Origin of the sequence: Secundilactobacillus collinoides DSM 20515 = JCM 1123, from assembly GCF_001435975.1 — a bacterium.
Classification (GTDB): Bacteria; Bacillota; Bacilli; order Lactobacillales; family Lactobacillaceae; genus Secundilactobacillus; species Secundilactobacillus collinoides.
On sequence record NZ_AYYR01000082.1, the window covers coordinates 22033 to 67942 of the forward strand.

Annotated in this window: 34 protein-coding genes; 11 read left to right on the forward strand and 23 right to left on the reverse strand. The window is 45.4% G+C overall.

Going from position 1 to position 45910, the window contains the following annotated elements; genetic code table 11:
* Positions 1–187 precede the first annotated feature (187 nt).
* Positions 188–520, reverse strand: coding sequence for a DsrE family protein (locus FC82_RS12880; RefSeq protein ID WP_054760547.1), 333 nt, complete (start codon positions 518–520; stop codon positions 188–190).
* A 419-nt stretch (positions 521–939) separates the two neighbouring features.
* Here FC82_RS12880 and FC82_RS12885 point away from each other — a divergent pair, with 419 nt between their 5' ends.
* A complete protein-coding gene (locus FC82_RS12885) occupies positions 940–2451 on the forward strand; it encodes an MFS transporter (protein ID WP_082620370.1) in 1512 nt (503 codons plus the stop codon).
* 113 nt (positions 2452–2564) lie between these two features.
* On the opposite strand, the gene FC82_RS12890 is transcribed toward FC82_RS12885, so the two are convergent.
* Positions 2565–2951 carry a DUF5839 family protein gene (locus tag FC82_RS12890; RefSeq protein ID WP_056997217.1) on the reverse strand — a complete coding sequence of 129 codons (387 nt, stop codon included), beginning with the start codon at positions 2949–2951 and terminating at the stop codon, positions 2565–2567.
* Positions 2952–3167: 216 nt separating this feature from the next.
* Positions 3168–4319, reverse strand: coding sequence for a hypothetical protein (locus tag FC82_RS12895; protein ID WP_054760543.1), 1152 nt, complete (start codon positions 4317–4319; stop codon positions 3168–3170).
* 322 nt (positions 4320–4641) lie between these two features.
* Between FC82_RS12895 and FC82_RS12900 the strand changes: the two genes are divergently transcribed.
* On the forward strand, positions 4642–5184 hold the full coding sequence (locus FC82_RS12900; protein WP_054760541.1) for a TetR/AcrR family transcriptional regulator: 543 nt from the start codon (positions 4642–4644) through the stop codon (positions 5182–5184).
* 643 nt (positions 5185–5827) lie between these two features.
* Here the strand turns inward: FC82_RS12900 and FC82_RS12905 are convergent.
* A complete protein-coding gene (locus FC82_RS12905) occupies positions 5828–6394 on the reverse strand; it encodes a TetR/AcrR family transcriptional regulator (protein WP_054760539.1) in 567 nt (188 codons plus the stop codon).
* A gap of 257 nt (positions 6395–6651) precedes the next feature.
* Here FC82_RS12905 and FC82_RS12910 point away from each other — a divergent pair, with 257 nt between their 5' ends.
* Entirely contained in the window at positions 6652–7200 is a 549-nt protein-coding gene (locus tag FC82_RS12910) for a TetR/AcrR family transcriptional regulator (protein WP_056997218.1), read from the forward strand.
* Between the two features lie 629 nt (positions 7201–7829).
* Here the strand turns inward: FC82_RS12910 and FC82_RS17340 are convergent.
* The 13 genes from FC82_RS17340 to FC82_RS12970 form a co-directional block, all read right to left on the reverse strand.
* Positions 7830–7964 (reverse strand): hypothetical protein, encoded by a 135-nt coding sequence (locus FC82_RS17340; protein WP_268873505.1) that lies wholly within the window; start codon positions 7962–7964, stop codon positions 7830–7832.
* Positions 7965–8017: 53 nt separating this feature from the next.
* The gene (locus tag FC82_RS12915; protein WP_056997219.1) at positions 8018–8296 is read right to left on the reverse strand and encodes a hypothetical protein; all 279 of its coding nucleotides are present in this window, start codon (positions 8294–8296) and stop codon (positions 8018–8020) included.
* 98 nt (positions 8297–8394) lie between these two features.
* Positions 8395–9063 carry an ABC transporter ATP-binding protein gene (locus tag FC82_RS12920; RefSeq protein WP_056997220.1) on the reverse strand — a complete coding sequence of 223 codons (669 nt, stop codon included), beginning with the start codon at positions 9061–9063 and terminating at the stop codon, positions 8395–8397.
* Between the two features lie 17 nt (positions 9064–9080).
* The gene (locus tag FC82_RS12925; protein WP_054760534.1) at positions 9081–10544 is read right to left on the reverse strand and encodes an ABC transporter permease; all 1464 of its coding nucleotides are present in this window, start codon (positions 10542–10544) and stop codon (positions 9081–9083) included.
* A 721-nt stretch (positions 10545–11265) separates the two neighbouring features.
* A complete protein-coding gene (locus tag FC82_RS12930) occupies positions 11266–12033 on the reverse strand; it encodes a sulfite exporter TauE/SafE family protein (RefSeq protein ID WP_054760532.1) in 768 nt (255 codons plus the stop codon).
* 182 nt (positions 12034–12215) lie between these two features.
* Positions 12216–12890 (reverse strand): TetR/AcrR family transcriptional regulator, encoded by a 675-nt coding sequence (locus FC82_RS12935; protein ID WP_054760530.1) that lies wholly within the window; start codon positions 12888–12890, stop codon positions 12216–12218.
* A gap of 30 nt (positions 12891–12920) precedes the next feature.
* Positions 12921–17267: a 2-hydroxyacyl-CoA dehydratase gene (locus FC82_RS12940; RefSeq protein WP_056997221.1), complete on the reverse strand. Its 4347-nt coding sequence runs from the start codon at positions 17265–17267 to the stop codon at positions 12921–12923.
* A 1277-nt stretch (positions 17268–18544) separates the two neighbouring features.
* Complete coding sequence (locus FC82_RS12945) at positions 18545–23269, reverse strand: MucBP domain-containing protein (protein WP_056997222.1); 4725 nt, start codon at positions 23267–23269, stop codon at positions 18545–18547.
* A gap of 484 nt (positions 23270–23753) precedes the next feature.
* Entirely contained in the window at positions 23754–24473 is a 720-nt protein-coding gene (locus FC82_RS12950) for an EAL domain-containing protein (protein ID WP_054760523.1), read from the reverse strand.
* Between the two features lie 75 nt (positions 24474–24548).
* Positions 24549–25079 carry a hypothetical protein gene (locus FC82_RS12955; RefSeq protein ID WP_056997223.1) on the reverse strand — a complete coding sequence of 177 codons (531 nt, stop codon included), beginning with the start codon at positions 25077–25079 and terminating at the stop codon, positions 24549–24551.
* Between the two features lie 335 nt (positions 25080–25414).
* On the reverse strand, positions 25415–25960 hold the full coding sequence (locus FC82_RS12960) for a TetR/AcrR family transcriptional regulator (RefSeq protein WP_056997224.1): 546 nt from the start codon (positions 25958–25960) through the stop codon (positions 25415–25417).
* A gap of 623 nt (positions 25961–26583) precedes the next feature.
* The gene (locus FC82_RS12965) at positions 26584–27147 is read right to left on the reverse strand and encodes a TetR/AcrR family transcriptional regulator (protein WP_056997225.1); all 564 of its coding nucleotides are present in this window, start codon (positions 27145–27147) and stop codon (positions 26584–26586) included.
* Between the two features lie 735 nt (positions 27148–27882).
* Positions 27883–29790 carry a heavy metal translocating P-type ATPase gene (locus FC82_RS12970; protein ID WP_056997226.1) on the reverse strand — a complete coding sequence of 636 codons (1908 nt, stop codon included), beginning with the start codon at positions 29788–29790 and terminating at the stop codon, positions 27883–27885.
* A 100-nt stretch (positions 29791–29890) separates the two neighbouring features.
* On the opposite strand from FC82_RS12970, the gene FC82_RS12975 reads away from it, so the two are divergent.
* Positions 29891–30232, forward strand: coding sequence for an ArsR/SmtB family transcription factor (locus tag FC82_RS12975; protein WP_056997227.1), 342 nt, complete (start codon positions 29891–29893; stop codon positions 30230–30232).
* A 430-nt stretch (positions 30233–30662) separates the two neighbouring features.
* Positions 30663–30953 carry a hypothetical protein gene (locus FC82_RS12980; protein WP_054760510.1) on the forward strand — a complete coding sequence of 97 codons (291 nt, stop codon included), beginning with the start codon at positions 30663–30665 and terminating at the stop codon, positions 30951–30953.
* Between the two features lie 234 nt (positions 30954–31187).
* Here the strand turns inward: FC82_RS12980 and FC82_RS12985 are convergent, their stop codons facing one another.
* The 4 genes from FC82_RS12985 to FC82_RS13000 all read right to left on the reverse strand — a co-directional run bounded on the left by FC82_RS12985 (position 31188) and on the right by FC82_RS13000 (position 35291).
* Positions 31188–32069, reverse strand: coding sequence for a polysaccharide deacetylase family protein (locus FC82_RS12985; protein WP_054760508.1), 882 nt, complete (start codon positions 32067–32069; stop codon positions 31188–31190).
* A complete protein-coding gene (locus FC82_RS12990; protein WP_054760506.1) occupies positions 32050–32355 on the reverse strand; it encodes a hypothetical protein in 306 nt (101 codons plus the stop codon). The genes FC82_RS12985 and FC82_RS12990 overlap by 20 nt, the downstream gene beginning before the upstream one ends.
* A 3-nt stretch (positions 32356–32358) precedes the next feature.
* Complete coding sequence (locus tag FC82_RS12995) at positions 32359–33573, reverse strand: glycosyltransferase (RefSeq protein ID WP_054760505.1); 1215 nt, start codon at positions 33571–33573, stop codon at positions 32359–32361.
* Between the two features lie 650 nt (positions 33574–34223).
* The gene (locus FC82_RS13000; RefSeq protein WP_054760503.1) at positions 34224–35291 is read right to left on the reverse strand and encodes a hypothetical protein; all 1068 of its coding nucleotides are present in this window, start codon (positions 35289–35291) and stop codon (positions 34224–34226) included.
* Positions 35292–35755: 464 nt separating this feature from the next.
* Between FC82_RS13000 and FC82_RS13005 the strand changes: the two genes are divergently transcribed.
* From FC82_RS13005 to FC82_RS13025, 6 genes are all read left to right on the forward strand, one after another.
* Complete coding sequence (locus FC82_RS13005; protein ID WP_054760501.1) at positions 35756–37447, forward strand: ATP-binding cassette domain-containing protein; 1692 nt, start codon at positions 35756–35758, stop codon at positions 37445–37447.
* Positions 37447–38751: an ATP-binding cassette domain-containing protein gene (locus tag FC82_RS13010; protein ID WP_268873506.1), complete on the forward strand. Its 1305-nt coding sequence runs from the start codon at positions 37447–37449 to the stop codon at positions 38749–38751. Before FC82_RS13005 ends, FC82_RS13010 begins: the two co-directional genes overlap by 1 nt.
* On the forward strand, positions 38733–39077 hold the full coding sequence (locus tag FC82_RS17345) for an ATP-binding cassette domain-containing protein (RefSeq protein WP_054760495.1): 345 nt from the start codon (positions 38733–38735) through the stop codon (positions 39075–39077). Before FC82_RS13010 ends, FC82_RS17345 begins: the two co-directional genes overlap by 19 nt.
* Positions 39078–39801: 724 nt before the next feature.
* Positions 39802–41028 carry an acyltransferase gene (locus FC82_RS13015; RefSeq protein ID WP_054760494.1) on the forward strand — a complete coding sequence of 409 codons (1227 nt, stop codon included), beginning with the start codon at positions 39802–39804 and terminating at the stop codon, positions 41026–41028.
* A gap of 597 nt (positions 41029–41625) precedes the next feature.
* Complete coding sequence (locus tag FC82_RS13020; RefSeq protein ID WP_054760492.1) at positions 41626–43164, forward strand: AMP-binding protein; 1539 nt, start codon at positions 41626–41628, stop codon at positions 43162–43164.
* A gap of 276 nt (positions 43165–43440) precedes the next feature.
* Entirely contained in the window at positions 43441–44352 is a 912-nt protein-coding gene (locus FC82_RS13025) for a LysR family transcriptional regulator (RefSeq protein ID WP_056997228.1), read from the forward strand.
* A gap of 395 nt (positions 44353–44747) precedes the next feature.
* On the opposite strand, the gene FC82_RS13030 is transcribed toward FC82_RS13025, so the two are convergent.
* Both FC82_RS13030 and FC82_RS16770 read right to left on the reverse strand, forming a co-directional pair.
* Entirely contained in the window at positions 44748–45539 is a 792-nt protein-coding gene (locus FC82_RS13030) for an ABC transporter ATP-binding protein (RefSeq protein WP_056997229.1), read from the reverse strand.
* A gap of 39 nt (positions 45540–45578) precedes the next feature.
* Entirely contained in the window at positions 45579–45734 is a 156-nt protein-coding gene (locus FC82_RS16770) for a hypothetical protein (RefSeq protein ID WP_156405154.1), read from the reverse strand.
* Positions 45735–45910 lie beyond the last annotated feature (176 nt).

The window sequence follows — 45910 nt, forward strand, 5'->3', positions numbered from 1 at the left end:
CTTACGCAGGAGCCCCTTGCCTTTCGGAGCACGTCTAGGCCCGAAAACAGGAGCACCACAATACAAATACAACTGAACAATCTATAACCCACGAAAAATCAGCTTCACGCCCCCAACACCATAGCAACCGTACCGATTAATTGCCTATATACCAAAAATACCGAAACCAAAATATGTAACCACACCACTAAGGCTTGATATACCCATATCCTTCAGATTCCCGCTTCGCTAACTCAAAAACGCCAGCTGGTACAATCGTCACCCCATCTTGCACGGTAGATGGATCAACCTGATGTGCGGCCATCGCATTGGCACACGCAGCAATCGTCACTCCAGCGTCCATCACTGGAGCCAAGTCGACACCAGAGGCCGTCTCAACACTGATGATTGCTTTTCCATTAACCAAGATCTCAACCTGACCAGTTGTTCCCTGTTTACTTGCTTCCTGCAGATAGTTTGACACGTTACTCAATACTTCTGCCCATTTTTCTGGTTCGTCAATATGAAAAATCACGTTCATGCATATCACACCTTTCGTGTTACCGCTCATGGCAGCACGCTAATTAACCCTAACCTGAAAACCAATCGTTCCTTTTAATAGTACTCGAAGTGCCCCGAGTTGTGCAATCGCTTTCTTCCATTTGAGATCTTTTATATCTAGTAAAACTAAAACGTTTGACTGATACAATTAACGCAAGTCATCTGCCAAAGAGACAAATATTTTATTTTTAAACTGCTTCCAAAGCATCTGGACCGTAATGGGTTCCACAAACAAAGAACACGTGCCGCTCTCTTTCCTACAATACCCAACAATTCATCCACTAAAACGTTTCCAATCCAAAAAGCACCAATTTTCAACTGTTGAAACGCCCGCAATAGTTGTACCATTGTAAATGGACTGTATGGAATACATATTCTAAACCGAAAGAAGCGAACCTCTTGTCTAGACGCAATATTCTCATCGTTACCTGCGCCCTCCTCCTGTCGAACGCCATGAGTGGGCTGGATAACACGATTATTAACACTGCACTGCCCGCAATTATATCTGATCTGCACGGGATCGAGCTCATGGGCTGGATCGTTGCCATTTTTCTTCTGGGAACGGCCGTCAGTACCCCACTTTGGAGCAAATTTGGCGAACACATGGGCAATAAAACAGCGTATCAGCTGGCTGCCATGTTCTTCGTTGTGGGGTCTCTGCTGGAAGGACTTGCGCCAAACATCTGGTTTCTCATTATTGCCAGAGCCATCGCCGGAATTGGAAACGGCGGGGTGGTCTCACTGCCATATATCATTTACGCGCACATGTACGAAAATCCACGCAAACGCATGCAGGTATTAGGCTTTGTCTCAGCAAGTTACAGCATCGCCACTATCGTGGGTCCGCTGGTCGGCGGTTACATTGTCGATACCTTCAGTTGGCACTGGGTCTTCTACATTAACGTCCCAATTGGGATTATCTCCGCATTGCTGGTACAACTGTATTACAAGACCAATCCCAAGTACATCCGCAAATCTGCCGTGGATTACCTCGGCGCAGTTTTGATGACTGTTGCCTTGATCAGCCTGCTCGCAGGTATCGAAATGATTGGCTCCGGCAGCGCAGTTTTGATTGCTGCCTTATTGATTTTCGCACTGATTTTATTTATTGCCCTGATGCGGGTTGAAACACACACCAGCGAACCAATTATTCCCAGCAGTCTGTTTCATAACCGACCGCTGGTTATCGACTTTATCCTTTTTGCATTGATTTGGGGTGCGTTTATCGGTTTTCTGATTTACAGCCCAATGTGGGCTCAGGGTATCCTTGGGACTTCCGCTCTGATTGGTGGTGCCACGCAGATTCCCGGTTCGCTTACTGATCTCATCGGCTCAAATTCGGTCGCGCCAATCCGGCGTCATCTCACGCCGCAACGAGTGGTTGCTCTGGGTATCGTGGCACTGACCATGACATTTGTAATGATGCTTTTATTTGGCATCAATACACCCTATTGGGTCATTTTAATTGCGGCCGCGTTTGAAGGCATGGGTAACGGTATTTGTTTCAATGAATTGCAAGTTAAGGTCCAGCAGGATGCTGACCCGAATGACGTACCGATTGCGACCTCGTTTAGTTTCCTGATTCGGATGCTGAGCCAAACACTGACCGCCGCCATCTTTGGAATCATCATGAACAATGCGCTGCGCAAGGGTGTTGCCCAAGCCGGCGGATCAATTACCATGAAAATGATGAACAAACTTTCTGATGCCACTAACATCAGCAGCCTACCAAGCAAACTACTGCCGCAAATGCGCCAGATTCTTTATAACGGGTTACACAACATTATGGTCGTGGCACTAGTATTGATGTTGCTGTCGCTGGGACTGAATCTGTGGGCACAAAAACTAGAACGCGAAAAATATGCGCGGTTGCGAAAAATCAAAGCCGGTCAGCAACAGGTACAATCTTAAATATTCACTAAAGAGACGCTGACAAGCGCCTTTTTTGATACGTAAAATGCGCCTGTTTACCAATCAAACTCGTAGTAAAAAGCCCTTCAAGCAACCGCTCAAAGGGCAACACACTATTTCAAATGATTTTTCGTCATATAAGCTTCATATTCTTTGGATACGATTTTATCCGGGCTGCCGGCGTCCGAAGTGGTAAACACCCGCCGCAAATGGCTGACCTGTGTCTGTGAAGCCTGATCGATTCCACTTTGGAACGTCTGGACGACCATCACATCCTGTCGGCCAAACTGCGTAAACACACTGGCAATTGTCCCAAGCGCGGGTAAGACCGTTGTCTTCTTACCGGATGTGGCATTTTTTGTATACATTCCCAACCGCCAGTAGAAAATTTTCTCTGTGTTGAGGTGTTGCTGCCCATTATCATCAACATTAATGTGCAACGCGCCGATAATATTAGTCGGCTTTACTTGTGTCTGTTTCGCTTGTTTCTTTTCTCTCATTTTTGCTCCATCACTTTAATCCTAACCACAACCAAGATAACCCCCGGTTAGATTGGTTGTCTCTACTAATTGCGACAAATAATTCTTAACTTGTCCTATTAATTAATAATAGTGAACAGTCAAATATTATCTTACCATGACTTTGCCAGTTTTGTTACTAAATTTGCAACTATTGACCAAATTCGTCCTTAACTGCAAATCAATTACACCTTATAGTTAAATATCATAGGGTTCATGAGCGTCGTGCAATTCTGCCATGGCAGCAATGACGGTATTTCTGAGAAGTTCATCCGTGACAAACGGCTGACGTTTCAATATCTTAAACGATTGATCGTGCACCCGGCCGAGCAGCAGTCGCATGGACCGGTGCTGCGTATGGCCGTTGTGCATAAACCGGTAATCAAACGTCAGCCAGCTTGGAAAGAAGCGGCTGTCAAACGAAGGAACCCGCGCAGAATGCATGATGTCCATGATACCAGCTTCGTTTAGCCGCAATTCAATACGGGACAGCGCAGTACCGGTCTTTTCATGCAGCAAAGCCATTTCAGCAGTATTCAAATAACCATGTCCCCACTGATCATGCATCGTTTCAACGCTTTTCATGTACAGGTAATAAGCCGCCCGAGTGCCCGCTTCCACAACGATTGCATCATGCGTGTTACGAATGGTTTCTTTATGAACATCTTCATTCTTGGTCGAAACACTGAGCTGTTCAGGGTTCGCTAAAAAGTCGTAATTAAAATCGACTCGGTGCAGGCGCACACCGGTCAGTAAGGGCAAGACCATTTCGTTAACAAACATGTAAAGCGGTTCATATTTTCGTTGGTCAATATCAGCCACAAAATGGCAGGGATTGAACGCAAGCGTGACTAGATAATGCTGGTCATCTTTAGGTCGGGCTTCAATATACAGCTCCTGAAGCATGTGAAACCACCGCGGTTTTTCAAGGCTATCCAACATGTTCGGCGATTGATAGAAGCGCGGCGCGTCATCAACATCATAGCCGGCCGACTTCATCAATCCAAAAACGTTTTGCGGTTTGAAGAGACATGACCAAACCTTACGTGCCATTTGGTCGCCTCCGGGCACCATCGATGTTTCGTAGACATCGCTGCCGAATGCTTCAATTAAGCCCACCAATTGAGGAACGTGAATCAGTTCCAAGTCCCCCTGCAGCTCAATACGATCATTAAACACTGTTGGCACAAATGTTTTACTAATACCTCGGCGATAGGTGGCTAACAATTCTTGCCAGTACACGGCAACCTGCCGCGAAATGGTCATGTCCAGTTGTGGTGCCCCGACCTGTGTCAGGCGGTTTAAATCATTTGTGACCCCGTCACGAAGATGCGCTAAACCATCATCCATCCGGTCTTCCCCCTCATGATTCGAATTAGATAGTACCTGAAGTACGTTATGTACGTAAACACTTATTTAACACCATTATACAATGTAACCGTCGCCATTATACCTTTTATGGCTCATAAAATTAAGCAATACGTGATTTTTTCACAAAATTTGTTTAAATTGCCATTAATTAATGACTTTTGCAACAAATATAGCCACTCTGTGTTCGAAATTTTAAGGAGTACCCTGCCTGACCGTTATATAATATTCATTATACATGTCGTTTTTTTACCAAGCAATTCCACTGGTTATTTAGGGGATACATTAAGGGGTCAATCTTTATATGGATATTCGAACACAAAAGACGCGGGCACTCATCGCAAATACTTTTCTGTCATTACTGAAAGAAAAGCCGATTGACCGCATCTCCGTGGCCGAGCTGACAAGCCAAGCACACATCAATCGCAGTACATTCTACCGCCACTACACCGATATCTATAATCTAAGGGACACCATCACCACAGAATTCAGCGACGAGATTGTCGCCCATTTTGAAGAACATCTGTCTGAGATGGAAAACGGTGAATATCGCGGTTGGATCACGGAGCTGCTGGACTATGTGTCCGCAAACAAAGAGGTCATTATTTTAACCAACAAAAATACGGCGGACCCAACGCTGGTCAATCAGCTGAGAGCCACCTTCATTGATAAGATCTTCCATTACCAAAATATCAAAGTAACAAGATTCTCAAGAATTATCGCTACGGACTACTGTGTCTCAGGCACACTCAGCCTCGTATATGACTGGATTACGGGCAAACTGAACGTAAGCGAAGGTCAGCTAGTTGAGGATATTGATAAATTTATTGGAGATGTGCAAAAGTAAAGCGTGTGGAAGCAGGCGCTTAAGGGGCGTTGCAACACGCTTAAACTATGTGAATTCAAGACACCAAAACAAAACGGTATCTAAAGAAATGAAAAATAACGTGCTTCGAAAAGCACTCACGAGTGTGCCGACTTTTTCGAAACACGCTTAGCCTCACCAATTTCAAGTCACCAAGGCAAAGCGAATCTTCTACCACTCAAACCAGAACAGTACCCCGTCCAGGCAACAACAAAATAATTGCTTGGCACCAGATCAAGCTGGACCGCAGCCGCGATACCTGCGTTGCTCTCCGAAACCTCGTTCCAATCAAACAAAAAAATAAACCATGCCGGGAAACAATTTCCAAGCATGGTTTATTTTTATGCTTTTCTTACATTCAATTACCCTAAAAATAAGATAACCGGCAGAGAGACCAATTTCGCCGGTTCCAGCGTCTTTCCCGCCCTTACCGGTATTATGTTTATACAGTAAATCAAATCGCTTAGCATGCCATTTTCGACCCCCTAGAGGGTTTTAAATAAACATCTGTGTAAAATATGTAGAGTGTTCATCAACCCGCGGCCTCCAAACCGACTGGATTGCTAAACACTACTCCTATGATGCTGCAATGACCGTTAACCCATTAAGATACCAATGATCTTAATTAGTTGCGTGCCAGTGCTTCAAGCTGTGCGGAAACTGTTGGGTAAGCTAATTCAGCAACTAAATCAGTTAACTCCGCTTCAGTCAGCGTAACCCGATTGAAGACCCAATCGCGCATTAGGCCAGCCACCCCATAAACAACGGCTGTTACTTGCGCTTCATTGCGGTCATCCGCTTCAATACCTGAAATGGTATCGCTTTGCATGATCCGGTCTTGAACCAAGTCGAAGAAGAACCGGTTGCCATCATCAGTTGACAACAGGTACTGTAACCGTTCGCGGTTGTCGTTCAAATAATCGATCATTTCCATGGTCGATACCTTGAAGGCACCCATCGTCAGGTTCGGACCGTCAAACGAAAGCTGCCCATCAAGGTCCCCCTTGACCTGGGTCATAATCTTACGCTTCAGGTCGTACACATCATGATAATGTGCGTAAAACGTACTCCGGTTCACCCCAGCCAAAGACGTTACTTCGCAAACGGTAATTTTGCTGATTGATTTCTCGTTCAGCAACTTCAAGAACGCGCCTTCGATAGCGGCTTGCGTTCTTTCAATACGCTTGTCCATCTTGCCACCTCCTCGTTAGTATGACAAATCTGTAACAATATCCAGCACTTACTGGACATTTGTAATCTTATATTAACAAAAAGTAAATGTCAAAAGAAAGTTACGATTGTTGCATTTTAAACACCTGTTCAATAAAAAAATTCCAAAATTATCAGCTAATTATCTTGTGATGTTATAACGAGTTTATTAGTCATCATAATGGTATAATGTGTCCAATGCCGAGGGAGCAGACCAACGGGGAATAAAGGGGTGTCGTCATGGTAATTGATCGCCGGACCATTCGCACACAAGCTGCGATCGAATCGGGCTTTATTGAGGTGCTCAGCCAAAAACCGTTGAACAAAATCACGGTTTTAGAATTAACCGAGCAAATCAATATTGGTCGGGGTACATTTTACAGTCACTACCAGGATTTATTTGACCTTTACAATAAGATTATGGGTGAAACAACACGCGCATTAAGCCGATTATTTGATGCAAATTATCCAGACAATCCAGCTGATAATTATGATTTTTTCGCCAATCAAATGATTGCTTACGTCGATGAGCATCGCAAACTCTTTGTGAGCCTAATGCACAACGATCTTGGTGGTAAATTTGCGATTCAGTTAAAGGAAATGCTGATGCGCAAAGTCGAGGAACGCCAAGATATTACGGGAACTGATACGCGCGAACACGGCCGCGTATCATTCACATGTTCAGGTGTTATCGGACTCATGATCGATTGGCTGGATGACAAGTTAGCCATTTCAGCTGATGATTTAAGTGATTTGGTGGCGGAGCTGATTGTAAACATGTATGCGTAGCGTGAAAGCGAGGCGTTTAGGGGACGAAACGTCAGCATCTTTTGACAGAAATGCGTCAAGCTTGCACTATTTGCCAAGAGTTGCTGACCTGGTGGTTTCCCCCGCCTCTGGAGCGAATTTGGACTCAAAGGTACTAAAAACGGTGCCAAAGGATCCTGTCAACGCCACAATAAAAACACAACAGTCCGTTGTGTTGCCAATAATCATTATCATACGTATTAGACGTACTTTTAATTTTCTGTTGTATAAGTAAAGACAGTTTTCCTACTCAGTTTGTACTGTGTGGAAACTGTCTTTTTTTGATTGATTTTAATTGAGCGGGTTTTAGTATCGTGGCCGAATTGGTCGTGAAGTGCTGATTCTGTACTTAGCAATAGTTTTTTTTATAAATTCCCTGCTTAATCAGCGCTTTTACTGTCCTCTAGACTAAATCGGCTACCACAGGCATGAGGATCCTGTTGCCGCACACAAAAAAAGTCCGCCAAGCGGGTAGCAACCCCGGGTGCGGACTCTCAAACGGTTGGCGGATAATCAGGCCGCCAGTATTACTTTGCACCGCTAAGCTTAGCGGTTAACCATATTATATAACGACAGGTTACTTACGCAAAGTAAACTGCTTTTCTAATTTATCACGGGAGGAAATGTGTCAAATAGCCCAACAGCATTTGTTTAATTGGCAAGTTCAAGCCGGTTAAATAAATACTGATAATGATGGCTAACAGGGCGGCCATGATGACTAAGCCCCACATGATTTTAACTAACATTTCCACCGACACCTTTCGTTATTTGCTGATTGGATCACCATGATGGAAGACGTTTATAAGGCGCTTTCTATCTGCCCTGATCCGCGATCAAGGTCCAGATACCAGCCGTTATCCAACAGCTGGTGATAGTGTCTGCCAACGGGAACCCATAATTTTGCTTTCAGAATGGACTTGCACTCGTCCCAAAACAGGGTGTCATTGCGTTCGTCCAAAGACAGGTTCAATTTGATGTACTCGCCCTCTTCAGTTTGCGCGATGATGAAGGGGTAAAAAATTTTAACGATTTGCGCTGCGATAATATTTTTAATAGTTGTTTTTTGATCGATTAACATAGAAAGTCACTCCTTTTTGAGTGTCTTAACTATACCGAATCTGATGGTCAGAAAACAGTACTAAAAAAAGAATTTAATCTGAGATTCTTTCAGATTTGCTACGCGGTCGGTTGTTCCATTGTAAATTGCTTGTGAGCAAGACGATACGAGTGGTCGCAGGCTGCCGCCACGTTGGTTTCGTGGGTGACAATGATCACACACTTGTTTTCTTCGTGGGCCAGCTGCTGAAATAGTTCAACAACTTCCTTAGTGTTGGCCTCATCCAGATTCCCAGTCGGTTCGTCAGCGACAACGAGATCCGCGTCGCATCCCATAGCCCGGGCAATGGCAACCCGTTGCTGTTGACCACCAGACAGATGGGTCACATTCTGCCCCATTTGGTCTTCGGTCAGACCAAGTTTTGCCAGTAATTGTTTGGCATATGCCTTATCACCCTGGTGCTTCGAATTCGTGATGGCCATTGCGGTCAGAACGTTGTTCACGGGTGACATGTAGTTAAACAGATTATATGCCTGGAAAACGATGGAGACGCTGTGTTTTCTATAATTGGTCAAGCCCATCTTGCGGATGTCTTTGCCATTGAGTTCGATGCGCCCCGCTTTCGGGGTATCCAAGCCGGCGACTAACGAGAGGAATGTCGTTTTCCCTGAACCGGACTCACCAACGACTGCGTATGATTGACCCGCTTCAAAACTCAGGTTCACGTTGGTAAACAGCGCGTCATCCGGATGGCTATACCAGTAGCCTAAATCTTTAATTGTTAACATTCAAAACGCTCCTTTCATTAGTCCAACAGAATTTTCTTCGGCTGCAGCCGCAAAATATTTCCAGCTGCTAACATCACCGACAACAGCGTGATAACTAAGCCCATGGCGCCTAACTTAACCAACTGAACGGCAGAGAGTTTAACGTCCAGATTGGTCTGCTTAACGGAGGCCGTCCGAGAACTTGTTGCTTGGTTCCCCATTTGACCGCCGCCCATCTTGCCGCTTGGCGCTTGACCGTTACCCTTCATTCCGCCGCCGGGTGCCTGTGTCGTGCTGGTGCTTGAGCTGGTCGAGAGACTGGACGTTTGCTGACTGACAAGCTGATTACCCAGCTTGTTGCCGATAAATTGGCCGCCAATGCCAGCAATGACCAGGCTGACAACCATCACAATACCCATTTCAACAAAGAACTGGCCGATGACCTTCCCGCGACTCTCACCAAGGGCGAGAAGCACACCGATTTCATGTCGGCGTTCGCGAATCTGAAGCATGATGATCAACGCTAGAATGATCGTCCCAGCAATTGCAACGAGCCACACGATCTTATTGGCAAAGGATTCAACGCTCTTCATCGAAGCCTTCACCGTCTGGTAACTAGCATCATCTGTGCTGAGGCTGTACTTGCTGGTATTAATGAGTTTCTTCCCAGCAGCCTTCACTGAACTGACCTTGCTTGGATTCGATACGTTAAAGGTAACAGAATCAGCAGTGTTCTTGTACTTCGACCCCTTTACCGTGTTCGCAAAGGTGTATGACGTGTAAATGGTGTTCGATGGATCACTGACACCAGGCATTGAACTAGAAGCACTTGATTTGGCCTTGTAAATACCGACGATCTTCAAGGTGTAGGTCTTTTTGCTGCTGGTGGTCTTCACCTTAATGGTGTCGCCAACCTTCAGACTGTCCGCTTTGGCCAGTTCCGATTCAATAACGGTGTTGTTTGTATTCTTATCTGAAGTGGTCAAATTTCGGCCGGAAGTAATTTTATCTGTTTTGTCTGTAAAACTGCTTGACGAGGCGGTACTGGTCACCCCATCGACTGTGATATCACCGGTACTTGACGATGATGAGCCGCCCATTCGACCACCCATCTGTGAAGATGCCGTACTGGTGCTGACAGTATCGAAGCCGTCAGCATTCACTGATGTTGATGACGTTGCGTTATAACTCGAAATGTTGCTGAGTTTGGCAATTTTCTTTGCGTCACTTAGTTTTACTGGTGACGTTGTAATGGTTGGTTTGCTGGAGGAACCGCTGGATTGACTCTTTTGCATCTTTTTGAAAGCCGCTGCCCGGTTAGCTGACAAGGTTATCGTCACCCCAACATTTTCCTTTGCTTGTTGGGTTGCCTTATCCGCAGCGCTGTGAATCAGTAGCCCGGCAAACACGAATAACATAATGGCTGACATAACGATCAGCATTAATAGGGAGCGCCCTTTCTTGGCCAGTAAACTCAGCCAGGCGCGTTTGAAAAAGTTCATTCTATAAACTCCTTTAACATGATTTTTGTCGAATACATAATAGCTGGTCGTGTGAGTCACCGGATCCGTTCGTGACTCAACTGAACATGGTATTTTTATACGCTGGCTGACTTAAAGATAACTTAAAGCCGCGGTTAGAATTCACTGATACTTCGGTTGTGTGACCGATTCTTAAGATGGGCATTTTTATAAACCTGCTGTTCTTATGACATTTTTGTCAGTTCTCTGTGACCTGCTTAATTTTGGTTAAGCTCGGTGAAATTTAGTTAAGAATGGTATAAGTGGGGACTTACGGTATCTGGCATGCTGCAGTTAGTGTATTGCTGGACTGTCAGGCGGGACGTTCTTTTTATGCGTGCGACCTTCCTGAAGAAACACGTTGCATTCTGCAATTCGACACGCACTTCCGCTTACTGTGAGCAGAGTTCCTGCAGGAGGCTTTGTCACACAATCAAATCACCCCAGTTTACAGGCTATCCGTTCTCGATTGCGTCATGCTTTCTTGCGACAACCTACGCCTGCTAATCGCTAGTCAAACTGATTGATAGTTGTATTCAACAACTACGCGTGATAGCCATGATTGTGTGCTACAATCACTTATTTAATCTCTTTACGACTTCACTGATTTGACTGGTGCCGTTTTAGTGTACACAAAAAGGTTGCCCTGATTGTCTCAGTCCAACCTTCTTAACTACGTGATACTATTTTTGAATCACCCATTTTACTTAAAATAAGCCGAATAAAACAAATACAGGCCTAATAACATGGCCGCAATTGAAATCACCGTTCTCGTCAATTTCACTGGTACGTGGCGCACCGCAATCGGCCCCATGTAGCCGCCAATGAACATGCCAATTGCTAACGGGATGGCCAGCAGCCAATACACCTTCGTTGTAAAAGCGTAGATAATTAACGACAAAATGTTGGTCGTAAACGACGTGAAATTTTTAATCGCATTGCTGACCACAAATGGTGTGGTCAGTGTCACTGTCAAAATTGACAGCAGGAAAATTCCCGCTGCTGCGCCGAAATAACCTATGTAGATACCGACTAGAAAAATCGCGCCGTTTTTCAATCCTTGCTTGATAAGACCATCGGATTGGGCGGTTTGTTTCTTTACCGCGTGCCTGCCCGATACGAGCATGGCCACGCCCGCGCCAAAAATCAGAAACGGCACGATTTTTTCAAAACTGGCCGACGGTGCGTAGGCCAATATCAGGCAGCCAATCACCCCGCCAGCCATGGCCACGATCGACACGTGCCACATGATGCGGCGATGCCCGTGTAGTTCCTTGCCGGAAGCCATAGTTGATCCGAGTCCGGTAAAGATCAGCGCCGCAGTATTGGTGACGTTAGCACTGACCGGCGGCACACCGATACTGAGCAGCACTGGGTACGAAATCAATGACGCCAAGCCGGCAATCGCACTGATAAAGCCGGCGACGGTGCCAGCAACTAATAGATAAACTGCGATTAACCCTGCATGCACAGCAATTCCCTCTCTTCTCCATATCTTTCTCTTCTTTAAGATTATACAACAACGCGCTGGTGAACTCGTGGGATCGCCATAAAACAACGGGGCAGATTGAACAATAATCCCTGTTAACCGGAAGTCCAGAGCTCAAAAAAGGCACCGCGCGATTTGCGCGATGCCTTTTTATAACGCAATGTTTAGCGTGTTTCCGCCTCATCTCGTGCTTCCGCTGGCACTAAACCCTGAAGTAAGAACTCCACGATTTCATTGGTGGTTTCGTCAACGTCTAACGGTTTACTGCTCATGACGATGTTCGGTATCAAATACCCCAGCAAAACGCCAGAAATCGTCCGAATAATTCGCATGGCATCCCAATCCACCAGTTCACCACGTGCTTGGTAGCAGGAGAAGACCTGGTTGACCGACGTTTCAATCACGAGAACCAGTCGCGATGTCAGCCCCTCAAGCATGCTGGGATTCTTCACGATTTCTTGGATGAAGATTCGCATCTCTTGCCGATTTTCCATGATGTACTTGATACGGTCACGGACGGCATATCGCAGTAGGACTGCAAAATGTTCTTCCGGCTGGCCACTAAGATCCTTTAAGAAGTCAACAATGACCTGTGGCAGAATATCGTTCACGAAGGGGTCCAACACAGCCTTCAACAGCGCATCCTTGGTTTTAAAGTGCTTAAAAACAGTGCCTTCAGCACAACCGGCGAGTTTGGCGATGTCTTGGGTACTCGTGTTCTCGTACCCCTTCTCGGCAAATAATATTAAACTGGCTTTTAAAACACTCTGTTGCTTGATGGACAGTGATGAGTTGTCAATGTTCGCATCAAATAAGGTTTTCACATCTGTGTGGTCCATGGTACGCACCCCGATTTTAGTATTGTTCGTTTAGGATTGGGCAAACGCTGCGGCCTGTGCTTTTGCAGTTGGTGTTGCGTGCGTTTGTGAGTCTTGTTCATCAGCTTGTTTTTTGGCTTGTGCTTCCGCCAGGTTCTTGTTAGCAGTGGCCATCATCAACCGGATCCGGTTCAATTGGTTAACAACTGAGGTGCCGGGATCGTAGTCAATCGCGGTGATGTTTGATCCTGGGAACTGACGACGCAACTCTTTAAGCATTCCCTTACCAACAATGTGGTTTGGCAGGCAGCCGAATGGTTGCATACAAATGATGTTTGGCACACCACTCTTCAACAGTTCAATCATTTCACCGGTCAGGAACCAGCCTTCACCCGTTTGATTCCCGAGTGACAGAATCTTGCTGGCATCGTCGGCCACTTTTTCGATAGCTTCGATACCGTGGAAGCGTTTGGAAGCCTTCAAAGCCTTTTGCATTGGTTGTTCAGCCCACTTGATAAGGTCCAAAGCAAACTTAGCAAACCACTTGGCTTTGATTGACGAGCCTAAATGCTGATACTTGTAAATTTGGTTGTACAACGAGTAGTTCATAAAGCCGACGATATCTGGGACAACGGCTTCAGCACCCTCTTTTTCCAACAAGTGTACCACGTCATTGTTGGCGATAGGTGAATATTTTACAAGAATTTCACCAACCAGCCCGACTTTCGGCTTGACAGCATCACTTTGCGGCACGGTATCAAAGTCTTTGACGATTTGGTTAACGTTTTTCTTAAATTCTTTGAAACTACCCTTTTCGATGGATGGCTGTACCAGCTTAAGCCAGTTTTCATGCATCTTATCGATGATGCCCGGCTCAGTTTCGTAAGGCCGAGTATGGTAGGTCACTTGTTCAAACAAGTCGCCATACAGGAACGCGATGGCAACCCGCCGCAGCAACGGCAAGGTCATCTTGAAGCCGGAGGTGGATTCAACACCCTGATTGCCAAGTGACATTGAAACAACTGGCACTTGTTGGAACCCGGCGTCCTTCAACGCTTTTCTGATCAGCGGAATGTAGTTAGTGGCCCGGCAGCCGCCACCAGTTTGGGTCATCATGACAGCCGTCTTGTTCAGATCGTACTTCCCGGATTGCAGGGCTTCAATCATTTGACCGATCGAAATGATAGCTGGGTAGCAGGCGTCATTGTTAACGAACTTTTGCCCGACATCGACTGATTTGTGGTCGTTCATCGGCAGGTTCACCACGTTGTAGCCAGAGGCTTTAAGCGCAACGTCAACGAGTCCATGTTGATGAACAGGTGACATCATTGGCATCAATAGGGTGTACCCTTCCTTTTGCATTTCTGGTGTAAACTCAACCGGCTTGTCGTTTTCATGGAGCTTCATTGGCAGAATCTTTCTGGTCTGACGTTCCTTAACGGCGGCCTTTAATGACCGGAGACGAATCCGAACGGCACCCATGTTGGTCCCTTCATCGATCTTCAATGAAGTGTACAAACGGTTGTGCTGACTCAAAATCTCTTCGACTTGATCGGAATCAATGGTGTCGATCCCACAACCAAAGGAGTTCAATTGCACGAATTCCAGTTGCGGCATCTTAGCAACCACCCGAGCGGCAGCAAACAGCCGTGAGTGATACATCCACTGGTTAACGACCCGCAGACCCTTAACGTCACCTAAGTGGGCAACAGAGTCTTCAGTGAGTACGTGGAAACCTTCAGCAGTCATCAATTGAGAAATCCCGTGGTTGACTTGGGGATCCAAATGATATGGCCGACCGGCAAGCACAATGCCGTGTTCACCAGTATCGCGCAACATAGCCAGTGTATCCTCGCCACGGTCACGAATCTGTTGCTTGAAGTGTTCCAGTTCAGCGTAACCGGCGTCCAAGGCGTCAGCAATTTCTGCCTTGCTGATACCCCAGTCCTTGAAGGATTCATAAAGGTTTTCAGTCGTTGATTTCTTATCTGCTAGGTTCAAGTATGGTGAAATCAAGTTAACTTTACCACTAGTGATTTCATCCACATTGTTACGAATCACATTTGGATAAGACTGCACAATTGGGCAGTTAAAGTGGTTAGCAGAATCTTTGTTTTCTTCAACCTCGTAAACAACGGCTGGGTAGAAAATCTGCTTATAGCCGCGGTCGATCAACGCTTGGATGTGACCGTGGACTTGTTTTGCCGGGTAGCAGACCGTATCGCTAGGAATGGTCTCCATGCCCTTTTCGTATTGTTCCTGCGTCCCCTTATGTGAGAGTTCGGCCCGGATCTTCAACTTCCGGAAGAACGTCTGCCATAGTGGGTAGTTTTCGTACATATTTAGAACCCGAGGAATCCCGAGTTTGCCGCGAGTTGCGAGCTTGGTCCGAAGTGGTCGGTAGCTGAATAACAGCTTGTACTTTTCAGCGACCAGGTTGACCTTGCCGTTATCCTTAGGCATCCGGTAACCGAGGCCACGTGCTTCACCACGTTCACACCGGTTCCCAGTAACGAATTTCCGGCCATCGTTAAACACAGTGATGGTCAGTGGGCAATTGTTTTCGCAACCACCACAGTGCATGTATTCCTTCTTAAATGACAATTTGTCCATTTGTTCGGGCTTCAACAAGGTGGTAACATCGCCGTCTTTGTAGTTTTCTTCAGCAATCAAAGCGGCACCGTAAGCACCCATCAGACCAGCAATGTTAGGCCGAACGACCTCGGTGCCAGCAATCTTTTCAAAAGCCCGCAAAACGGCTTCGTTGTAGAATGTCCCACCCTGACAAACGATATGGTGGCCCATGTCTTCAACACGGCGCATTTTAATAACCTTAAACAGGGCGTTTTTAATAATGGAAACTGACAGACCAGCGGCAATGTCGCCAATCGTGGCGCCTTCCTTTTGAACCTGCTTGACCTTAGAGTTCATGAAGACCGTGCAACGTGAACCCAAGTCAGACGGGTTCTTTGCCAACAAGGCAGCCTGGGCAAAATCACGAATATCATACTTCAGTGATGTTGCGAAGGTTTCGAGGAAGGACCCGCAACCTGATGAACAAGCCTCGTTCAGTTTAATGGTTGAAAGCGCATCGTTTTTAATGGTCATGGCTTTCATATCCTGACCACCGATATCTAAAATAAAGTCCACTTTTGGATCAAAGTAGTGCGCGGCCCGATAATGTGCGACGGTTTCCACTTCACCAACGTCAACTTCAAGGGCGTTTTTGATCAAATGTTCGCCATAGCCGGTAACCGCGGTCTTGCCGATAGTGATTCCTTCGGGCATCTTTGAATCCATGTCTCTCAGAATCTGCTTCGTCTTTTCCAGCGGATCACCATCGTTACTATCATAGTATGTGTACAGCAACTTATTGTCATCGGAAATCAGTGCCACCTTGGTGGTCGTTGACCCGGCATCGATGCCAAGAAAAGCCGTTCCACGATAGGAATCAAGGTCGCGGGTCTCGACTTGAGCTTGGGCATGCCGTTTCCGGAATTCTTGCAGTTCGTTATCGTCCTTGAACAAGGGCTCCAATGAGGAGCTTGGGTGCATACCGGAATCGTCACCGTTTTCCAACTTATCGATCAAATTATCCAAGTTGGTCTGCGGCTGATCGACAGCGTACAAGCAGGCACCCTTAGCCACAAACAGTTGTGGATCTTCGGGAAAAATAACCTCTTCCGGTGTCAGCTTCAGGGTGTCGATAAAACGCACCCGCAGTTGGTCCATAAAGTACAGTGGACCGCCTAAGAAGGCCACGTTACCCTTGATTTTGTGACCAGCAGCCAGGCCAGAAATGGTTTGGTTGACAACGGCTTGGAAAATGCTGGCTGCGATGTCTTCCTTGCGAGCACCATCATTGATCAGCGGTTGAACGTCAGTCTTAGCGAAAACACCACACCGACTCGCAATTGGATAAATTGTCTTGGCGTCTTTTGCGAGTGTGTTCAAACCGCTCGCATCCGTTTTTAGCAGTGTGGCCATTTGGTCGATAAAGGCCCCGGTCCCACCGGCACAGCTCCCGTTCATCCGTTGCTCCAAAGAAGCGCCGAAGAACGTGATCTTGGCATCTTCACCACCAAGTTCAATCGAGACATCGGTTTCTGGAATCAGTGTCTCAACGGTCTTTGTGCAGGCAATCACTTCTTGTACGAATTTCAGTTCAAGTAAATTTGCTAAACCAATTCCACCAGACCCGGTAATCGTAAACGAAATCGGTGTCTGAGAATCTATTTCAGCAATGGCTTCCTTCATAATTTTTTCAGTTGCGGCTTTAACGTCAGAATAGTGACGCTCGTACCGAGAAAAATGGGTTTTGTGCTGGTCATCCATGATAACCAGCTTGACAGTGGTCGACCCCACATCGATCCCACCATAGTAATGTTGTGCTGACATTCGATTCACCTCTTAAGTAAAAGTCTCATTTGGTTACATCTCAAGCTGCGCTCTGCAATGCTGCGATTCATTTCAAATCAGGTACAACGCGAATTCTCCCCCGCGCAGCAGCATTGCAACCAGCCATTACGTTGTGTCTTTTTGACTAGTGTAGTGAGCACTCACTTTGTAGTTTAACAGGGTTATTTCCGCTTTTAAATAGTATGTGAAAAGATTCCTTTTATATCATAATGGTATTCGTGTGATATAAAACTGTTGGTTATATTCCATAACTTAAATTGCTTGAAAATATCGTTGTGGTGAATATTTTTAAAGAAATACCGCATATTTTACGATAAATCCGATTATTATTGGGTTATTTCTGAGAATAGTCGACAAAAAACAAAAAAAACCGCTGATAAAATTAATTTACCAACGGTTGTTCATTTTTTGTGGTTTATACAAAAATTATAGTGTGGTGCGCTGTCACTTTATCAATTGAAAGCCAAAAAACATACCTGACATCCCTGTGAAAATAAACTCTTAGCTGGCGACGATGACTGGATTGGCCTTGCGTTTTTTTAATTGTGCGCTTCAAAATAAAACTTTTTCACAGTTTTGACGAAACCACTTGTTGATATATAAGTCGCCCTCGCGACTCTTTTTACTAGATGACCTTCCAGATTCAGTGCAGGCGGCGTTATTTACATAGTGACGCTAAGCTGCATTCTCGATTCTTTCAAACGCTACTTTCGATATGTGACAGACGTGGAGAAGGCATTTAGGAGAATATCAAGAATCATCCCCCCAACAAAATATAAACGACCCTCTTTAAATCTCCACAATTAAGATTTTCGGAAGATCCGCTTATATTTTGGGAACAAAACTGTATTTGATTCCTCGCACAATTTCCGTATGGTTAGTCAAGCATTTAATTTTCATGAGTCTTGCTAGACGACGGATTGAAACGAACGCCACAACCAAAGCCCGTCTCTGGTCCAGTCTTTAATTAGTTTACTCCAAGTTTTCCACAATAATTAAGAAAGCTAACTTTCTTTGCCACATTGCGAAAACAAGTTTCTCAAACCCAAAAGTTTACACAAAAACGGGCTATGCTACAAATAAAAGCTAAAAGCGCCACTGGCAAAAATCCAAGGTACGATTTTTAGCTAGTGGCGCTTATTTGGTCCAGTTGCCTGCTTGTTACAAGTTCTGACTAGATAGCCTTGACGCTAAGTTAATTTTTCCTTAATAGCCGTCTTTTGGCCAGTCTCTTTTTAATACGAAGTTACTGATTACTAGTTATCGCCATGCTTACGTTTCAACCTGAATCCAAATAGCCCAGTCAAAGCTGCAAGAATCGCAAGTCCAGAGACTTCAGCTGTGCTTGCACTCTGGTCAGACTCATTGGTCTGCGGTAACTTCGTCGTTGCCGATTCGCCATTGTTCTGGTTAGTTGACTGGCCATCATTGCCAGTTAGATCAACTTTAGAATTTCCGGTGACAATCGGTTCAGAAGTTGACCCCGACGCTGTATCAGCACTGGTACCCGTGCTTAAATCAGATGGTGCAGCTGTATTATTAGCAGCCGTGGTGCTTGTTGCCGTGGTGCCGGACGATGAACCAGTCGTCGAGCCGTTACCCGTCCCCGTAGACTGACTGCTGCTTTGTGACCCAGTGGTTGTGCTCGTCGCAGTCGATGTGCTGGTAGCACTGCTGTCTGATCCAGAACCTGTCGTGTCAGTTGAGGAGCCGGTGGAGTCCCCAGTCGATGTCTCGGTTGAGGTCCCGGTTGAGGCCCCGGTTGAGGTCCCAGTCGATGGCCCGGTTGAGGTCCCAGTCGATGGCCCGGTTGAGGTCCCAGTCGATGTCCCAGTCGATGTCCCGGTTGAGGCCCCGGTTGATGTCCCGGTTGAGGTCCCAGTCGACCCACTATTGCCAGTTGTGGCATCATTCTTTGTGTAGTAGTAAATAACCGTGTTTTCAGTGCCGAATGTCCCTGTGGCGTTGCTTGGTGTCGCCGTCAGGGTATACCCGCTGACAGTAGCGGCTTCGGTCGAATACTTATCACCATAGAGCCCACCAACAGTGACATCCGGAGAAATTGAAGTTGTGGTGCCCTCAAGATAATAGTGCACAGTGTAGGTGACGTAATCTGGGATTGTAGCTGGAGCCGTCAAAACGTAATATGTTGATCCTGTGACCTGGTCTCCATCAGCTAATTCATTTTCAACCATAGTGATTTCAGTCGGATCAGTAATTGTCTCACCAGTTGTCTCATCATAGTATCCTACAACGATGTCATTGTTTGGTGCGGTGCTTCCAACTGTTAGGTCATCGATGTCATACAGACTGTATGACGATCCAGTGGTCCCGGTATACGTCCCGACTTCTTGACCCATGACATAATTGCCCTCTGAGTCTGTCGTGGCGAGATACCAAGTATCAGTTAAATTATGCACAGCCGTTAACGTCATTGTGTTGGTTGTATTACCGCCAACCGCTGTAGAATCGTTACCGGCCAAAGTGCCGCTGCTGTAAAATTGGACAGCCGTTGTGTACTGCCACGTATCATTTGTCGTCACACCAGAAAGCGTTGAAGACGATACCGTCAGCGGGTACGAAATCGTTACAGTTTCACCAGAAGTGATCGGTAAATTAGTGACTGTAAAGCTGGCTGCTTCTGTTGGATCGGTGGTTGTTTCGCCATCCGCAGTATAGTAAGTGATTGTTGCAGTGGTGATTGTGCCACCATCGTTGTCAGTGATTGTTGGCGCCCCAGTTAATGAAATCACCTGGGTGCCATCAGGATCTAAGGTGACCGTCGTTGAACTATCCGTGACACCTGAGCCAGTCCCGTTGTATAGTTCAGTTTCACCAGTTGCGGTATCATTGTCCGCGTTAATAGTCCCGGTTGAGGTCTGGGCAGTATCATCAGCCGACCCTGTAACAAAATCGTTGCTGGTCAGCGTGTCGCTTGTCGCAACCGTCCCAAGGATCTGATCTTCCGTATTTGTTACGTTATAGAGATTACCAGCAGCATAATCCTGTTCGACACTCCCCAAACTAGTCAGAGTGGTACCGTTAACATCAATCAGTGCGGCACTCGGTTCAACAAAAATCGTATCACTAGAGTCGATATCGGTACCAGCCGGTGCATCTGCATCAACAATCAGTGGCACCGTAATTTGACTTATCTTAAGATAATTGTCTAACCCTGAGATGGCAATCACTTCACGACCGTCGTAGTCCGATAAGTGGGTAATTGTAATCTTGTCGGCGCTAGTTGCAACACCGCCGCCAGGATTGGCAGTCATTAAAGCATCGATAATATCGGCATCACTTGCAAACGTGGTGTCTGCTGGTGCAATCACAACCACCGTTAATGGATTGGCTTCTTCAAACGCTTCGGCAGCCGCACCTGAATCAGAAAGCATCACGCCTGCATTTGTGGTTGATAGGTTTGTGTATGACGCAAAGTCAACATCAAGTGATCCGGAAAGCACATTAACGTTCAAATCATCACCTGTTGAACCGCCCGCAGTGTAAACTGCATCGCCTGATGGTGTCGAGTTATTCACTACCGCAACACCCTTGTTGCTGTACCCCCGGGAAGTTGTCTGCGATGTCCCATCAACGACAGTCCCATCTGATTCAATATTACTGGTCGTACTCGTTGCCGTAATAGTCGTTGGATCCGTTGTTCCATAGGTGGTAATTGCGATTGTCAAAGGTTTAATGGCGTTTGATGAAGCATTTAGATCTGTGTTGGCTGAATTTTCTCGTAACTCAACACTGACTACAGGATCGCTCGCACTGCCTAAACTAGTCGTGTAGGTTGACGTTCCTGACGTGTAATCCAAGGTCTGCGTGGCGCCGCTCGCAGTCGTAAAGATTAACGAAACATCCGTATCTAAGCCCATTGCAGCCAGATTCGAATCAGTCAATCCTGAAACCGTTTTAACGCCAATTGCCGTGTCACTGTTGCTGCTGGCCAGAGAGAATATCGCATCAAAAGTACCACCATAAGTGTGGTTGGAAGTGTCTTCAACTTGCCAAGTATACTGTTCACTGCCAGTGTCACCACTATCAGTAAACGTTGTTAAATCGGTATTTGCAGTTGAAATGTAGCTAATTTTACTGCTGGATGATACAGCCACCTCTTCGTACTCGAGGGAATCGCCGTCATCATTTGTCGTGTCATCAGTGACTGTCAATGTTGACCCATCAACGACCCAAGTCATTGAAATTGTCGGTGAAGCATAGACTGTTGCTTCCGTTGGCGTTGTGACAGCTGAAAGCGAAACGTTTAAGTTACCTTTCAGTTGTTGCAATGCGGCCATCGTCATTCCTGCTGGATACGTCACAGTAATTGTGTTGTCCGTGTAACTGACCGTAAAACCTGAATCGGTCAAACTGTTATCCAGTGTGGCTGAATCAATTTTTACTGTATCCGGAACGGTGATTTCCAACTCGGTACCAGAATCAGTCGTTGTCACATTTGATCCATTGGGAATGTTCGTATAGTCTCCAGGGTAGACGTTTTGTGAAATTGCGAGTGTCCAGGTCATATCACTGATGACTGTGCCGTCACTAATTAATCCAGGAGTTGTGGACGCATCCCCAGAGGTGAACAAGTGGTTAGAAATACTTGAGGCTTGCCCGACACCTGTCGTCGTCGCATATGATTTTTTGACAGTCAGATTATCAGACGTTTCACTAATGGTCGCGCCAGCAGCATTTGTGACCGTCATGGTGATTGGAACAGTATCCTCGGCGTTACCTGTTGCCAACGTGTTCGTTGCATCACCGTTATTATCACCATTAAACCCGAAATAAACATCAAATGTTGCGCTCGAATAAGTGCTGGTAAAGGTGATAGTGACGACAGTTTCAGTTGTACCGTTAACCGTGACCGTTGATTCAGATTCCGTGGCCCCTGATAAGTCACTCCAGCCTGTGCTTTCAAATGAATTCGCGCCAACAATAATCGTCAGAGTTTGCCCAGCCGTAAAGGCCCCGGTAATTTTTACATCAACCGCGGTACTGTTACTGTTACTGCTAATGGTGTCGCTGTTATAAGTCACTGTCCCGCCTGCATCATCACCGCCGCCATTAATTGAGACGGTCAGGTCAGCAGCACCGGTAGTCGTCGCTGCAGTGTATGTTGCGTCGACTCTACTGTAAAACTGAGCGCTGGGGTTAGTTGTCGTGGGGTCATTCAAATTATCATCTGGTGTGGTAATTGCTGTGTCGCCATCGATATCACTTGAAATATCAGTCGAATTGTCCGAATTACCGTTATTTGTACTACCTGTGCCGTCAGTTGTCCCACCGGCAGCATCATTAACATTGTCAGTACTCGTATTTGCATCGGTGCCGGTTCCGCTCTCGTTGCTCGAACTAGAAGCATTAGCCGTATCAGACGACTGTGATGCCGCACTGCTTTCATTGCTATCGCTGGCACTGTTTGCGTCCGAATTTTCTGTGTCGCTTGCACTCGTGGCACTCGAACCGTTATCGGCCGTGGTAGTTGAAGTGGCAGCGCTGCTGTCAGAAGAGGCTAAGCTACTGTCAGAAGAAACTGAGCTAGATGAACCTGAATTGGTTGTACCAGATTCTGTAGCGTTGCTCGATGGACTGTCACTCGCAGCTGTTTCAGTAGTGTTCTCCGCGCTAGAAGTATCAGTACTCGTTGAGTCGTCACTGGAACTGGTAGCGTTTGCATTACTACTGGAATCACTGGCAGCCGAAGACGAACTGCTATCTGTTGTTGAACTGCTGGCCTTTAAGGCAACGCTGCTGGAACTCGAAGATGCAGCTGTATCGCTTGAAGACGAAGAAGTTGCTGTATTATCCGCAAAAACATGCTGTGTCGTATTTAAAGTTGCAGTAACCCCAAACGTTACTGTAGCGATCCCCGCAATCAACCATGTCTTACCTGCCTTGTAGAGTTTGTAGTGTTCCTTACGGTCACCCATACCCTGCTGTAACTGACGCCGTTGCTTATTAAATTTTTCCATAGAAATGCTCCTCCAAAACCTATGCATTTTCATCAGTCTGATTTATATTTTTTACCAGTTAAATTCCCCAAGATAACCCTCACAATCTATGGTGTCATCAGACATAAGCCATAAATAATCATTTAATAATGACAAATGATTGTGTGAAGAAAAATAATATAAACCATCTCGTGTATATCGTTAAATATAGCAACATCAGTTCTAATATTCAAGCATTTACACGTTAAAAAATAATAATATTTATCATTATTGTGCAATACTGTCGCATATAATATCATTTTTGTTAAAATTGTTGGATAAAAGGATATTATTTAAAATAAATGGTCATTTTATTACAATAGTTTAAGAACGTATAAACTAAATCATTATTTTATAAATGAAAACTTGTTATAAAAAAATCAGTCGGCCTTATTATTTAAAGGCTGACTGACCAAATCATATTTTATTTTTAAATACATTTCTGCCATATATAATATTTTTTGCCTTAGTAGACGGTACAATCGTTTTCACGTTCGCCAAAATCAATTTGATAGTTCAACGACGAATTTTCGAAAATGGGGTGCGGTTTCTCATACAAATAACCTTGTCGTAACGGGATCTTAATGGCGTCAAGAATCTGTTCATCATGCGCGGTCTCAATCCCTTCGACAACTAACCGCAAATCGTACAGATCAGCGACATCCTTCCATTCCCGTAACTTGACCGGGATGAGCGGTTGGCGACCTTCATGACGAAAATTCTGCATCGCAAACTTAATTTCAGTCGTAAACGCAAGTAATGGTTTGATTTGATTGAGCTGATTGTCACCGGTTCCAACATCGTCCAAACTCAGTTGAACACCACCACTAGCCAGCAATTCTGCCGACCGCAAAATGTCGGTGCGCGCATGCGGCGCCAGCAAAATCTGCTCAGTCAATTCCGCAACCAATTGCGTTTTCTGGTTTTCTTGATGGAACAAAATCAATGCCCGGATAATATGAATATCCGTGAACTGTGCCCGATTTAAATTGATTGCAATCGTCACCGACGCCCCTAACGTCTGAATTGCCCCTTGTAAAAGGTCTAATTGCGTATCAATAGAAATATTTTCAAAATTCTCCGGTAGCCGCCAATGACCATCCTGATCTTGGCGAATCAATGTTTCAAAACCAACAACCGTTTGAGTGTATCGGTTGACTTGCGGTTGAACAAAATAACGATACATGTGTAAACCTCCCCTCGTTATTTTTGTTGCCTGTCTGCTCGTCTGTGCCCCTTAACACAGATAAACGGTCTTACATTAAAGCATCACCAGATTATGTAAATATGGTCCCATCTGGCGGCGAGTCAGCTGTAAACTGCCGCTGACCCACTGTACCATCACACCGGTTGCTGCATACACGAGGTAGGAGAGTTTGGCGATTGACACCGTGTTGATCGGATACTGCTTAGCAATTCGCTTCAACGAGCGCGTGGCTTTATCCGCCAATGCGGTAATCAATTGGCTTCCCTCCGTTGTTTTGCAAGCGAGGCAAAGTAATTCACGGTGCGTATCACTATAGGCCAGGAGCCGTGAGATCGTTGTTTTCACACTGATTACCCCGGTTTTTTCAACTGGCTGTGCGGTCTGAATCAACGACTGCTTGATGTCGGCAAAAATAATATCATTCAACTGACAAACACTCACAAACCGCGCGTGAAATGCTTCAATCGGCACTTCAGCTACCGTCGCGACTTCCATCGGCGTGATCTGTTCTAACGAATGGTCCGCCAAAAGTGTCAGCAATGCCAACTCAAGTGTTAACGTGGTACAATCCTGATCATCAGTCATGACACTATCGCTCCCTTCAAAATGATTAAGCACCTATACTAATCAAACATTAGCATGAGTTACTGTTGCTTTACGAGGCCCCCTAATGGGCTCGTCAACATGTAAAAACATACCTGATATACGTCAATGTGTGAATATGTTTGTACAACAACATCTTATCGAATTCGTCCGTATGTATCAAGGTACAAAATCATCGACAAATGTGTATTCTGCAACGTATTTTTTAAAAAATGTTGCACGTAAATTTGACCCTTTGTCTTGCAACAACCCCACTGATAGTTGATAAGTAAACGTTTGCACACATACAACACCCGAATCGGCTGATCCGCGTGTGATTATGGCTGATCTGGGTGAAACCGAACCGCAGAGAGCAGTGCTGTTAAGAGTTGATCTTGGTCAAGTCGAATCTGACCGTATAACCAGTGGTACAAAATACCAGCCATCCCATGAACGCTCATAATGATTTGGACGTTTGCCGCCGTATCCGATTGGCTGATGTGAGCGCGCAGCCGCCAAAGTGTGATACCGCTTTGAATCACGCTTAACAATTGGAAGTTGCCTTCCTGTGTCTGAAAAAAAAGGCGCAGCAGTTCCTGATTCTCATATAAATAGGTAATCATCGCAGTCAACGATGTCTTTAACCCTAACTGTGTCACATCAGAATCATGTTCCATTCGCATTGCAATACTTGATTTGATTCCGTCCATCACCCGGTCCTTTAAATCATAGACACTGGTAAAATGCGTGTAAAATGTGTTGCGGCTGATCTGCGCCTTGTTGGCAATCTCTCGCACGGTTATTTTTTCAATCGGCGTATCACAAAGCAGACTTAAAAAAGCCACTTCAATTGCCCGTTTTGTTTTTTCCCTTTGAATTGTCAATAGATGTTCCCCCCTGGAACGTTTTCTTCACATACAGCAACAAATCTCCCCAGATTGTTGTCATTGTGTGGCGATTATTAAATCCGTTTCAATGCTGTTATGACATCTTCATCATTAGTAATGTTGCCTATACATTACCATAGTTTGGGGGGTTGGTCTTTAAATTTTGTCATTCTATTACGTATTTTAAGCACTTTTTTTATTGTGTATGGCGCTGGGGAATAATGGTAGCGGATTCTTTGTGAAATGACTAAAAAAACTAAGCGAATTGTTAGTTCGCTTAGTTTTTTAAGCTGCCTTTATTGGCACCAGGTCGTGAGAAACACAGTCTTATTCTTAAAAACCTCAACAGTTGTTGGTTTCCTTCTGCTATGGTGGTTAACACAGTGCTTATTGTTTTAACACGCTATTAAGGTCGTTAGATTTCTGTGAGCCGCTGTTTTATGCCTGGGCACCTTAGCAAATTTTACCTGTTCTCGAGATTAAACCTTTTTATCATTTTCAATGCTTGGCTGAATAGCTAGATTCCCGTGGGTCACTGTTTTAGATGTGAGAACCCCAGTTATTTTTAGTCTGCATCCGTCCTCGCCACTGAACGTGTTACTTACCCACCGCAATGCTCACTACTTAAACGCAATTTCCGGCATTTGGCACAATTTCCTAAATAAATCCTGTTCGGTAATGTCGAGCATGCCGCTTGCCCAGTCTTGCCAGATGCCGATAATGCCGTGGATTCGGTACGTCATTTCCGAAATGTAACGCTTATCATCGCCTGGTAAATTGTCGATCTGCATCCTGACATCAATGCAGTCATGGGCATAGTCATAAATTAAGCTGCGACCATCGTTTGACCGCACCAAATATGAGTAGGCACGCTTATGACTTGCAACATAAGTAACAATCTTTTCAATTTCTGTCGCAAATTTCCGTCGTCCCGCTTCGTCATCCATTGCTGGTACCGCAGGGATCTTATCCATTCTGATATGGCCGATATACTCTGAAAAAACAAGTTCACGCAGTGCCGAAATACTTTTAAAATGGCGATAAAACGTGGCCCGGTTCACATTGGCATTCTGTGATACCCGCGAAATAGTCACCTTATTGATATCCTGTTTTTCTGCCAAAGTCAGCAAAAAAGCTTCTTTAATAACCTCTTCACTTTTAATCACTCGCCGATCAAGTCCCATCACTTTGTTCCTCCGATAACATTAAATACTTGTTTCGCCATACTTCCCGAAACCGTTTTTAATCCAGATTTAAATCTTTTAGTACTATAACAATCAACTACTCACAATCGTTTACCCTCTGTTAGGCACTTCTACTTAGTTTTCCGTTAACTTATTCTTGCACATGACTATCAGTTAAAATCAGATATATTTGGTAATAATTGCTAAAAAGCCGTCATAACAAATCACTTATGACAAATTGTCACGTTTGAAACACGTTATATCCGAACATTTTCGCGTTGACGTCATAAAATATCACGTTATAACATACACCAATTAAGCTTGTGAAGATAGGTCTTCCGTGAAAATAAATATAATAAATTTGTTTACGAAACATAATAATCACTAATGTGTTGCTTTATTATCATAACGTTTTAATATATCCGGATAAATATCAACGTTATGAAATTCATTGACAAATAGTAATTGTGTCAACCCCTGCTGTGCCGAATGAACAGTTCCTTTAAATATAGATTTGCAACATACTGTCCTATTTCGTCCCTCAATTATACCATTTTTAACATTAAATACTGTAGTAAATAAGCCCCCCAATTCCCGCTGTTAACAGCATTGTATCCGTTTTTTTATTATTTCTTAACCAACACAAAAAAGCCGAGCGCACTCGACTTTTATGGTTTCAAGAAAGCTTCTATATAATGGTTAATATAATGGTTAATGGCTCAATGGCGCTTTCGATTAATGACGCTTTCTGCTGGCTGATCGTTGTAATCGCATGGCATTCAGAATTGCAATGAGCGTCACGCCAACATCGGCGAAAACGGCTTCCCACATGCCAGCAACTCCTAACGCCCCCGCAATTAGGAAGATGCCCTTGATGGTTAGTGCGAAAATGATATTTTCCCAAACTATCTGTTTGGTGTGTTTGGCGATAGCTATCGCTGTTGTTATTTTTGAGGGCTGGTCGTCCATGATGACCACATCAGCCGCTTCAATGGCAGCATCGGAACCCAGGCCACCCATAGCGATACCGACATCTGCTCTAGCTAAAACTGGCGTGTCATTGATACCATCTCCAACAAAGGCAACCTTTCCCGCCTTATTGTGTGCCTCGGCCGTCAGCCGATCCACAATGGCGACTTTTTGTTCCGGCATAAGTCCGCCGGCAACGTTATCAATACCAATTTCAGCACCAATAGCTTTAGCCACAGGCTCACTATCACCGGTCAGCATCCAGGTTTCAATCGATCCATGTTTATTCAGTGCCGCAACCGCCTGTCTTGCATCCGCTTTAGGACAATCCGCTACCGTGATTGCACCGGCATATTCTCCGTCCAATGCAACGTAAACCACTGTGTCAGAAGTAGTTAATTGCGGTAATTTGATTTTGTTAGCCAAAAGGGCCTTCTCATTACCAGCCACGACCGTCACGCCATTGATCACTGCTTCGATTCCGTGTCCGGCAGTTTCAGCCGTTCGGGTCACGTGGTAATCTGTCTGAGCAATTGGAAAAGCCCGAATGATCGACTGGGCAATGGGGTGCGTCGATTGCTGTTCAGCGGCTGCCGCGTACCCCGTCAGTTTTGTTTCGCTGACGCCTCCTGCAGGCAAGACTTGGTTGACCTCGAACTGTCCCTTGGTCAGGGTACCCGTTTTATCAAACGCCACAACAGAGACCTGGTTCAACACTTCTAGAAAGTTACTCCCTTTCACTAGGATACCGTTTCGAGAAGCGGCGCTGATACCGCCAAAGAAACTTAGGGGAACAGAGATGACTAACGCGCACGGACAACTAATGACAAGAAACACCAAGGCGCGATTGATCCAAGTCAACCACTCACCCAACCCTAGCAGTGGTGGTATAATAGCCAACATGACGGCTAACGCAACGACCACCGGTGTGTATATTTTCGCAAATCGTTTGATAAACCGTTCAGTGGTCGTTTTTTTACTGCTAGCGTTTTGAACCAGATCCAAAATTCGCGCAATCGTTGAATTTTCATATCGTTTTGTCACCCGAACATCAACTGTGGTACTCTGATTGATGGACCCGCTCAAAATGGCATCGCCGCGCTTTAATTCACGTGGTATTGACTCACCAGTCAAGGCAGAAGTGTCCACCAGCGTGCTAGTGGTAAGCAACTCACCATCCAGCGGCACACGCTCACCGGCGCGAACCACAATGATGTCACCAGGCACCACGGCCTCGGGTTTGACAACAGTAGTGGTACATCCCCGGTGGACAGTCGCAGTGGTTGCTTTCACCTTAAGGAGCGATGAAATTGAGTTCTTCGAACGGCTGATAGCAGCGTCTTCGAACAGCTCACCAATCTCAAAGAATAGCATGACTGCCACCGCTTCAGGATACTGCTGTAACAGTAGTGCCCCCACCGTGGCCACGGTCATCAAAAAATTTTCATCAAACAGTTCACCGGCACCGATATTCTTCACTGAATTGAGCAGGACACGGTGACCGATCACTAAGTAAGCCAGCACAAAGCTCGCGATTTTAAGCGGCGAAGCAGGCAAAAGGATCGCAACGATCATTAAGGCAATGGCTGCCAAAATCGTTGTGACTCGTCGTTTATCCTTAAACAAACTACGAATTATTGGGTTGTTTTGAGTAGATACTAAACTATTTTTCATCAAACTCACCTCATTCATATTTATGTATGCGCATATGTTAATATGTATTATAAAGCCTTTTCATTCAAATTACAACCCATCACGGAGGTTATCTATTACTATGGAAGATGCACAACATTTAGAACTCGTTAACCACCTCAAGGATCACCTAGTCCCGACCGCCGAACTTGAGGATTTGGTGAGCCTGTTTAAATCTCTGGGCGACTTGACGCGCCTTCGAATCATCCTCGCTCTGGCTCAAACCACCTTAAGTGTGTCGGAACTGACGGACATTCTCGGCATGAGCCAATCCACGATTTCCCATCAGTTGGGTCTGCTAAAACAAATGAACCTCGTCAAGGGTACCCGCGCTGGTAAAAACATCCACTACCGGCTGGCTGATGATCACATTTTGACGATCGTTGGGACGGTCAAAGCCCACGTGGAAGAACAAAAAAAGTAACGCGCGTGGCGTACTCGTTGCTAACAAAGCGTGTTTTTGACTCTATCTCCTTTGCTAATCAAAAAGTGGAACAAACCGTTTAAAAATCTGCACAAAAACGGACTATTTTATAAAATAGTCCGTTTTTGTGCAGATTTTTGATTTGTGACGCTCTTTTCTGCTCAACCATCCGTATTTTTGAAGTTGCGGTGCCTTATAGCAAATGATTCTTTGAAATTAGTCGTCTGTATATCGATTTGGTTATCCGACAGTCATCGGCTGTAAGTTGAAAACTGATTCAGATTCCGCCACTACCACTCTCATTCAGTCAAATTCTTAATCATTTTGGGCACAACCTTTGCTAATTCTTTGGGATTCCTTCGCAAAATAGTAATATTTTCTTGTCATAATAAAGAAAATCAAAAAACTCACGAAGGAAGAAGGTCTTTTCATGCTGAAAACAATGACGATTCCCGCATTACCAGTTGAAAACCTTATTATTTGGCGCCAGCTTTTCCGCCAGTTTAGCAACGCCCCGTTACCCCGTAACTGGGACTCTGCCAAAGACTATTTGTTAAACCAAGGTACCGTGGCCGAAATCATTGAATGTGACTCACAAGCCGAGGCGCAAGTTGCAGTAGTTGAAGATAACGAACGCATGGCCCTCTGGCGGCAAGAACCAGACGCATTTCAGCTTTTCGGCGTGAAAGACGTTCGCAGATACATTTTGGTCATTCAATAAGCGTCATGATTAACACAAAAACGTGCCTGACAAAATTTTCCGAGTGATTTTGTCAGGCACGCTTTTTTTGCGCGATTTGTTTGTGAATTTTTTTGCTGATTTGAACTTAGTTTCTTATTAGAAAAATGTGGACTGAACGCCGTTACAGCACTGTGACAATTCCGAAATGCTGCGAGATCGCCGCCCAACTTTGAATACAGGGCATACTTTACTCAACTGGGACCACCTGCGCTATCACAGCCACGCTCGAATACTCTTCCAACTACTGTCATTAACGATCATCCGCGGTGTTAAGTTCAGATTCTGTCTCGTGGTCACAATACCGTTATTCAACGTATAGATCACCTTCAACGTGGGCTGGGCCATCAAAAAGTTTTCGACCTGTGACGTACCACTGCCATACGGGTACGTAAAAATATCCGAGGTGTGACCCGTTTTTTCAAGCATCATCTCTTCACTAGTGGCAAAATCCTGCTTAAACTTCGTGTAATTTCGCCGCAGGTTGAACGCCGGCGTGCCGTGTTCGAGATAATGCATGTTATTGGTGTGCACACCCAGTTCCATTCGGCTCCCAGACTCACGCTTTAATTTTAAGATTTGTGACCAAGTCGCCAGTTGTTCACCACCAAAATAGCGACCGGTGTTGCCCGTAATAATTGACGCCGTAAACGGATAGTGGTGTTTTTTCATTACTGGGGCAGCGTTCTCGACCAGCGTCCGGTCAATATCATCAAATGTCAACACAACGTATTTGCCGTGAACTGTTTTATGTTTTTTCAGCATCGTGACCATTTGAGATGTCGAAATTACCTTAACGTGGTGTTTGGCCAGATAATCCATTTGCTGTTTAAACTGCGAGAGATTCTCGTTATAGGCGTGCAGCTGGTTATTAGGTGTCAGATCCTCGACCGTTTTCACAGCGGTATTGTCGTTCAGTACCCGGTGATAACAGAGCACCATAATGCCGTTTTTAAGGCGTTTGTCTGAATCGGCTAACGCAAAATTTTCTCGATTTCCCAGTTCAAACTTAAGGTTCTTTTGAACGGTGACGCTGAGCAGAATCAAAAATGCGGCGATAAAAATGCCTAAAAGCCATTTACGCGTTGTTTTTGTCATCAGTTGCCGCCTTTCGTTTTAACCGCCGAATGTGGATGATACCATATAGTGAAATCAGAACACCTATCACGAGAATCAATGTCCCTAATGACCGATAAATTCGAAATGAGAGGTTAAAGAGCGAGTAGTTCACAACCAGTGCGTCCGAATAAATGCCGAAAATAAAACAAACATTAACGATGACCAGATACAGTGCCACGACCCATAGTGCAGTGAGAAAGACAGCGCGCCGGATTCTGGATGCCAAGGACGTTTTTTTTCGAATGATCAATTTTTCTTTATCCATGCACTACACCCCCCGATCCGGGCTGGACCAGACACCTTTTCGTTGCGGGTCAAGGAAAAATGACCCCAGCGCTGTGATGCAGCTGACGAGATTGACGACCCAGTAGAAAATAAAGTACAACGGCAGCAACAACAGATCCTGCCAATCCACGTATCCTTGCCGTTGCGATGAGGTGAAACCGATAATGAACTGAATAATACTGATAATGGTCAGCACAAATAAAATACCGCCGTCTAGAATCAGTGCTTGAGCAAGTAATATTGTTAGGAAATACAATAGAACTGAAAAGGCACAGCATAGTGCCCAGACATTACTAATAATCATGTCGACAAGGAGCCACTGTTCGGCAAGCTTACCGGTAAAGATCAGTTGCCGATTGTGCACCAGGACCTCCAGCCCACCTCGAGCCCAGCGCCGACGCTGACGAATCAGGGCACGGATGTGTTCCGGCACAAGAATCCAAGAGACCGCTTGAGGACAGTAAATGACGTGCCAGTCCTTCGTGTAGAGTTTCCAAGTCATGTCAATATCTTCTGTCAGTGCTTCGACCGTCCATTTGTTGACGGATTCAACGGCACTTCTGCGATAGACCACGATCACACCGGAAACGGTCGTAATGTGTCCCGTAATAAAAGCTTGCCCGCGTTTGATAATATCGATGATGCCGATATATTCGAGTAGTTGGAGGCGTCCCAACAGCGTGGTTCGGTTGCGTACGACTGGCCGGCCAGCGACGGCGCCAGCTTTTGGATCATTGTAGAAGCGCAGCATCATATGGCTGAGCGCGTCTTGGTCAACATAAGCGTCAGAATCCAGGCACAGCAAATAGTCGCCGGCGGCCTGTTTAAGACCAATGTTCAGCGCGTTCGCTTTTCCGCCGTTGTCCACTATTGGTACGACCTTGATGACGAACTGGTCTTGATAGTGCCGCTGCAACTGGTACATGACCTTTAAAGTAGCGTCATCACTGCCATCATCAATGAGGATCAGTTCAAAATGACGATAAGTGAGATCAGCGACCGATGCCACAACTTCATACAGTGTTTCCTCTTCGTTATGACTAGGAATCAGCACGGATACCAATGGCAGATCCGCATCCGATGCCGGTTGTTTCAGTGGCATCTGGTGCTGCTGAATCCCAAAGAAAATCGACCCCATGATCCAGATAATTGAAACGATCAGTGGATATAAAATAACAAACATACTCAGTAAAAACATAAAAGTCTCCCCTGTTGAATCCAAAAGTAACGTGACACTAAATGCGATGCTGATCAACTCAGGTGCATCTAGGCTGGGCATCCAAGCCAATCAGCTAATGATTTGATGCTGGTACAATGTGCTTTCAAAAAGTAACTATTATATGAAATTAATGGCACTTTTTGCACGAACTTTGCCATTGTAATGGAGGTCGTGAGTACCGTCAACCGGAAAAATAGGATGTTTTCCGTCAAGTGATGAAGCAAAGCCTAACACAATCACTTTCATGACTAATTTATTGAGTGTTTACGAATTGTCTTAGTTTCTCAGACAGTTGATTTATGGGCTTTTTAAAATATTTCCCGGGAAATATTGGCACTGGGTGGAATTGAAAAGGAAAACCTCGTTTCAAATGCAAGGAATTTTCAATTGATTACATTATTTACATAATTATTGAAAATGTGTAGCAGTTCTTCCCAAAATTGCATTTTCCACACCGTAACTAGTCGTCAATCCACGCCTATCCGATTGCGATTTTTTAGTACAACTGTTCAATAATAGTCAATGTTTAAATTTGCGTTCTGAAGCACTTCTTCAACAAAAAAAGGAGACTCCCGCAGAAGTCCCCTCGATACCTTACATCTACGCGTAAACATGCAAATGAGGTTCAATTATTTTGCTAATTTTTCCATCTGTTGCCACTGGCTATCCGTAAAGTAGTCTTTTTCATCCTTCATTTCACTCATATAGGATCGACGACTTGCTTTTGGCAGCTGTTTGTATGTTTTCATAATGGAATTGAACGTCTTGTCACTCATCTTCGGCTGCAAGGCAGCTTCAACATCACTTTCAGAAATCGTGTTAGCCGTTGAAGGCACCTTCACGTTCTGCTTGGTGCTGGCCGTTTTCAACGTCGTGATGACATTGATATGCTTGATACCGGAAGTGCTATCCCCGCCGGTAAGCTTTACCGTTTCTTCATCGGATTTCGTGTTGTAGCCCAAAATCACCTTAAACTTCTTCAAATAGGTTTTAAAATCGCTAATGTCATCCTTAGAAACTGTATTTTGCTTGTAGGCCTTCTTGCTTTTAACAACCTTATTGTACGAGTCAGCTAACGTGGTCACATCCTTTGCAGTTACCCGGTGCGTAATCACGTTGCCGTTCTTTTTGAACGAGTCAGTGTCGAACTTATTAAAGTCGGCGATCCAAGCCTTTCGAACCGCTTTTGTAAAGGCAATGTCCTGCTTTGAATCAGTGTTGAGATTATAGTTGTAATCTGTGTCACTCACTGCCAGGTACTTCCCCTTCAATTTGTTCAAGGCCGATTTGTCGTAGGTGACACTGCTGCCTGAAGTGGCTTCACTTGCGACCGCCGTTGCGACCAAATTACCACTGATGTAAGCCTTATTGTTGGCGATAATGACCGCCCCCGCAATCTTTTGATACTTACCGTTAATAGAAAGTTGGTTTTTCTTTTGGTTCAGCAGCATGGTCATGCTAGCCTTACCAGTGCCAAGAACTGACTTCAACGCTTTTTGCGAGGATGCATCCGTTAAGGTCATATCCTTGACCTGCATGGATAACTGCGTCTTCGTATGCGTTCCAGTATCTTTAAAGTAGGCTTCCGTAAACGTACTCCGAGCAGATTTTCCGCATCCGCTTAATCCCGCTAATGCCAATAGCATTACGCCGGCTCCCAAAATCCTAATCTGCCAGTGATGTTGATGATGTTGCATAACTGGTTCCCCCTAATAATAATATAATTGAATCCATATCTATTTTCGCACATTTGCTCAATATTTCGTTATCAAAAAATGAAAACGTGGCCGGAATATTGGTTAAAAAATATAGAAAAAACACAAATCAGATCCTTTAGTTGTTCCAATTGATTGATAACTAACGTCTAATATCTTTTTTTAAAAACGAAAGCTCAATTGCATAGGTCATCATCCCGTTCATCTATCATGCGATTAATTTAGAACTATTCCATATTGATATAGTAGCTGACCATTCAAAAAAATAATCAACATTGTGTTTATTGTTAGGATAAACACGATTCTAACAGTATTTACTTTTGTATTTCACCAGGCCACCCATTGACATTTAATTAGTGTGATGGGAGAATAAGCGACAAATATGACGTATTCGGCTACCATCCGTATAACATTTTTATATGTACGTCAAACTAAGGAGGAATCATATGATTAAACAGCTTTGGCAACTAGGTCACACACAGCGCTGGCGGACCTACGTCCAGGTGATTGGTCAATGGCTGGCTGAAATGCTGATCGTGACTTTGTTATGCCTTTTCACTTATCAGGTGGCAACTGAAAGCTGGTTACCTGTGTTGCTCACCCTTCTGGGGATACAACTGATCATTGTGATTATTTACACTTTTGCCGTTTCAGATCACTTGAGTAATCGGTGGGCACAGGCTGCCAGCACGGAGCTTCAGGACCGGTTTTTTCAATATTATCTAACGGATAATCGTGTTGACACCGGACAGACGATGAAAGTGATCCATCAAGACCTAGCCACAATCAAAGGCTTGGCCGTGTTCTACAACACCATCATTCCAACCACTTTGCAACTGATCCTTACTGGTATCGTGATGGTTGTTACCGTTTTGTACATACATCCTCTGACTGTCTTGATTCCATTACTTGGCATCGTTGTCCTTGGCGCCGGGATGGGACTTTTGGAAGGTCTGGGCAACAAAAAAAACCTCGCCTACATTGATAGTTTCAACCATATGGGCGAACGCTTCTTGGACGACTTTGCTGGTATGAAAACGCTGATTATGTATGGCCGGCAGAAGCGCTATGCCCGAAACTTTGCTCAAGATTCGGAAACCTTTCGGCAAAAGACAATGGGTGTGCTGGTATATCAACTGCAGACCCTGACCATTATGGATTTTTGTCTCTATGGTGCGCTTGGCTGGTTCGTGATTGCCCAAGGCATTGCTGTTCATCAACAAGCCCTGACCCTACCGGAAGCAACGTTGATCAGTACGCTGGTCAGCATTTGGCTCATTGATTTTCGAAAATTCGGGTATTTTATCCACATTTTCATGTCGTTGCTGCCAAAGGTAAAACACCTTTTTGATTTGACCCAAAATACGCCCAATACCGTGTCAGTCAAAACTACGGGCAGCAAATTAACCCCCGAAACGATACGCTTCAGAGGTGACCTCGGCTATGATGGCCCCCTCGTGAGTCACGTGGATCTGACGCTTAAAATGGGCACGATTACTGGGCTTGCAGGTCCTAGCGGCAGTGGTAAAAGTACGTTAGCCGCCGTTTTAATGAAACAGTTGGCGCCGCTTGCTGGCACCGTCACCGTTGATGACGTGGACCTTGCAACGATTGACCAGCGCGATTGGTGGGCTTCGGCCGCTTATCTGGGACCGACCACTGTGTTGTTTGACGGCACGATTGCGGATAACATTCTGCTCAGTAACCCCGCCGCCCAAAATTGGGAATCACAGTTAGCCGATCGTCATCTTTGTCAGTTCGTTCGAGATCTGCCAGATGGGTATCACACCCAGGTTGGTGAAAACGGTAATCGGCTGTCGCAAGGTCAGCGGCAACAAATTGTCCTCGCCCGCGCCATCATTGCTGACAAGTCCGTTTATGTGTTCGATGAGATCACGGCCAACGTTGATGTGGCCAACGCCGAATTGATGCTGCAGGCTATCACCCAGCTAGCCAAAGCCAAAATTGTTTTACTGATCACCCACCGTTTGGATGACATCGAACAATTACCTCTGGTTAATTTGATTGACGACAATCAGTTACTTGCAGGTACGCCGGCCGAACTGACACAAAAAGTCCCGGCGTTCAAAGCGCTGTTAGACCAGCAAAGTGCCCTATTAAAGGAGGTGCGTGCCTAATGTTAACGCGTTTATTAAAAAATGCTGGTGCCTTGAATGCGACTCTGGTTGTCAGTATTCTGGCTGGGATCTTAGCCACCTTTTTTCAGTTAAGCATCTTAGGTATGGGCTACTACGCGATCGCCACTGGGTTTCAAACAACGCCGTGGTTACTGCTCTTTTTAGCAGCACTCGTAGGTGGCTTTTGCCGTTTCGGTGAACAGTACCTCGGTCACCTGGTTGCCTTCAAGCTCCTATCGCGTTTCCGAAACAAGGTCTACGACAAATTGATGGTGCTTGCGCCAGCTAAGCTCGACAATAAACACAGCAGCGACTTGTTAAAGTTAGTTGCGCAAGACATTTCCCAAATTGAAATTTTCTACGCGCACACCCTATCTCCAGTGGTCATTGCTGCCGTGGTCTCGGTGATTCAAGTCATTGTGCTGGCATTCGTGTCACCATGGTTGGCCTTGATTGCGCTCATTGCCTACGCCGTAATGGGGATTTGGATGCCATTACACCATGCCAAACGCATGAAGACCCCAACTGCTGCTCTCAGCAAAGCAGATACGTTGCATCAGCGGCTAGCCGCGGAAACCGTTGCCGGTAAATTCGAATTGCAGCAATATCAGGCAAGCGACCCGCAACTGGCAAAACTAAATGCAGCGACCAGCGACTACTGGTTAGTCAGTCGGGATAAATCCAGTAAACAAGACCGCCAAGCGCTGGTGATGCAGTTGGTCTTGGTTATCAGTCTCGCTGTATTCGGAATCGTCGCAGTCAGCCAAAATGTGTCACTGATGTGGGTCCTTCTATTCCCATTCAGTTTTAGCCGAGTACTGGCCTTAGCCTCCCTGCCCGGTTCCTTATCTGGCGGACTGTTGGCTGCCAAGAAATTTTTCGCATTACTTGATGAGGAACCGACCGTGGTCAACCCAGAGAATGGTGCCACGCTCACCGAACTCACCAACGCCAACCTGAATCAGGTCGCATTTGCTTACCCGCAGCGCCCTGATGACCAGGTGCTGGATAGCGTTTCAATGACCCTGACCCAGGGTGAACGGATCGGCATCATCGGAACCAGCGGCGAAGGCAAAAGCACCATCGTAAAGCTGCTAATGCGCTGGTATGACGCCAACGCTGGTCAATTAGCCGTCAATCATACAGCCGTTAGTGCCATCGATTTAGACAGTTTACGCGGTACCATGAACTACATGTCTCAAACTCCGCAACTCTTTGATGGCACTATTCGCGAAAATTTAACTTTGCGCGACGAAACGATCAGTGATGACACCCTCTGGAACGGTTGGCTTGGGTCCAACTGACCGACGTCATTAAGCAACTGCCAGACCAGTTAGCCACCCCTATTTCAACCGCGCATGACAGCCTGTCCGCCGGCGAACTGCAACGTTTGGAGTTAGCCCGTGCCCTTGCTCACCCATCGAGTTTGCTCATTTTGGATGAACCAACAAGTAATCTCGATGTCCGCAACGAAGCGTTGATCCTCGCCGCTGTTAAACAGCATTATACCGGTTCAGTGATCATCGTAACCCATCGTGAATCAACGTTAGCCATCTGTGACCGGGTCTTGCGGTTGTCGCATGGTCGACTGAAACCTGTTTCTTATGGTGACAAGGCGGTCTCTGGGTAATCAATTTGATGTTTCAGAGATTGACAATGCCCAGTTAAAAAAGTCGTAGTCAGCAGCCGTACTGGATTGTTGATTGCGGCTTTTTTGTGCCATAAATATTACTTTGTCGCAACTTCTGGCGTGGACAAGATTCACGTGTGCTGTAATGAGAGGACCAATAAATACACGATTGACTGCAGAATGACACTTGGTTGTGGCCTTTACTTGTATGAGTGTTCTTGCACTTTTGGGCGTATTGTCCAGAGTGGTGCTTGCAACTCGGTTTTAGGCGTCATTGCCTAACTGAGTTTCGCAAGGCAGGGGTTGCTGCATAAGGGACTCTGAGCCAAAAAGTCAGGCCCGGACTTGTTCTTTTAGATTGTCCAGAGTGGTGCTTGCAATGCGGTTTTAGGTATCATTGCCTAAACGAGTTTCGCAAGGCAGGGGGCTGCTGCATAAGGGACTCTGAGCCAAAAAGTCAGGCCCGGACTTTTTGGCTCAGAGTCCCTTATGCTCCGCCCCCTTAACGCCTTGCTTCACTCTCTCTTAACCAATTCCTAAAAACTCCCACAAACCCCGCTGCTCACCAATCATTCGGTCACCGAACTATTAGGAAATACCCGACAAAAGTTTAACTTAAGTCGCGTTTAAGCTTTCTTTCTTAGCCTAATAAGTGCTTGTTAAATCGGATCGCCTGTCAGGGCGGTCCGTTTAGGGGAAAAACTGAAACGGAAGGTGACACTACTTGACTAACGCAAAACCAACTCCTATCACGAAATCGCAGCACAAACCTCACTTATACGAGATCGACCTCATGCGACTGCTCTTTATCTGCGGTGTGTTATTAAACCACACCATTAACGAATTTACCGGGTCGATGGCCTCCAGCACCGCCCTGCCCTACTACATGGTCGAATCAATTCGGCTGATATTTCATTTCACGCGAATGGGTTTCCTATTCATGAGCGGCCTAGTGCTCATGTTGAACTACTATCATCGAAACGACTGGGGCACCTTCATGAAGAAGCGCTATAAGGGCAGCATCTGGCCCTACCTCATTTGGAATTTTATCTTCTTAAGTATTACCACTTTGATGGGCAGTTCCGGTTTCAATCTGCATGACTTTAGTATGTCATACCTCAGTTACGTCATTCATGGTAATCAGTCATACATGTACTTCATGCTGATTATCATGCAGTTGTACCTGTTATTCCCAGGTATCGTCTGGTTATTTCGCAAACTGGAAGGCCATCACAATCAAATTTTGGCCGTCAGCTTCCTTGTTCAGCTGGCCATGATGTTCTTTATCAAGTTCTACATGCGAAACGTGGATACTTCCACTTGGCTCTACTGGTTCAAATCTTACAGTATCAACGTGTTTGTTTACCAGTTCTACTTTATCGCCGGCGCCTACACAAGTCTCTATCACGAAAACGTGTACGCATTTGTGAAACGACACATCCGGCCGATTGCTATCGTGACGGCCACGCTCTCCCTTGGGACGATTGTCTATTTCCGCATTTGGAATGAGAAGATTCTCGGTCTCAGTGAAGGCTTATCTGATACCCCGCACCAACCGTATATGTTCCTCTACGACACCTGCATGATCGTGGTTATCTTTTACGTTGGAAAACGCTACGCTTCTTGGCGGCAAAAGGGCATGCCGGGTTGGCTTGACCGGATGATCCAACGGTTCGCCAAAGTTAGTTTCGGAATGTACCTCAACCAAATTGTCGGCCTCACACTGCTGAAAATTGGTTTGAGCCACCTCGCCGTTTCTGACTTAACGTTGATGCTGCTGATTCCAGTCGGTTACCTGTTCGTGCTCGGCTACTCGTTTACGTTGGCCTGGTTCTGTTATAAGATCTGGCCACTGGGCATATTTGTTGGTCGGCCGCAAAAAATCAACCCATTTAAACGACGGCGTACTGAAGCCCTTGTTTTGAATGAAAAAACCTCACGCAGTAAATAATAAGATTAAGTGAACAGCACAATCGAAATCATCGGCTGCGCTGTTTGATATCTTCCCTGTCACCATGTGGTCTTCGCATTTCACACCTGTTTATCATTTTAGCCGACTATTAACGCAAAAAGAGCCTTTAATTATGAGGAAAAGAGGAAAAGATTTACTTCGTTTTTCATTAAAGTGTTAAAAAGACTATTTTTTGTGCATCATTTTTCGTATAATGTGCGTAGCGAAAACTATTTTTCTATTGTGTTTCATTTTCGTGTTCACAGCTGTGACGAAACAGGCGTCATGGTCAATGAGCATGTAATCGTTTTATACAGCTTAAGGCTTTCTTTACTAAATATTGGACGAGGTTCCCGTATTCCTTTCACAAGTGTGTTTTAATACAGCATCTCGGCTCGTTTTTGTGGTGAAACTTTAAGCTCGGTTTAAGTTAGCTATTCTAGCATTCATATCACCTAATGGATTAGCGTCCAACGTTTCAGCAGTGGCCAGCCACTGTTGATCCTAGTTAAAAACGCGGTCGACACGCTATTCTCCTGACAGGAACAATTGCCTAGACAAAACAGTACATTTCACAATCAATAAGGAGTTCTTGCAATGACAAAATTAACCACCATCCTCACCGATCAACTGGAAAATAATTTGAACGAAAACCTGTTTAAAGACGAAAACATGCAGCAATGGTTCACCGGCCAAGACATCAAAGACGATGTTACTGCCCTCCAAAAGGCCTTTACGGACAACAAAATTGGCCACGGCGATCAAATCTTGGTCTGCATGCCAAACTCGGCTGTTTTTCCAGCAATCAACCAAGCTGCATGGAATTTGGGCATCATCATTCACCCCATCTCACCATCAACGCCAATCGCAAAATTGCAAGAAGACCGTGCCAAGCGTCGCTACCCTGGCATGTTATTAATGCCAGAACTTGCTAAAACCTGGACCGGCTCAGAATGGCGGACAGAGTTGTTGAACCTACACACCAGCCCAGAACTCCATTTTGTGCTGGATGAAGACCAACTCTCAAAACGTGACGCTGCTGACATGACCCCTGTTACGGACGATGACCTTGGGTTGATCATGAACACCTCAGGAACTACCGGCGAACCAAAGCGGGTCGGTCTGACCCAATCGATGCTGCTAAACGCCGCACAACACGATGCTGTCAGCAACCACATGGACGAGCACGACATTGCCATGGTCACCATGCCAATGTTCCACATCAACGCCCAAGTCATTACAACTTTGGCAACTCGGGTATCCGGCGGGAAGGTTCTTGTTACCGAAAAATTCTCTGCCAGTCGTTTCTGGAAACAAATTCACGATAACGGTGTGACATGGGTTTCAGTTGTGCCAACCATCGTATCATTCCTATTATTAAATGAAAAAGCAAACGCAGCTTACGAAGAACTTAAAGACGGGATCAACTTGCGTTACGTCCGTTCGAGCTCATTTGCACTTCCTGAAGAACGTAAGGAACTGTTCGAAAAACGGTTTGATACTCAAATCGTTGAAGGATACGGCATGACTGAATCCGCAAGTCAATGTACTATCAATCCTTTCGACGCCCCTAAGATCGGCTCAGCTGGTAAAGCATTTGGGACTGACGTTGCCATCTTAGTTGATGACAAAATCACTCACGATGCAAACGTCAAAGGTGAAATCGTCATCCGTGGCGACCATGTTATTTCGAGTTATATGGATCCAAAACGCGATGCCTTTAAAGATGGCTGGTTCCTGACTGGTGGCCTTGGCTACTTCGATGAAGATGCCTACCTCTTCGTTAAGGGCCGCAAGAAGGAAATCATCTCTCGTGGTGGTGAAAAGGTTGCTCCAGCAGCTGTGGAAAACACCTTGAGCGAACTTGATTTCATCGAACAATTAGCCGTTATCGGTATGCCTGACGACCTCTATGGTGAAGAAGTGACCGCCGTTCTCGTCAGCACCACACCCGGCTTAAACGAAGCTGACCAGCGTCAAGCAATCTTCGATTACGCTAAGGACCACTTAGCTAAGTTCGAAGCCCCTACTCGCGTTGAATTTGTCCGTGAATTCCCACGGAATATCACTGGCAAAGTCCTGCGTCCAAAATTGCGGGATCAATTGTTAATGGCCGGTGAACAAAACGAAGCCTAATTCCTAAAGTTATCGACAAAAAACCTCAAGAATGATTTTTGAGGTTTTTTTGTTGTTCAAATTTTCTGTCACAGTTATGCCGCTGATTATTCACGTGTTAGCAGGTGAACAACTTACATGCAACCATGTCAAATCTCGAGATTTTTCAACAAATTAATTCACAAATCCACTCATCTGCGCCAAATTACAGTATAATTTATTTAATGAATTAAGCTCCCTATAAGGTTAGTATCAGATAATTGAATTAACTAATACGCTACATAAGGAAGGAATCACGTGAACATTCAGCAAATGCGTTACGTCCTGGCTGTGGCCGACAACGGTAGTTTTCATTCTGCAGCCAAGGCCCTATTTATCTCGCAACCAACATTATCTAACAGCATTCAAAAATTAGAGACCGAGCTCCAGGTTCAGCTCTTTAAACGCACTCGTCAAGGCACGTTCTTGACGACATCGGGCGCCGCCTTTGTTAATCAGGCGCGCAAAATCGTCACCGATACCGAAAATTTACAGCACTCATTCACAAATAAACCGGTGGCAACGCGTTACTTTTCCGTTTCAGCGCGACACTATGACGGTATCGGAACGGCCATGTGTCGGGTGATGGAACGCTACCCGAACTACCAGTACCTGCGTGCCTATGAAAGTACCATCGCAAAAATCATACAAGATACCGCTCAGGGCAAGAGTGAGATTGGTGTCGTGTTCTTAAATGACGTCAACCAAGCCCACATCATCAGCGCGCTAGGCCAAAATAACCTGATTTATGACACGCTGGGTAATTTTCAATCACAGATCCTGATTCGTCAGGAGCATCCCCTTTCACGCAAACCGGTGATTGAAAAACGCGATCTCAGCCAATACCCGCAAATTCGGTTTACCCAGGATGCAACCTACTCTGAATTTACCGATGACCCGTTCGTTTTACCCGGTTCAGGTCCCATCATCGCGATCAATGACCGGGCCACGATGACAAATATCATTAACCAAACCGATGCATACACGGTTGGTTCCGGGATTCTAGAAACCCCCCAGAAATCTGGGTTGATTGCCCGGGCGCTGAATGATGTGCCAAAGAATCAAATCGTAGTTTTGCGTCAAGCCACCCATGAACTCACCGAGGTGGCGCAATACTTTATTAGCGAGCTGAAAGTTTGTTTGGCGGCCAATTTGGTGGATGTTAATTGATAGTAGGAACTCTTTTCGACTAGGTCGGCAAGAAATCCGGAATTTGAATGAATCGCCCCGATCGCTTGTAGAAACGAACAACAAAAGACGATTGAGCTAAAAAATATAGAGACCCCAACTAAAACCCTGAATCTGGGATTTTAGTTGGGGTCTCTTTAAATGGCCGGAAGTGGCCGTCTATTGCAGGTCTAGGATAGGATAAACCTAAAGCACGGAATATCAAGCTTAAGCACGTTTAGGTAATCCGGGTTTTCAACCCACTTAAATTCCCGTCTTAGCACAAACAGTCATTGTCCTGACACAAGTTTAAAAGCCGAAAAAATGGCGGCGTGGCAAACGATGCAAGCGTCTAACTGATATTGCTGGTGTTAACCGTGCAGTTCTGCCGCCAAACATTATTCCAATATATCCTGACTAATCATTTCCAGAATTTTCTTTCGCTTCGCCAGAAAATCCTTACTGTACCGAATATCGTCGTCATTATCCCTTAAGATATCGGTCGTAAACGGCGCTGGGAAGTCAGCAATGATCCGGCCTGGGTGTTTGGACATCACGACCACCCGACTGCCCAGGAGAAGCGCCTCATCCACGTCATGAGTGATGAAAAAGATGGTGTTGTGCGACTTAGCCCAAATCCGGCGAATTAGGTTTTGCATCTGATTCTTTGTCAGCGCATCTAACGCGCCGAATGGTTCGTCCATCAGCAGAATCTCTGGCTTATTGATCAGCGCACTTGCGATGGCTGCCCGCTGCTTCATCCCGCCAGATAGTTCGAATACTTTTTTATCACCCCAGTCATCCAATTTCACTTCAGCCAGATATTTTTCAACTTCCTCAGCAATGGTTGCCTTGGCCACGTGACGCATACTGAGGCCAAAACCAACGTTTTTCTTCACCGAGTACCATTCGTACAGCGTGGAATTTTGAAAAACAACCCCCCGCTGTGCATCGATACCATTAATCTCGTTGCCATCCAATGACGCCGTGCCACCTGTAGGTTTAATGAAGCCCGCCAGAATTTTCAGCAGCGTACTTTTGCCGCAGCCGCTGGGGCCCATAACACAGACAAACTCACCGGGATAGATGTCCAACGAGACGTCTTTAATGGCTGGTCCATTACCATCCTTACCGCCATAATCCAGCGACACATTGTCGACTGAAATCAGTTCCTTTGTTTTTTCTACCATTTTTTGGTCACCTCATTTAAACGTCAATCACGTTCATGACTATTTCAGTGCTTTCTTAACATAACTGGCATCAATTGCATCAGACATTGTTGAACTTGACGGTACCGAAGAAATGTTCTTTTGTTGCTTGTTGAACACTTCAACGGTCTTTAGAATTTTAGCCAGCTTGCCTGAACTCAGATAAGATTCTTGCACATTACCAGATAACCAGTCGTTCTCAGTAATTTGACTCTTGGCTTCTGATTCAGAAATACCTTCCCAGCTGGCAACGTCCTTGATGGCCTTCTTCGGGTTGTTTTTAACGAGTTTATAAACTTCCCCGATTTAAAATTGAAGTGCAACACTTGATAACTAGACCAATTAGACTAGCT

Excerpts from the sequence above, each read along its gene's own strand:
- FC82_RS12880 (WP_054760547.1), bottom strand. The coding sequence starts at position 520 with ATGAACGTGATTTTTCATATTGACGAACCAGAAAAATGGGCAGAAGTA.
- FC82_RS12890 (WP_056997217.1), bottom strand. The coding sequence starts at position 2,951 with ATGAGAGAAAAGAAACAAGCGAAACAGACACAAGTAAAGCCGACTAAT.
- FC82_RS12895 (WP_054760543.1), bottom strand. The coding sequence starts at position 4,319 with ATGGATGATGGTTTAGCGCATCTTCGTGACGGGGTCACAAATGATTTA.
- FC82_RS12900 (WP_054760541.1), top strand. The coding sequence starts at position 4,642 with ATGGATATTCGAACACAAAAGACGCGGGCACTCATCGCAAATACTTTT.
- FC82_RS12905 (WP_054760539.1), bottom strand. The coding sequence starts at position 6,394 with ATGGACAAGCGTATTGAAAGAACGCAAGCCGCTATCGAAGGCGCGTTC.
- FC82_RS12910 (WP_056997218.1), top strand. The coding sequence starts at position 6,652 with ATGGTAATTGATCGCCGGACCATTCGCACACAAGCTGCGATCGAATCG.
- FC82_RS17340 (WP_268873505.1), bottom strand. The coding sequence starts at position 7,964 with ATGTTAGTTAAAATCATGTGGGGCTTAGTCATCATGGCCGCCCTGTTA.
- FC82_RS12915 (WP_056997219.1), bottom strand. The coding sequence starts at position 8,296 with ATGTTAATCGATCAAAAAACAACTATTAAAAATATTATCGCAGCGCAA.
- FC82_RS12920 (WP_056997220.1), bottom strand. The coding sequence starts at position 9,063 with ATGTTAACAATTAAAGATTTAGGCTACTGGTATAGCCATCCGGATGAC.
- FC82_RS12925 (WP_054760534.1), bottom strand. The coding sequence starts at position 10,544 with ATGAACTTTTTCAAACGCGCCTGGCTGAGTTTACTGGCCAAGAAAGGG.
- FC82_RS12935 (WP_054760530.1), bottom strand. The coding sequence starts at position 12,890 with ATGGACCACACAGATGTGAAAACCTTATTTGATGCGAACATTGACAAC.
- FC82_RS12940 (WP_056997221.1), bottom strand. The coding sequence starts at position 17,267 with ATGTCAGCACAACATTACTATGGTGGGATCGATGTGGGGTCGACCACT.
- FC82_RS12945 (WP_056997222.1), bottom strand. The coding sequence starts at position 23,269 with ATGGAAAAATTTAATAAGCAACGGCGTCAGTTACAGCAGGGTATGGGT.
- FC82_RS12950 (WP_054760523.1), bottom strand. The coding sequence starts at position 24,473 with ATGTATCGTTATTTTGTTCAACCGCAAGTCAACCGATACACTCAAACG.
- FC82_RS12955 (WP_056997223.1), bottom strand. The coding sequence starts at position 25,079 with ATGACTGATGATCAGGATTGTACCACGTTAACACTTGAGTTGGCATTG.
- FC82_RS12965 (WP_056997225.1), bottom strand. The coding sequence starts at position 27,147 with ATGGGACTTGATCGGCGAGTGATTAAAAGTGAAGAGGTTATTAAAGAA.
- FC82_RS12970 (WP_056997226.1), bottom strand. The coding sequence starts at position 29,790 with ATGAAAAATAGTTTAGTATCTACTCAAAACAACCCAATAATTCGTAGT.
- FC82_RS12975 (WP_056997227.1), top strand. The coding sequence starts at position 29,891 with ATGGAAGATGCACAACATTTAGAACTCGTTAACCACCTCAAGGATCAC.
- FC82_RS12980 (WP_054760510.1), top strand. The coding sequence starts at position 30,663 with ATGCTGAAAACAATGACGATTCCCGCATTACCAGTTGAAAACCTTATT.
- FC82_RS12985 (WP_054760508.1), bottom strand. The coding sequence starts at position 32,069 with ATGACAAAAACAACGCGTAAATGGCTTTTAGGCATTTTTATCGCCGCA.
- FC82_RS12990 (WP_054760506.1), bottom strand. The coding sequence starts at position 32,355 with ATGGATAAAGAAAAATTGATCATTCGAAAAAAAACGTCCTTGGCATCC.
- FC82_RS12995 (WP_054760505.1), bottom strand. The coding sequence starts at position 33,573 with ATGTTTTTACTGAGTATGTTTGTTATTTTATATCCACTGATCGTTTCA.
- FC82_RS13000 (WP_054760503.1), bottom strand. The coding sequence starts at position 35,291 with ATGCAACATCATCAACATCACTGGCAGATTAGGATTTTGGGAGCCGGC.
- FC82_RS13005 (WP_054760501.1), top strand. The coding sequence starts at position 35,756 with ATGATTAAACAGCTTTGGCAACTAGGTCACACACAGCGCTGGCGGACC.
- FC82_RS13010 (WP_268873506.1), top strand. The coding sequence starts at position 37,447 with ATGTTAACGCGTTTATTAAAAAATGCTGGTGCCTTGAATGCGACTCTG.
- FC82_RS13020 (WP_054760492.1), top strand. The coding sequence starts at position 41,626 with ATGACAAAATTAACCACCATCCTCACCGATCAACTGGAAAATAATTTG.
- FC82_RS13030 (WP_056997229.1), bottom strand. The coding sequence starts at position 45,539 with ATGGTAGAAAAAACAAAGGAACTGATTTCAGTCGACAATGTGTCGCTG.